Source organism: Acinetobacter sp. NigerLNRRAM0016 (assembly GCF_054112845.1).
The window spans coordinates 1-57,671 of the sequence record NZ_JBSYVT010000014.1 but is presented as its reverse complement, the minus strand read 5'-3'; the positions used below and the strand labels follow the sequence as shown (position 1 = coordinate 57,671).

At 41.8% G+C, this 57,671-nt stretch carries 58 protein-coding genes and 1 riboswitch (1 of these 59 running past the window's edge); of the genes, 36 read left to right on the top strand and 22 right to left on the bottom strand.

Annotated elements, in window-relative coordinates; all coding sequences use genetic code 11:
* Positions 1-693, top strand: the 3' portion of a protein-coding gene (locus tag ACWQ4X_RS10530) for a hypothetical protein (protein ID WP_457903606.1). It extends 216 nt beyond the left edge of the window; only the last 693 of its 909 coding nucleotides appear in the window; its start codon lies off the left edge, out of view; it ends in the stop codon at positions 691-693.
* Positions 694-821: 128 nt separating this feature from the next.
* Here the strand turns inward: ACWQ4X_RS10530 and ACWQ4X_RS10525 are convergent, their stop codons facing one another.
* The 3 genes from ACWQ4X_RS10525 to ACWQ4X_RS10515 all read right to left on the bottom strand — a co-directional run bounded on the left by ACWQ4X_RS10525 (position 822) and on the right by ACWQ4X_RS10515 (position 5,529).
* Positions 822-1,964 carry a phospholipase A gene (locus ACWQ4X_RS10525; RefSeq protein ID WP_457903605.1) on the bottom strand — a complete coding sequence of 381 codons (1,143 nt, stop codon included), beginning with the start codon at positions 1,962-1,964 and terminating at the stop codon, positions 822-824.
* Between the two features lie 22 nt (positions 1,965-1,986).
* Entirely contained in the window at positions 1,987-4,926 is a 2,940-nt protein-coding gene (locus ACWQ4X_RS10520; protein ID WP_457903604.1) for an insulinase family protein, read from the bottom strand.
* Positions 4,927-5,079: 153 nt separating this feature from the next.
* Positions 5,080-5,529, bottom strand: a complete 450-nt coding sequence (locus ACWQ4X_RS10515) for a GNAT family N-acetyltransferase (protein ID WP_457903603.1) — start codon at positions 5,527-5,529, stop codon at positions 5,080-5,082.
* A 148-nt stretch (positions 5,530-5,677) separates the two neighbouring features.
* Between ACWQ4X_RS10515 and ACWQ4X_RS10510 the strand changes: the two genes are divergently transcribed.
* The 8 genes from ACWQ4X_RS10510 to ACWQ4X_RS10475 all read left to right on the top strand — a co-directional run bounded on the left by ACWQ4X_RS10510 (position 5,678) and on the right by ACWQ4X_RS10475 (position 11,686).
* On the top strand, positions 5,678-6,685 hold the full coding sequence (locus ACWQ4X_RS10510; protein WP_457903602.1) for an adenosine kinase: 1,008 nt from the start codon (positions 5,678-5,680) through the stop codon (positions 6,683-6,685).
* Positions 6,686-6,699: 14 nt separating this feature from the next.
* Positions 6,700-7,008, top strand: a complete 309-nt coding sequence (locus tag ACWQ4X_RS10505) for a Rieske (2Fe-2S) protein (RefSeq protein ID WP_171479181.1) — start codon at positions 6,700-6,702, stop codon at positions 7,006-7,008.
* A 15-nt stretch (positions 7,009-7,023) separates the two neighbouring features.
* Positions 7,024-7,641: an OB-fold-containig protein gene (locus ACWQ4X_RS10500; RefSeq protein WP_457903601.1), complete on the top strand. Its 618-nt coding sequence runs from the start codon at positions 7,024-7,026 to the stop codon at positions 7,639-7,641.
* A 697-nt stretch (positions 7,642-8,338) separates the two neighbouring features.
* Complete coding sequence (gene cydP / locus ACWQ4X_RS10495; RefSeq protein WP_016167794.1) at positions 8,339-8,530, top strand: cytochrome oxidase putative small subunit CydP; 192 nt, start codon at positions 8,339-8,341, stop codon at positions 8,528-8,530.
* Entirely contained in the window at positions 8,530-10,116 is a 1,587-nt protein-coding gene (locus tag ACWQ4X_RS10490; protein WP_100240705.1) for a cytochrome ubiquinol oxidase subunit I, read from the top strand. Before cydP ends, ACWQ4X_RS10490 begins: the two co-directional genes overlap by 1 nt.
* On the top strand, positions 10,113-11,258 hold the full coding sequence (cydB, locus tag ACWQ4X_RS10485) for a cytochrome d ubiquinol oxidase subunit II (protein ID WP_100240704.1): 1,146 nt from the start codon (positions 10,113-10,115) through the stop codon (positions 11,256-11,258). The genes ACWQ4X_RS10490 and cydB overlap by 4 nt, the downstream gene beginning before the upstream one ends.
* A 23-nt stretch (positions 11,259-11,281) precedes the next feature.
* The gene (gene cydX / locus ACWQ4X_RS10480) at positions 11,282-11,383 is read left to right on the top strand and encodes a cytochrome bd-I oxidase subunit CydX (RefSeq protein WP_002120988.1); all 102 of its coding nucleotides are present in this window, start codon (positions 11,282-11,284) and stop codon (positions 11,381-11,383) included.
* A 3-nt stretch (positions 11,384-11,386) separates the two neighbouring features.
* Complete coding sequence (locus ACWQ4X_RS10475; RefSeq protein ID WP_100240703.1) at positions 11,387-11,686, top strand: cyd operon YbgE family protein; 300 nt, start codon at positions 11,387-11,389, stop codon at positions 11,684-11,686.
* Positions 11,687-11,727: 41 nt separating this feature from the next.
* Here the strand turns inward: ACWQ4X_RS10475 and ACWQ4X_RS10470 are convergent, their stop codons facing one another.
* From ACWQ4X_RS10470 to prmB, 3 genes are all read right to left on the bottom strand, one after another.
* A complete protein-coding gene (locus ACWQ4X_RS10470) occupies positions 11,728-12,267 on the bottom strand; it encodes a GNAT family N-acetyltransferase (RefSeq protein ID WP_457903600.1) in 540 nt (179 codons plus the stop codon).
* Positions 12,268-12,443: 176 nt separating this feature from the next.
* On the bottom strand, positions 12,444-13,538 hold the full coding sequence (gene aroC, locus ACWQ4X_RS10465; protein WP_457903599.1) for a chorismate synthase: 1,095 nt from the start codon (positions 13,536-13,538) through the stop codon (positions 12,444-12,446).
* 12 nt (positions 13,539-13,550) lie between these two features.
* On the bottom strand, positions 13,551-14,561 hold the full coding sequence (gene prmB / locus ACWQ4X_RS10460; protein WP_457903598.1) for a 50S ribosomal protein L3 N(5)-glutamine methyltransferase: 1,011 nt from the start codon (positions 14,559-14,561) through the stop codon (positions 13,551-13,553).
* Positions 14,562-14,843: 282 nt separating this feature from the next.
* On the opposite strand from prmB, the gene ACWQ4X_RS10455 reads away from it, so the two are divergent.
* The 5 genes from ACWQ4X_RS10455 (at position 14,844) to ACWQ4X_RS10435 (ending at position 19,983) form a co-directional block, all read left to right on the top strand.
* Positions 14,844-15,146 carry a hypothetical protein gene (locus tag ACWQ4X_RS10455; protein ID WP_142768847.1) on the top strand — a complete coding sequence of 101 codons (303 nt, stop codon included), beginning with the start codon at positions 14,844-14,846 and terminating at the stop codon, positions 15,144-15,146.
* Between the two features lie 147 nt (positions 15,147-15,293).
* A complete protein-coding gene (locus tag ACWQ4X_RS10450) occupies positions 15,294-16,667 on the top strand; it encodes an ABC1 kinase family protein (protein WP_100240698.1) in 1,374 nt (457 codons plus the stop codon).
* A gap of 232 nt (positions 16,668-16,899) precedes the next feature.
* On the top strand, positions 16,900-18,186 hold the full coding sequence (locus ACWQ4X_RS10445; RefSeq protein ID WP_457903631.1) for an acyl-CoA dehydrogenase family protein: 1,287 nt from the start codon (positions 16,900-16,902) through the stop codon (positions 18,184-18,186).
* A 26-nt stretch (positions 18,187-18,212) separates the two neighbouring features.
* The gene (locus ACWQ4X_RS10440) at positions 18,213-19,412 is read left to right on the top strand and encodes an acyl-CoA dehydrogenase family protein (RefSeq protein WP_457903597.1); all 1,200 of its coding nucleotides are present in this window, start codon (positions 18,213-18,215) and stop codon (positions 19,410-19,412) included.
* An 85-nt stretch (positions 19,413-19,497) separates the two neighbouring features.
* Complete coding sequence (locus ACWQ4X_RS10435) at positions 19,498-19,983, top strand: GNAT family N-acetyltransferase (RefSeq protein ID WP_457903596.1); 486 nt, start codon at positions 19,498-19,500, stop codon at positions 19,981-19,983.
* 75 nt (positions 19,984-20,058) lie between these two features.
* On the opposite strand, the gene ACWQ4X_RS10430 is transcribed toward ACWQ4X_RS10435, so the two are convergent.
* The gene (locus ACWQ4X_RS10430; RefSeq protein ID WP_457903595.1) at positions 20,059-21,276 is read right to left on the bottom strand and encodes an alkane 1-monooxygenase; all 1,218 of its coding nucleotides are present in this window, start codon (positions 21,274-21,276) and stop codon (positions 20,059-20,061) included.
* 187 nt (positions 21,277-21,463) lie between these two features.
* Here ACWQ4X_RS10430 and ACWQ4X_RS10425 point away from each other — a divergent pair, with 187 nt between their 5' ends.
* On the top strand, positions 21,464-22,387 hold the full coding sequence (locus ACWQ4X_RS10425; RefSeq protein WP_457903594.1) for an AraC family transcriptional regulator: 924 nt from the start codon (positions 21,464-21,466) through the stop codon (positions 22,385-22,387).
* A gap of 16 nt (positions 22,388-22,403) precedes the next feature.
* Here ACWQ4X_RS10425 and lpxB read toward each other — a convergent pair whose 3' ends face one another.
* The gene (lpxB, locus tag ACWQ4X_RS10420; RefSeq protein ID WP_457903593.1) at positions 22,404-23,573 is read right to left on the bottom strand and encodes a lipid-A-disaccharide synthase; all 1,170 of its coding nucleotides are present in this window, start codon (positions 23,571-23,573) and stop codon (positions 22,404-22,406) included.
* A 220-nt stretch (positions 23,574-23,793) separates the two neighbouring features.
* Between lpxB and ACWQ4X_RS10415 the strand changes: the two genes are divergently transcribed.
* From ACWQ4X_RS10415 to ACWQ4X_RS10385, 7 genes are all read left to right on the top strand, one after another.
* On the top strand, positions 23,794-25,965 hold the full coding sequence (locus ACWQ4X_RS10415) for a TonB-dependent siderophore receptor (protein ID WP_457903592.1): 2,172 nt from the start codon (positions 23,794-23,796) through the stop codon (positions 25,963-25,965).
* Between the two features lie 63 nt (positions 25,966-26,028).
* On the top strand, positions 26,029-26,322 hold the full coding sequence (locus tag ACWQ4X_RS10410) for a hypothetical protein (protein WP_457903591.1): 294 nt from the start codon (positions 26,029-26,031) through the stop codon (positions 26,320-26,322).
* Between the two features lie 3 nt (positions 26,323-26,325).
* Positions 26,326-27,882, top strand: coding sequence for a PepSY-associated TM helix domain-containing protein (locus ACWQ4X_RS10405; protein WP_457903590.1), 1,557 nt, complete (start codon positions 26,326-26,328; stop codon positions 27,880-27,882).
* Positions 27,879-28,181 (top strand): DUF1634 domain-containing protein, encoded by a 303-nt coding sequence (locus tag ACWQ4X_RS10400; protein WP_457903589.1) that lies wholly within the window; start codon positions 27,879-27,881, stop codon positions 28,179-28,181. Before ACWQ4X_RS10405 ends, ACWQ4X_RS10400 begins: the two co-directional genes overlap by 4 nt.
* 126 nt (positions 28,182-28,307) lie before the next feature.
* Entirely contained in the window at positions 28,308-29,198 is an 891-nt protein-coding gene (locus tag ACWQ4X_RS10395; protein WP_457903588.1) for a sulfite exporter TauE/SafE family protein, read from the top strand.
* A gap of 126 nt (positions 29,199-29,324) precedes the next feature.
* Positions 29,325-30,416 (top strand): 3-deoxy-7-phosphoheptulonate synthase, encoded by a 1,092-nt coding sequence (locus tag ACWQ4X_RS10390; RefSeq protein WP_142768860.1) that lies wholly within the window; start codon positions 29,325-29,327, stop codon positions 30,414-30,416.
* Between the two features lie 60 nt (positions 30,417-30,476).
* Positions 30,477-31,001, top strand: a complete 525-nt coding sequence (locus ACWQ4X_RS10385) for a protein tyrosine phosphatase family protein (RefSeq protein WP_457903587.1) — start codon at positions 30,477-30,479, stop codon at positions 30,999-31,001.
* Here ACWQ4X_RS10385 and ispF read toward each other — a convergent pair.
* Complete coding sequence (ispF, locus tag ACWQ4X_RS10380; protein ID WP_100240687.1) at positions 30,989-31,480, bottom strand: 2-C-methyl-D-erythritol 2,4-cyclodiphosphate synthase; 492 nt, start codon at positions 31,478-31,480, stop codon at positions 30,989-30,991. The two genes, ACWQ4X_RS10385 and ispF, sit on opposite strands and share 13 nt — an antisense overlap.
* A 101-nt stretch (positions 31,481-31,581) precedes the next feature.
* On the opposite strand from ispF, the gene ACWQ4X_RS10375 reads away from it, so the two are divergent.
* A complete protein-coding gene (locus tag ACWQ4X_RS10375) occupies positions 31,582-32,232 on the top strand; it encodes an A1S_1983 family putative colistin resistance protein (RefSeq protein WP_457903586.1) in 651 nt (216 codons plus the stop codon).
* Positions 32,233-32,299: 67 nt separating this feature from the next.
* On the opposite strand, the gene ACWQ4X_RS10370 is transcribed toward ACWQ4X_RS10375, so the two are convergent.
* From ACWQ4X_RS10370 to ACWQ4X_RS10340, 7 genes are all read right to left on the bottom strand, one after another.
* Complete coding sequence (locus tag ACWQ4X_RS10370) at positions 32,300-33,544, bottom strand: D-amino acid dehydrogenase (protein ID WP_457903585.1); 1,245 nt, start codon at positions 33,542-33,544, stop codon at positions 32,300-32,302.
* 142 nt (positions 33,545-33,686) lie between these two features.
* A riboswitch (glycine riboswitch) is annotated at positions 33,687-33,775 on the bottom strand.
* A 206-nt stretch (positions 33,776-33,981) separates the two neighbouring features.
* Positions 33,982-35,118, bottom strand: coding sequence for a rod shape-determining protein RodA (gene rodA / locus ACWQ4X_RS10365; protein ID WP_457903584.1), 1,137 nt, complete (start codon positions 35,116-35,118; stop codon positions 33,982-33,984).
* A gap of 125 nt (positions 35,119-35,243) precedes the next feature.
* Positions 35,244-35,972: a 2-C-methyl-D-erythritol 4-phosphate cytidylyltransferase gene (ispD, locus tag ACWQ4X_RS10360; protein WP_142768864.1), complete on the bottom strand. Its 729-nt coding sequence runs from the start codon at positions 35,970-35,972 to the stop codon at positions 35,244-35,246.
* Positions 35,926-36,327: a cell division protein FtsB gene (ftsB, locus tag ACWQ4X_RS10355; protein ID WP_457903583.1), complete on the bottom strand. Its 402-nt coding sequence runs from the start codon at positions 36,325-36,327 to the stop codon at positions 35,926-35,928. The genes ispD and ftsB overlap by 47 nt, the downstream gene beginning before the upstream one ends.
* Positions 36,328-36,344: 17 nt before the next feature.
* Entirely contained in the window at positions 36,345-37,634 is a 1,290-nt protein-coding gene (eno, locus tag ACWQ4X_RS10350; RefSeq protein WP_457903582.1) for a phosphopyruvate hydratase, read from the bottom strand.
* Between the two features lie 44 nt (positions 37,635-37,678).
* The gene (gene kdsA, locus ACWQ4X_RS10345) at positions 37,679-38,536 is read right to left on the bottom strand and encodes a 3-deoxy-8-phosphooctulonate synthase (protein WP_374527433.1); all 858 of its coding nucleotides are present in this window, start codon (positions 38,534-38,536) and stop codon (positions 37,679-37,681) included.
* Between the two features lie 36 nt (positions 38,537-38,572).
* Positions 38,573-40,210, bottom strand: a complete 1,638-nt coding sequence (locus tag ACWQ4X_RS10340; RefSeq protein ID WP_100240681.1) for a CTP synthase — start codon at positions 40,208-40,210, stop codon at positions 38,573-38,575.
* Between the two features lie 227 nt (positions 40,211-40,437).
* Here ACWQ4X_RS10340 and ACWQ4X_RS10335 point away from each other — a divergent pair, with 227 nt between their 5' ends.
* Positions 40,438-40,875 (top strand): internalin, encoded by a 438-nt coding sequence (locus tag ACWQ4X_RS10335; RefSeq protein WP_457903581.1) that lies wholly within the window; start codon positions 40,438-40,440, stop codon positions 40,873-40,875.
* Between the two features lie 71 nt (positions 40,876-40,946).
* Here the strand turns inward: ACWQ4X_RS10335 and ACWQ4X_RS10330 are convergent, their stop codons facing one another.
* From ACWQ4X_RS10330 to ACWQ4X_RS10315, 4 genes are all read right to left on the bottom strand, one after another.
* A complete protein-coding gene (locus tag ACWQ4X_RS10330) occupies positions 40,947-42,041 on the bottom strand; it encodes a YheT family hydrolase (RefSeq protein WP_457903630.1) in 1,095 nt (364 codons plus the stop codon).
* Between the two features lie 19 nt (positions 42,042-42,060).
* Entirely contained in the window at positions 42,061-42,777 is a 717-nt protein-coding gene (locus ACWQ4X_RS10325; protein ID WP_457903580.1) for an SGNH/GDSL hydrolase family protein, read from the bottom strand.
* Between the two features lie 39 nt (positions 42,778-42,816).
* Positions 42,817-43,224 (bottom strand): nuclear transport factor 2 family protein, encoded by a 408-nt coding sequence (locus tag ACWQ4X_RS10320; protein ID WP_457903579.1) that lies wholly within the window; start codon positions 43,222-43,224, stop codon positions 42,817-42,819.
* Positions 43,225-43,286: 62 nt separating this feature from the next.
* Positions 43,287-45,314 carry an FAD-dependent oxidoreductase gene (locus tag ACWQ4X_RS10315; protein WP_457903578.1) on the bottom strand — a complete coding sequence of 676 codons (2,028 nt, stop codon included), beginning with the start codon at positions 45,312-45,314 and terminating at the stop codon, positions 43,287-43,289.
* A 133-nt stretch (positions 45,315-45,447) separates the two neighbouring features.
* Between ACWQ4X_RS10315 and ACWQ4X_RS10310 the strand changes: the two genes are divergently transcribed.
* Positions 45,448-45,993 (top strand): PadR family transcriptional regulator, encoded by a 546-nt coding sequence (locus ACWQ4X_RS10310; RefSeq protein ID WP_457903629.1) that lies wholly within the window; start codon positions 45,448-45,450, stop codon positions 45,991-45,993.
* 12 nt (positions 45,994-46,005) lie between these two features.
* Positions 46,006-46,914 carry an alpha/beta fold hydrolase gene (locus ACWQ4X_RS10305; RefSeq protein WP_457903577.1) on the top strand — a complete coding sequence of 303 codons (909 nt, stop codon included), beginning with the start codon at positions 46,006-46,008 and terminating at the stop codon, positions 46,912-46,914.
* Positions 46,915-46,933: 19 nt separating this feature from the next.
* On the opposite strand, the gene ACWQ4X_RS10300 is transcribed toward ACWQ4X_RS10305, so the two are convergent.
* Positions 46,934-47,848 (bottom strand): LysR family transcriptional regulator, encoded by a 915-nt coding sequence (locus tag ACWQ4X_RS10300; RefSeq protein ID WP_100240675.1) that lies wholly within the window; start codon positions 47,846-47,848, stop codon positions 46,934-46,936.
* A 115-nt stretch (positions 47,849-47,963) separates the two neighbouring features.
* On the opposite strand from ACWQ4X_RS10300, the gene ACWQ4X_RS10295 reads away from it, so the two are divergent.
* From ACWQ4X_RS10295 to ACWQ4X_RS10250, 10 genes are all read left to right on the top strand, one after another.
* The gene (locus ACWQ4X_RS10295) at positions 47,964-49,073 is read left to right on the top strand and encodes a muconate/chloromuconate family cycloisomerase (protein WP_457903576.1); all 1,110 of its coding nucleotides are present in this window, start codon (positions 47,964-47,966) and stop codon (positions 49,071-49,073) included.
* Positions 49,074-49,088: 15 nt separating this feature from the next.
* Positions 49,089-49,379 carry a muconolactone Delta-isomerase gene (gene catC, locus ACWQ4X_RS10290; protein WP_100240673.1) on the top strand — a complete coding sequence of 97 codons (291 nt, stop codon included), beginning with the start codon at positions 49,089-49,091 and terminating at the stop codon, positions 49,377-49,379.
* Between the two features lie 147 nt (positions 49,380-49,526).
* Complete coding sequence (gene catA, locus ACWQ4X_RS10285) at positions 49,527-50,447, top strand: catechol 1,2-dioxygenase (RefSeq protein ID WP_100240672.1); 921 nt, start codon at positions 49,527-49,529, stop codon at positions 50,445-50,447.
* A gap of 83 nt (positions 50,448-50,530) precedes the next feature.
* On the top strand, positions 50,531-51,916 hold the full coding sequence (benA, locus tag ACWQ4X_RS10280; RefSeq protein ID WP_161933899.1) for a benzoate 1,2-dioxygenase large subunit: 1,386 nt from the start codon (positions 50,531-50,533) through the stop codon (positions 51,914-51,916).
* Positions 51,913-52,422 (top strand): benzoate 1,2-dioxygenase small subunit, encoded by a 510-nt coding sequence (gene benB, locus ACWQ4X_RS10275; RefSeq protein ID WP_457903575.1) that lies wholly within the window; start codon positions 51,913-51,915, stop codon positions 52,420-52,422. The genes benA and benB overlap by 4 nt, the downstream gene beginning before the upstream one ends.
* Before the next feature lie 76 nt (positions 52,423-52,498).
* A complete protein-coding gene (gene benC, locus ACWQ4X_RS10270) occupies positions 52,499-53,515 on the top strand; it encodes a benzoate 1,2-dioxygenase electron transfer component BenC (protein ID WP_457903574.1) in 1,017 nt (338 codons plus the stop codon).
* A 291-nt stretch (positions 53,516-53,806) separates the two neighbouring features.
* On the top strand, positions 53,807-54,592 hold the full coding sequence (gene benD / locus ACWQ4X_RS10265) for a benzoate diol dehydrogenase BenD (protein WP_457903573.1): 786 nt from the start codon (positions 53,807-53,809) through the stop codon (positions 54,590-54,592).
* A gap of 53 nt (positions 54,593-54,645) precedes the next feature.
* Positions 54,646-55,866 (top strand): benzoate/H(+) symporter BenE, encoded by a 1,221-nt coding sequence (gene benE / locus ACWQ4X_RS10260; protein WP_457903572.1) that lies wholly within the window; start codon positions 54,646-54,648, stop codon positions 55,864-55,866.
* 29 nt (positions 55,867-55,895) lie between these two features.
* Positions 55,896-56,576 carry a 3-oxoacid CoA-transferase subunit A gene (locus ACWQ4X_RS10255; RefSeq protein WP_457903571.1) on the top strand — a complete coding sequence of 227 codons (681 nt, stop codon included), beginning with the start codon at positions 55,896-55,898 and terminating at the stop codon, positions 56,574-56,576.
* 13 nt (positions 56,577-56,589) lie between these two features.
* Positions 56,590-57,243 carry a 3-oxoacid CoA-transferase subunit B gene (locus tag ACWQ4X_RS10250; RefSeq protein WP_457903570.1) on the top strand — a complete coding sequence of 218 codons (654 nt, stop codon included), beginning with the start codon at positions 56,590-56,592 and terminating at the stop codon, positions 57,241-57,243.
* A 228-nt stretch (positions 57,244-57,471) separates the two neighbouring features.
* Here the strand turns inward: ACWQ4X_RS10250 and ACWQ4X_RS10245 are convergent.
* A partial coding sequence (locus tag ACWQ4X_RS10245; RefSeq protein WP_457903569.1) for a hypothetical protein occupies positions 57,472-57,671 on the bottom strand: 200 nt, incomplete at its 5' end.

The window sequence follows — 57,671 nt, the reverse complement described above, 5'->3', positions numbered from 1 at the left end:
CTTCAATTTAATACGCCATTTTTGGTCAGAGAAAAAAGCATTGTTACGGCAATAGGTGCTTCTGGCAAAGCGGAAGATACAATCTTTACTCAAGTCTTACTGCTTGATTGTGCCAATCTCAAATTCGCACGTGTCTATGAAGAAACTCAAGATCACGATGATGCTGGTAAAGCGCGACAACATACTGAAGTGCTGATTGATTTAAATAAAGCAGTAGATGCGTCTAAATGGAATATGTTTTTAAAAGGTTCCTACGCTGCTGAACAATATTGTGCCAAAGCATCTGACTTCAAAGCATTTAATTCACCCAAAAACGACACACAAAAGGATTGGAAACTTACTACTCCTGATGAAAGAGTAATGCCAAACTACATCAACAAAGAAGATCTCAAACATGCCCATCTAGATCAACCCTTTCCTGTGCGCATGAAACGCTATGATGAATTTGCTATTGAGGGAAAAACGGCAACTTCTGTGGTCAATGAAGTCCTGATCAATTGCAAAGAGCAAAAAGTGGCGAATATTGCGCAAAGATATTATGCAGATGATTTTGAATTTAAACCGAATACGAATCCAACCTTAGTGACTGAATTCATTGAAATAAAAGATCCTAACCATGTACAAGAAAATCAATGGTATAGCATAGGAAAAGATTATTTAGATCATACAGGTATTTGTAGTAGCGCAAAGTAAGCATTTTAAGAGGCTTATTTTGAGGAACCATCCTTGATCAAGCTTTAATGCAAAGCATAGACACACCGCAACATCTCCATATAAAAAAGCCTGAAATTTGCATTTCAGGCTTTTTTATCAGCTAAGCATCAGTACCAATTCAGTAATGACACCCCTAAGCCGACATAGGTTGCACGGTGATTATAATCAATCAGGCTTTCACCATATCCATCAAACAATTGGAACTGCCCACGCAATTTACCTCGAATGGGGAAAGACCAATCGAACTGAACAGCGCCATGCGAATCATCCCCACCTTTTAAAGAGTGACGTAGCATTAAAGAGAAATCATGATCGTTCTTGCGATAGAACGCCGTAATGTCCCCACGCCCCACATAATCTTTAATGTCTGGGTTGTTATCATCTTTCGCATCTTCATCAAAACGATACCAAGGACGAATCATCAAGGCGAAATTTTCACGCTCGAAGCCCACATTTAGAATTGCTCGGTTCCAACTTCGCGACAACGGATCTGAACGACCATTGGATTGGTGATTTAAGGTAATCCCCAATAAACGCCCACTTAACCCGAACAGCTCATAATTGGTGCGGAACATGAGACTGGCTTCTGGCTCGTAGTTGGTTTCACGAAATGGGCGAGACTCATCTTCGTTATAGACTTGCCAGCGTGATGATTGGGTATAGCCCAACCATACATCACCATTGTCACCAAATAGATTTTCAACCGCTTTGGTTTTCAGAGAGATCTGGAACTTCGCTTCAGTAGACTTTAAGTTCTGGTCTTCCGTTACCGTATTTTTCACATTTTGACTTTCAGGAAATTCATTTTTCTTACTTGACCAAAACACAGGTAATAAATATACAGGCTTATAGGCCCGTATATTCCAAGTCCCCAGCTTACTGTCTGGTGACAGCTCCCAGCGCTTATCCAGTAAAGATTGGTTTGGATCAATCTTTGGACCTTCCAAAGCAAACAGATTACTAAAACTACTGCCTTCTTTTTCAGTCTCTTTGGCTTCAACAGGTTTAGACTCAGCCTGCTTCACTAAAACAGGCTCTGCTACTGCTGGTTTCACTTCGGTTGCGGGTACTTTAAACAAAGCATCATAACAAGCCAAACGATCAGCATTGGATTCTAAAGCGACACATGCTTCAGGACTAGCAGGCGATATTTGAGCCGCTGGATCTTGTGCATGTGCAGCAGTAAATGCCGAGCCGAGCAAAACCATGCTCAGCGACAGCACACTACGTTCAAATGCTTTGAACGCCATAGACACCTCTTTTCTTATTGTATTAATTCACTTGATAAATCTCGAAGCCCAATGCCGATAACTCTTCCTTTTTCGCCATTGGCGCAACCACAGCTTTATTGGCAGTTTGATTAAGCAAATACTGTTCCGCAACGCGTTTTAAATCTTCCAGCGTTACAGCAAGTAAACGTTCACGCAATTGCTTGCGGAATGCTGGCGTACGCGCATGCAACAAGGCATAACACGCAGTAATTGCTTCACCAGCTGGTGAACCCGGCTTATCCATAGAAGCAATGAGACCTAAAATGGCTTCTTCCAACTGGTGGGGTTGCTGTTCAGCATTTAATAACCATGTCACACTGGCTTCAAAATCATTAAACGTTTCTGCTAAGCGTGGGTCCCGGTAACTGTAGAAACGGAACGAACAAGCATTACCGTCATAGCTTGCGCCACCACCGTAAGCACCACCTTTTTCACGGATCGCACTATGCAAGAAACCATTACGTAAATACGCAGCCAATACCATCAGCGGTGCTGCATCGACATGCGCAACATCCACCGCAGGATAAGCAGATGCACAGAATTGTACATTGGCTTGAATCAACCATGCCTGATCTTGAAACTTCACTTCTGGGGTGACAACCGTAAGTGCTTGTTGGGTTTTATCCACCGCAAGCTTGTCCCATACTGTTTGAATCTCTTCTAACAGACGATCAGTTTGATGCTCTTCACACACCAACAAGAATTGCTTCGGTGCTTGCAACAACTTGCGGTGAATCAACTGCAACTCAGCAATTAGATGGTTATAAGCATCTTCATTCGATTCAATTTTTGATACTAGCTCACCCAACCAGTTCAGTGCACCCAAACCTGTATTGTTATAGTCACGTAAGGCTAAAGCACTGTGCTGACGCGATGCGATCTGCATGGCATAGCTATGCCCTGAACCCGACAAACGCGACTGCCAACGTGTTTTACGCTGTTGTAGCAACTCAACAATACGGTCTTTTTCGTCAAAACGTAACTGTTCAAATGCGATCTTAAGTAAGCGAATGGCTTCTAAGTTATGTACCAAAGATTTTGTGGTTAATGTCAACCAAGCACTGATCTTTTGTTTGTCATCCACTTTAGAACGCAGAGATGCACCCATACCCAAACCACCGCTCACAGCAGTTTGTAATTGTTGAAGTTCTAAATAACCGTACTCACCCGCACCGACTTCACCGAGCAAAATAGACAATAAATTGAAGTACGGTGATTGTACAATTTCATCCGGAATTTGAATCAAGACTTGTTGATAGTAAATGCCGTTGGTGCCCGCATGATACAAATTCAATGGAGTATCCAAACCATTGCTGATAATTTCACGCAATTGTCCTTGTACAATCGGCAATTCAGCAGGTACATCTTCCAAGCCAACTTTTGGCAAAAGGTTCAAATCATCAGGCGTATCTTGACGGACTTTTAACGCTTCGGTTTGTGCAATAATTTCTGCTTTCTGTGCTTCCGTTAATTGCTCGCCAATCGCAGCCAAACGATCTTTTTCTGCCTGCGCTTCTTTTGCAGATTTGGTTGCATCAGGCACCAAGGTCATCTGCACGCGATGTGGATTATCAATCAAATGCTCTTGAATCAGATTTGAAAGCCACATCGGGTCTTGCAATTCTTCTTTGACTTGCTCCATCGCGGTGTCTACATCCCAGACATGGATTGGGTCACTATGGTGAATTGCGCTGCTTAAGCCATTCAAAATCAGACTTAAACCATACGGCATACCATCGCCATTGATCTCACGCTGATGCAATTCAATTTGGTGCAAAATCGCATCGACCAAAGCTGAATCAATTGGTTTAGACGCTACATCTTGAAGAACCTTAAACACACCTTGTTTGAAAGTTTCTGCATGTTCAGGATTTGAACCCTGCACACCACAGAAGAATGTCATTTCAAAATTAGAATCATCCACGCCCATAATTGGACCCGTCGATTGTGCATAGCCACAGGTTTCTAAATAATGACGTAAAGGAGATGCTGAGTTTTCAAGTAAGACACCTTCAACCAAACGCATACCTAAACGCAGTTTGATATCACTGGCTTGTGGCAATAACCAAGAAATAATGTGATAGGTCTTATCTTTCAAATCTTCTGCATCGACTGCATAAGACTCGGTCACAGTCACTGGCTCAGCTAAACGATGTTCAGGTTTAGAATATAAAGTTTCGCCCTTACCAAATTTAGATAATGCTAAACTTTCAAACTGTTCTTGTAATTCAAATGCAGATTGACTACCAAACGTCATAAATACCGCATTACTTGGATGGTAATGTGATTTATAGAAACTGACTAACTCATCGTAAGTTAGGTCTGGAATATCTTTCGGATCACCACCTGAATTGTAGTGATAGGTCGTTTTCGGGAACAAATGATGCGCCAGTTGATGATAAAGCTGGTCTGAAGGTGAACTCATTGCACCTTTCATTTCATTGAAGACTACACCTTTATATACAGGGACATCATTTTCAAGCTCAATACGAATGCCTTCTTGAGCAAAATCTAATGGATTCAGATTGGCTGCAAAAGCGGCATCTAAATACACTTCAAGCAAGTTTTGGAAATCTTTCTTGTTCTGCGTTGCAAATGGATACGCCGTCCAATCTGCCGCAGTAAATGCATTCATAAAGGTATTTAATGAACGACGGATCATTAAGAAAAACGGATCACGCACGGGGAATTTTTCAGAACCACACAATGCGGTGTGCTCTAAAATATGCGCTTCGCCTTTTGAGTCCATGGGTTGGGTACGGAAAGCCACCAAAAACACATTTTCATCATGATTGGTTGCAAGATGATAGTGGACGGCACCAGTCACTTTATGCTGATACTCAGTCACTAAAATATCTAAGGCTTCAACATGGTGTTGACGAATCAACTGAAACGCTGGATGTACTGTTTGAGAAAGGGTTTCAGTGACATCTACAGTCATGTGCGCTCCTAATAATCTTTTAAATAAAACTGAAATGATTATAGCTTTAGTTTGAGCCATAATTCACGTATAAACCCGAGTATTTTATTCAGGTCAGAAACAATACACAGCAATAGACTGCGTATTGCACAAATTAAGCTAAATATTTGAAAACTAGATTAAATATTTAAAGTAGTTATAGCTCGGATTGTTTTCAACCCAAACATAGTTCTGTTTTTGATAGAAATCTGCCGCCAGACGTGTATCTGTTTGCAAGCAAAGTGCTGAAAAATTAGGCTTGGCTTTAGTTTCCAGAAAAGCCAATAAGTCTTTGCCGACACCATGACGTCGATATTTGGGATGCACATAAAAACGACGCACTCGCCCAATGCGACTTTTTTGCCCTTCTTCTTCGCGTTGCTGATTTAAACCACCACAACCAATTAACTTATCACCATCGTATGCAATTAAAAAAAACTCACCTTTATCTTGAAACCGATTTTGACCACTTGCATATTCGTCAATGAGACGCTGAACAACATTTACTCCTTCTTTATTTGCCAGCTTGAGTAAAGTCTCAATTTGAGCGGGTAATTGTTCAGCTTCTTTAATGATGAGTTCCATTTTCTATCTGTTACCTAACACTGGTTTTGCCTATTAAACAATAAAACACAATCAATTAGGCATAATCTTGAATTTTATTCACAAAACTTCTGCAATCCTGAGCATTGGTGTAAACTTAGTGTTTTATTTTTAGATGTGACTGAACGACATGAGCTCTGTTGATCTTTTTGCAATTGGTAATGCGCTGATTGACCAAGAATTTAAAGTTTCTGATGAATTTCTTACGCAACACAATCTGCAAAAAGGAACCATGCAACTGACTGATGGTGATCAACAAGCGAACTTATATGCTCAACTGCAACAGTCTGAAGTGTATAAAGGTCAAGCTTCAGGTGGTTCTGCTGCCAATACAACGGTTGCATTTAGTGCTCTCGGTGGTACAGCATTTTATGGCTGCCGCGTAGGTCATGACGAACTCGGTAAAATCTACCTCGATGGTTTAAATGATGCAGGCATTCAAACCACACCGAAATCGGTCAGTGAAGGTGTAACAGGCACATGTATGGTTTTGGTTAGCCCTGACTCAGAACGTACCATGCAAACCTATTTAGGCATTACCGCAAAACTTTCTGCAGAACAAATTGACTTTGAACCGTTGAAAACTGCAGAGTGGCTTTACATTGAAGGTTATTTGTCTACCAGTGCGACCGCACGCCAAGCAGTCAAACAGGCTCGTGAAATTGCACGTGCAAATGGTGTCAAAATTGCATTAACACTGTCTGATCCAGCCATGGTGCAATACGCGCGTGAAGGCTTAAATGAACTGTTAGATGACGGTGTAGATTTACTTTTCTGTAATCAGCAAGAAGCCATGATGTACACCGAAACCACCACAGTTGAAGATGCCTTGGCAAAATTGAAGCTACACAGTCAGTACGTTGTAATTACATTAAGTGCTGAGGGTGCGGTCATTTCATCTGATCAAGAAACCATTCGTGTACCTGGTCGTGCAGTCACTGCTATTGATGCCAATGGTGCTGGCGATGCATTTGCGGGTTCTTTCTTATATGCATTGAATCAAGGTCAAAGTTTACAAACCGCAGCTGAATTAGCCATTTTGATTTCAAGTGAAGTAGTTTCTCAGTTTGGTCCTCGTTTGGCTAATCAAGACTATGCGCAATTGCTTGCAAACTTTCAAAAGAAGGAATGTGCCTAATGCATAAAATCTGTATGACCGAAGACATTCCTGAGCGTGAAGCACGTGCTTTTGAAACGCCAAATGGTGATACGATTTTTATTACGCAACGTGATGGCGCTTTTTTTGCCTATCAGAATGTCTGTCCACATTTACAAGTTGAACTTGAGTTTCTTGAAAATCAGTTTTTAGACCGCGATCAAGAATTCATTGAATGCTCTACTCATGGTGCACTCTTTGAGGTGGAAACAGGTGAATGTATTTCTGGTCCTTGCCAAGGTCAATCACTTGAAAAGGTCGAGATAACTGTGCATTCTGATGGCGGAATCTACCTGCCTGAATAATCGATGGAATTTGCCATGCTTGAGCTATTACATGACATAAATTTAATGCCGTTTCATTTAAGTTTATTTGCCCTTGTATTGCTCAGCATGGTGGAAACTGTGGGCTATTTTCTAAAGATTCGTCCAAGTCAGTTTTTCAAACGTATCATTCCGCAAAAAATTGCTGAAGCACCACTCCTCAGCGTTAAGTTTTCTAAAATTCTTATCCTCGTTTTCTTACTGATGAATTTTAGCTTTTCTGGCTACTTCCTCCAGTTCAGCTATTTTGCTCAACAAAAAAAATTCTTGCCTGCATATTACCTCATCTTACCTGCGCTAATTATTGCGATTTTTTTCACGGTTTTTATGATTCATTGTTTGGATCAGGTGATTCGACCTAAACAAATCCAACTGCAAGCCAATTTACTGGGCAGACTGGCCACAATTTCGAGTGGAAATGCACGACCAGGTTTCTCTGCACAAGCACGTGTTCGAGATGAATATGGTCAATTACACTATGTACAAGTCGAGCCTGAATTTGGTGAACTTGAATTCCAGTCACAGATTATTCTGATTCGAATCAAGCACTCGCACTACATTGCCAAAAAGATTTCAAAATCGAATCAATTGTTCTCTAGTGATATGAACAAATAATCCACTAGCATAAGTGCTGTCTCTTTAGATTGGATAAATTCCCTAAACACTTGCAGCTAATCCAATAGCTCACAACTTTAAAATAAAGCGCAGCTCGCATTTAAGACTGGATCATAAATTCACAACAGGATTGACTGAGAACAGTCACTCGTCATCTTTCTTTCTATTCAAATGCTATTTGCAATAAATTTGGTTTTCTTCGATTCCAAGATTCACCTCCCATTTAAGTCCTCGTATTTCTAGATTTTGTTCATCTGCGCAGTGTGAACACATTCCCAACATCTGATTTCTCAGCAGTGATATAAAAATTTACAAATAAGCCTTCCCTACCTCAATCAATCATGTGTATATTTATTAATCAATAATAAATAACAAGAGAATCAAAAAATCAGCAAAATTTAAATCCGATCTTTATGCTCCAGTTTACTTATTGGTCTATTTTTAAATAGACTAAAACACTTGGTTTTATATTTTTTAAATATAAGTATTTTTGTCGGATTTTATTTTATTTAAATATAAGTGTTTTAGTCAGGTTTATTTAATGAAAAACTTAGAATAAAAAACATCATTTTTGATTATAACTTATTGTTTTAAATACACTTAATAATATATTTTTATTTTAAGTGTATTCCCTATTTATTTTTTGTATAAATTTGTTTAATAATACACAGTAAGTTTCAAAAACAGGCTTATTCGTATGAGCTTAGTTCCAAAAGATTTTAACCAACGTCTAGTTCGTGAAATAACGATCATATTAATAATTAAGGTCGTTATCTTACTCACGATTAAACATATCTGGTTTGATGCACCGACTATTCCCAAAAACTTTGACAATCAAGTTGCTGAGCGTATTGCTGGCAGTCCTTCCCAAATCAAGGAGACACGTTGATGATTTCTGAAAGCGTGGTCGATCTTTCGCGGTTCCAATTTGCAATGACCGCGATGTATCACTTTATTTTTGTTCCACTTACTCTTGGTCTGGCTTTTATTCTTGCCATTATGGAAACGACGTACGTCATTTCTGGCAAAGAAATTTATAAAGACATGACTAAATTCTGGGGGAAACTCTTCGGTATTAACTTCGCACTCGGGGTGACTACTGGTTTGACCATGGAATTCCAGTTCGGTACAAACTGGGCATACTATTCGCACTATGTGGGTGATATTTTTGGTGCACCACTGGCGATTGAAGGCTTAATGGCTTTCTTCCTTGAATCAACCTTTATTGGTTTATTCTTTTTCGGCTGGGACAGACTCTCCAAAGTACAACATTTAGCTGTGACATGGCTGGTTGCACTGGGTTCAAATATGTCCGCCCTCTGGATTCTAGTTGCAAACGGCTGGATGCAAAATCCTGTCGGTTCCAAATTTAACTACGAAACCATGCGTATGGAATTGGTAGATTTCGGCGCGTTGATTTTCAACCCTGTTGCCCAAGTTAAATTTGTACACACCGTTTCTGCAGGTTATGTGACTGGCGCTATCTTTGTATTAGCCATCTCGAGTTATTACCTACTGAAAAAACGTGATGTGCCATTTGCTCGCCGTTCTTTTGCCATTGCTGCAATCTTCGGCTTGGCATCAACACTCTCTGTTATTTTACTCGGTGATGAATCTGGCTACGAGTTAGGTGATGTTCAAAAAACCAAACTTGCTGCAATTGAAGCAGAATGGGATACACACCCTGCACCAGCACCATTTACTTTGTTCGGTATTCCAAACAAAGAAACCATGACCACTGACTATGCAATTAAAGTTCCATATGTCATGGGGATCATTGCAACACGTTCTACAACGAAAGAAGTAACAGGTATTAAAGACCTTTTAGTTCAACATGAAGAACGTATTCGTAATGGTATGGTTGCATACTCTCAACTTGAGAAACTTCGTGCAGGTGACACATCTCCTGAACTGAAAGCAGCTTTTGAACATACGCAAAAAGATTTAGGCTACGGTCTACTCTTGAAAAAATACACACCAAACGTTGTAGATGCTTCTGAAGATCAAATCAAATCTGCAGCTTTAGACACTATTCCGCATGTACCAAGTTTATTCTGGGCATTCCGTGCAATGGTGGCTTCTGGTTTCTTAATGTTATTGCTGTTCGTTTTGGCAACGTTTGCTGTGGCTAAACGTAATGCTGAAAACAAACCTTGGTTACTTAAATTCGCATTATTTGCTTTACCGCTTCCTTGGATTGCAGCACAAACAGGCTGGTATGTAGCTGAAGTAGGACGTCAACCTTGGACAATTGGCGAAGTATTACCAACTCACTTGTCTGCTTCTACACTTTCAACTGCTGACATTTGGGGTTCTATCACAGCATTGGCCGTGTTCTACACCGTACTTCTGATTATTGAAATGTACTTGATGATTAAGTTCTCTCGCCTTGGTCCAAGTGCACTCCATACTGGCAAATATCACTTCGAAAAAAATGCTGCTCAAGATAACTCTGTTGGGGAGGCTCAATCATGATCGAATATGAACTTCTCAAAATTATTTGGTGGGTGTTGGTTGGTGTCTTACTGATTGGCTTTGCCCTCACCGATGGTTTCGATATGGGCTCAATGGCAATCATGCCATTCGTAGGCAAGAATGATGAAGAACGTCGCGCAGCAATCAATACGATTGCTCCGCACTGGGATGGTAACCAAGTCTGGTTTATTACCGCTGGTGGTGCATTATTTGCTGCATGGCCAATGGTTTATGCAACCGCCTTCTCAGGGATGTACTGGGCGCTGTTACTGGTCTTATTTGCCTTATTCTTACGACCAGTAGGCTTCGACTACCGATCTAAACTAGAAAACACCAAATGGCGTACGTCTTGGGACTGGGGTCTATGTGTCGGTGGTGCCGTCCCTGCGTTGGTCTTCGGTGTGGCTTTTGGCAATATGTTCTTGGGCGTACCGTTTACTTTAGATGAAACTGTTCGTTCAACTTATACAGGCAGCTTCTTTGCCCTACTTAACCCATTTGCTTTAGTGTGCGGTATTGTAAGTTTATCCATGCTTTGTGCCCATGGCGGTGCATGGCTCATGCTTCGTACTGATGGTGATTTAAGAAAGCGTTCTGCGAAAGCAACACAGTTAATGGGCATTGTATTCCTCGTCTGCTTCCTAGCAGCAGGTGCATGGTTATACTTCGGTGGTATTCAGGGTTATACCTTAGTAACTCCGTTTGATACCAACGGTGTAGCCAATCCTTTAGCAAAAGAAGTACTGACCAATGCTAACCCTGGTTGGATGAATAACTACAGCACTTATCCAATTACAATTGTTGCGCCAGTTCTTGCGATTTTAGGTGCTCTGATTGTGATTCTCGCTGCAGGTCAAAATAAAGCAGGCTTATCATTCCTTGGAACTTCTTGCTCAATTATTGGTGCAATCTTAACTGCTGGTTTCGCGTTATTCCCATTCCTTATGCCTTCAAGCATCAACCCTGTTGCAAGCTTAACCATGTGGGATGCGGTATCTAGCCAAACTACACTGACTGTAATGACTGTTGCTGCATGTATTTTTGTACCAATTATCTTGGGTTATACCACTTGGTGTTACTACAAGATGTGGGGCGTTATTACCAAGAAACATATTCAAGAGAATTCACATAGCCTTTACTAAGGCAATGCTTAGGAGAATAAATTATGTGGTATTTTGCATGGATTCTCGGTATTTTGATGGCATGCTTTGCTGGTGTACTCAGTGCCCTGTATATCGAACATCATCAAGATTTAGATGAGGAATAAACCATGACAGAAGTAGCAATGACAACAGAACAGCCGAAAAAACCAAATAAACTGGTCATGGCAGTGTCCTTTTTGTTGGCATTGCCTCTGGCTGCAGTTTTGCTGGTTCATCCAAGTGCAATGCTGGATGCCAACGGTGAGTATAGTCACCGTGCCATGATGTTTATCATGATTGGCATCTCAGGCGGTTTTATTTATGGCGTCGGCTTTATTCCACGCTTCTGGCTCTGGAAGTGGCTATTCAGCCCTTTCATTGCTTGGCCCCTGATGCTATGGGGATATTACACTTGGTTCCTCGCCTAACTAAAAAGCCCTCTTGATGAGGGCTTTTTTAATATCATTGCTTATCGAATGGTTTTAAGCATGTGTTGTAACTCGATCAGTCTTAATGGCTGACCCACATTCGCTTCTATAGGATATGGAATTTTAAGTTCAGTGAGCTGATAACCCCGACGCTGATAAAAGGCAACTAACTCAGTGCGTACATCCAATACATACATGACATATGCTTCAAGATTCGGCTGAATCAAAAGTGCCTGTTCTTCTGCAAAAGAAAGTATGGTTTTACCAATTCCCGTATTTTGCAAACTCGGGTCTACACTAAAAGTTCCAATTTCAACTTCATTAAGATTAAAACTCAAACCGATACACGCCACGATTGCTGAGCTTGAGTGTTCATTATTCATTTCGGCAACATACATATGGAAGTCTTGATTCGCGAATGCCTGTCGCAATTGCTGTTCATCAATTCTTAAGCCTGCAACAAGCGCAGCCTCATTGGTCCAGCTTCGAGCTATTTGTTCACGATAAGCCCGATTAATTAAATCCAGTAATTGTGAAATATCATCTATTGATGCTTTACGGAAAGTCAATTCTGATGTCATGCATACCCTCTGTTATATTTCTATTTTATTAAAATGAGTCTGCTCAATTTTATTCGACAAATATTATTTTGAATGAATGTAGTCACTTAAAATTAAAAATGATAATAACGACTCTGCTTAGGCTATTTTAATAAGCCAATAAAAAACCAGCTCTTCAGAACTGGTTTTTTTCAATCTTATTTTGGTTCAATCGGTGCAAATGGCGCGATCACATCGGCATTTTGTGCACGATGACGCATAAAATGATCCATCAACACAATTGCAAACATCGCCTCTGCAATTGGTGTAGCGCGTACACCAACACATGGATCATGACGACCTTTGGTCAGTACATCTGTGTTTTCACGATCGATATTAATGGTCTTACCTGGTGTCGTAATACTTGCAGTCGGTTTGAGTGCAATAGCAACACGAATGGTTTGACCACTAGAAATACCACCTAAAATACCACCAGCATGATTTGCCAAGAAACCATCCGTAGTCAACTCATCACGCGTTTCATGACCGAACTGTTCCGCAACTGCAAAACCATCGCCAATTTCTACGCCTTTTACGGCATTAATGGACATCATGGCATGTGCAATGTCGGCATCTAAACGGTCAAAAACTGGCTCGCCCCAACCTACTGGCACGTTCTCAGCCAAAATTTCCAATTTAGCACCGCAACTGGTACCTTGTTCACGCAATGAAGTAACTAAGGCTTCAAAACGTGGCACTGCATCGACATCCCCACAGAAAAATGGGTTATTCGGAACTTCATTCCAATCTAACTTTTCTGCTTTTTCAGTACCAATTTGGGTGACGTGACCACGAATCAAAATACCGAATTTTTCCGCTAGATATTTCTTTGCAATGGCACCTGCAGCTACACGCATTGCGGTTTCACGCGCACTTGAACGCCCGCCACCACGATAGTCACGGAAGCCATACTTTTGTGTGTAGGTATAATCCGCATGACCCGGACGGAAAGTCTGCGCAATATTGCCATAATCCTTCGATTTTTGGTCTGTATTGCGAATTAACAAACCGATTGGCGTACCCGTAGTTTTGCCTTCAAAAACCCCTGAAATAATTTCAACTTCATCTGGTTCTTTACGCTGGGTTGCGAACTTTGAAGTCCCAGGTTTACGGCGATCTAAATCTTTTTGTAAATCTTCTGCTGAAAGCTCAAGTCCTGACGGTACACCATCCACAATCGCCATCAAGCCTACACCATGAGATTCACCACAGGTCGTTACACGGAAGAGTTGTCCAATACTATTACCTGCCATGTTCACGACTCCTTATGCTTGAACAGATTGAATGAATAAATCACGGAATTGACGGCATTGTGCAGCTGTTAAAGCAAAGATGCCTGAACCACCTTTTTGGAATTTCAACCAGTGGAAATCAATGGTATTAAAGTTTTGTTTCATTGCCCATTCAGAATTACCCACTTCAATGACAATCAAACCATCTTCAGTTAAGTAGTCTGCCGCCTGAGCCAGCATTTTACGAACTAAATCTAAACCATCTTGACCCGCAGCCAACGCCAATTCTGGCTCATGACGGAATTCATCTGGCAAGTCAGCCATATCTTCCGCATCGACATACGGCGGATTGGATACGATTAAGTCGTACTGGTTTTCAGCTGGAATTTTTGAGAATAAATCTGACTCTAACAAGGCAACTTGATATTGCTTATCGTGATGTTCAGCATTAATTGAAGCAACTTCTAATGCTTCTTTTGAAATATCGGTAGCATCTACTTCCGAATCTGGGAATGCATAAGCCAACGCAATTGCGATACAACCTGAACCCGTACACATATCTAAAATACGTTGCGGTGTTTTAGGCTGTGTATTAGCAGGAAGATTATTGTCCGCTGCACGCATTTCACCATTTTCATCTAAACAGTACGGTGCAAAACGGTTTTCAATCAATTCAGCAATTGGCGAACGTGGAATAAGTACACGCTCATCGACATAAAATGGCTTATTAAAGAAGTAGGCCAAGTTCAATAGATATGAGGTTGGAACTTTTTCATTGATACGGCGTTCAAGCAACTGAAGAAATTCAGCTTTTTCACTGGCCAATAATTTTGCATCTAGAATTTCTGAGTCTGCATTCCAGTCCAATGACAAAGTCTGTAACACCAACGCTGAACTTTCAGCAAAAAAGTCTTCTGTACCTTGACCTAAATGTGCATCGTATTGACGTAATGCTGTCACCCCAAAACGGATAAAATCACGGATCGTGGTAAGCGTTTCAGCGGCTTCCTGTAAATGTTCAGGGCTAATAGTCGGTCGATCCACTTAAGGCGTCTCCAAAGTTCAGAATCATAAAAACGGCTTATGATACCTTGTTTTGCCTGATTTTATAATGCTTAACTTTGTTTCTCCTGTATTTCATTCCATTTTTCAGTCACATGCAATTGAATACAAATTTTCTGGTCCGCATTCCACTCAACGGATTAGATCTAGATAGACCAAACTCAAATATATAGATACAAAACATCCACCATTCTCTAAAAAAGCAACTTGAAACTGACATGTTCGCATCTTATATATAAGGCATTATTTACTCTTCTTCTCGCTATGAGTTACAAACATAACAACCTGATGGCTATGCGCCAGAATTATTGGAATAACGAATCTTCAGAGATTCAATCCGAAAAGTTATTTTTAATACAGCAATTATCTGAACAACACATCTACAGCAACCCGACCCTAGACGACGCAAAATATTTATTTTTTTGTTTGCCTAGTATTGTCATTGTCAAAGGTTATGCACACGGCTTTAGCCATAGCAGTGTCCACGCCATGATTACGGACTACATACAAAGCCATAAAGTACAACTGTCCAACAAGGAAACTCTGAAAATTAAATTTCATATGTAAACCGCATCTTCTGATTTGTACATAATTTTCATGTAGAACCAAAAAAACGGTGTCATTCAGCAAGTTAAACTTTTTTAATACGTGAAGACACGTTAATATCCGTTACAATTAACTTTTCTGTGAATTGCTGATTAAGGATTGCATTGAATGTCAGATCAGAACGATAAGCTCAAACAACTTAAAACCTCCTCTATGGATCGTCGCTTATCTATCGCTAAAGCATCCTTACTGGCTGGTACACGTTGGGCAGCCTCCAATGCGACGTCAATGTTTTCTAGCGAAGCTGAAAAAGAAAAAAAACGTAAGCAAGCCATGAAAGAACAGGCCAACTATCTTGTGGCCGAGATTGGCAAGCTCAAAGGCTCAATTGTGAAAATTGGGCAAATGATGGCGCTGTATGGCGAACATTTTCTCCCTGAGGAAATTACCCAAGCACTCAATACTTTAAACAACCAAACTGTTGCACTGGCTTGGCCTGCAATTAAGCAGCACCTAGAACAACAGTTGGGCGATAAGCTGCATGAACTGACCATTGATCATGAGCCTTTAGGCACGGCTTCCCTCGCGCAAGTGCACCGCGCTACACGTAAGTCTGATGGTTTAGAACTGGTCCTGAAAATTCAATACCCTGGCGTTGCAGATGCGATTGACTCAGACATGAGCCTGTTTAAAAACATGCTAAAACTGACGCGTATGGTCCCGCAAACCCGTGAATTTGATCAGTGGTTTGAAGAAGTTCGCGACATGATGCACCGTGAAGTGAATTATGACATTGAAGCTGCAACTACGCGTCGTTTTGCTGAGCGTTTAAAAGATGACCCACGTTATATCGTGCCAGAAATTGTAGATGAGTTCTGTACCGACCAGATTCTTTGCATGACCTTCGAACGTGGTGTGCCAATTAACAGCCCAGTCATGCTTTCTTTACCACAAACCCGTCGTAATCTGCTGGGTGAAGCCTCTTTAGAAATTGCCGTTCGTGAGATTTTTGAATGGGGCGAAATGCAGACAGATCCGAACTTTGGTAACTACTTGGTTCGTTTGGGTGATGGTGAGCAGCAACCTGATCAAATCGTACTGCTAGACTTCGGTGCAATTCGTCAATTTGACCAGCACCTGTTAAAAGTGGCACGAAATCTCATTCATGCAGGCTATCAGCATGATCCGCAGTCCATGGTTAATGCCATGACTGGTTATGAATTCTTCGACTCTATTCCGCAAAGTATCAAACCTGATATGGCTAAAGTCTTTTTACTGGCAACTGAAGCATTTAGCTGTCCTGCGAACAACAAAGAATTGCCTGCTGGCGTCATGGACGAGCAATACCGCTATGACTGGAAAAAAAGCCAATTACATAGTCGCGTCATGCAGCAAGCGTCTAAATCAATGGCTTCACGTTATTTCAGTGTACCGCCTAAAGAATTTATGTTTATTAGTCGTAAATTTATTGGTGCCTATACCTTCATGACCGTGATTGACGCTAAAACCAATGTCCGTGACATGATTAAAACTTTCATTTAAATGACTCAGACTAGAATGGCACAATTGTCATTCTAGTCAATTCCCTATCTTTTTTACTAAAATCCAATTTTAAAATATTTATATAAATTAAATAATTATTACAATTTTACCACACCAATTACCGTTTATCTTTGACAATTCAACATGTCAACAATGACATAGTTTTTTAGATTGCGCCATGTCAGCATAAAAATAGCAATAAAGCTCATATGGAACGAAAATAATGACAAATATGGTCAATAAGGCACAAGGACTAGGCTTATCACTGATTACAAAAATTGCAGGCAGCGATGTGCTTGATCAGCTCAAGCTCAGAAAATTTGTGGAAAAATCTTTATATCAGGGTTCTAAAACCAGTTTTAAAACCTTAAATAAAACCCAAAAACTGTTTAAAGCAACGGATGTACATCCAAAGCAACGCTTACCCAATCAAAGCAAATCATTATTTGATCTGAGTTTAACTGAAGAACAACAGATGACTTGCGATGCCATGCGTCAATTTGCAACCGAAGTTCTCTACCCGCTTGCCCATCAAGCCGATCATGACGAACAATTTCCTCAGGCACTGTGGCAACACTTAAATGACCTAGGACTCAACTATTACGCCCTACCCGAATCTTTTGGCGGTGTAGCCAGTGAAAAAGACATCATCAGCCATATTTTGATTGCAGAGCACTTAGCCCAAGGTGATTTCAGCCTAACCGCAGGAATGCTTTCGACCTTTAGTGTGATTAATGCCATTACCCAATGGGGTTCCGAGCCAGTTCAGGACCAGTATTTATCTGCTTTTGCTGCAGACAGTGATATTCGTGCCAGTTTTGCGGTACAGGAAAATACGCCTGCATTTAATCCCATGCAGCTTAAAACCAAAGCCCAGCTCATAAATGGTCTATACCTTTTAAATGGTGAAAAAACACTGGTGATGCTTGGCGAAACTGCGGATCTATTTCTGGTTAGTGCTGAGTTTCAAGGTCGACCCGATGTATTTGTGGTTAAACGTGATTCTTCAATTACAGCGCAAACAAGTCCTGCCATGGGCTTAAAAGCCACAGAAACTATGACTTTACAATTTCAAAATACGCCTGCAGAACGTCTAAGCGATGAAGACTTTAACTACAGTGCTTTCCTAGACTTGGGAAATCTTATGTGGTGTGCCATGGCTGTAGGCACCTGTGAAGCGGTTAAAGCCTATTGTATTCGCTATGCCAATGATCGGACGGCTTTTGGTGAACCGATTTCACATCGTCAAAGCGTAGCATTCATGATTGCAGACATGGCGATAGAAATTGATGCCATGCGGATGTTGATACTGAATGCTGCAAGTTTGGCGGAAGCAGGTCAACCCTTTCACCGTGAAGCTTATCTAGCACGCCTACTATGTGCTGAAAAATCCATGAAAATAGGCACAGACGGTGTGCAAATTCTGGGTGGTCATGGTTTTACCAAAGAACATCCCGTAGAACGTTGGTATCGTGATTTGCGTGCTACCGCCATCTTACATTCAGGCTTACATGCTTAAAACAATAAAATAAAGGTCTATTTCCCATGAATTTACAGAATCCTAAAAAATTTAAAATCCTGCTCGATCAAGCCCATGAAGTTGCACTAAATGTACTGCGCCCCATCTCGCGTAAATACGACAAAGCCGAACATGCCTATCCGAAAGAACTGGACATGCTGGCTTCATTACTGGATGGCACGAATGATGGCGGTGAAGGCATAAATGCAGGTGCTGCGGTGGGTAAACGCGGCACGCAGGACAAGCACAATAAAAATGGCGTGAATATGTCGACGGCATTAGGTATTGTGGAAATGTGTTATGGCGACACTGGACTACTGCTATCTATGCCACGCCAAGGGCTGGGTAATTCTGCCATTGCAGCAGTTGCCAATGATGAACAATTAGCGCGTTTCCAAGGAACTTGGGCTGCCATGGCAATTACCGAACCCAATTGTGGCTCGGATTCTGCAGCTATTCGCACTACCGCCACTCAAGATGGTGATGACTATATTCTGAATGGTGAAAAAATCTTTGTCACTTCTGGCGAACGTGCAGATTCTGTTGTGGTCTGGGCAACGCTTGATAAAAAACTTGGTCGAGCTGCAATTAAGTCTTTTGTCGTACCCAAAGGTACAGCAGGTATGACCGTGGAACGATTAGAGCATAAACTTGGCATTAAAGCCTCTGATACAGCGGTAATCCGTTTTGATCAATGCCGAGTTCCTGCGAAAAACCTGTTAGGTCATGCAGAGATTGATGTTGCCAAAGGCTTTGCGGGCGTGATGGAAACCTTTGACAATACACGCCCCTTGGTTGCTGCAATGGCGATAGGTTGTGCCAAAGCTTCACTGGAACGTATCAAGGAAATCTTTCACCTAGAGCTGGATTCAAACTATGCAACTCCATATTTACAGTGTTCTAACCTTGCCGCGCAAATTTATAAAATGGAAGCAGAATGGGAAGCCGCGCGGTTACTCATGTTAAAAGCAACATGGATGGCAGACAACAAAAAGCCAAACTCTAAAGAGGCTTCGATTGCCAAAGCTAAAGCTGGACGCGTTGGCAACGACATCACCTTAAAATGTGTCGAGTTAGCAGCTTCGGTGGGCTATAACGAGACTGAACTATTAGAAAAATGGGCGCGTGATTCTAAAATTCTCGATATTTTTGAAGGTACACAGCAAATCCAGCAACTGATTATTGCCCGACGTGAATTAGGCAAAAGTTCGAGTGAACTAAAATAACGATGATATTACCTTTATAAAACTGCCTTACAAACGATGGATTATTTGCTATAACAATCCATCGTTTAAAAGCTTAGTTCTACTCATGTTTCAGATCCGCTCCCTCCAAGAAAAAGACAATGCTGCAATTGCCCGAATCATCCGTGAAGTATCTAAAGAGTTTGGACTCGCATCAGAATCTGGCTTTGCCGTTGCTGATCCTATCCTAGATAATTTATCTCAGGTCTATCATCAACCAAATGCACACTATTGGGTTATTGCAAATGAACAAGGTGAAATTTTAGGTGGCGGCGGGCTGTCACCGCTTATGGGTGATACAGAAACTCTCGAAATTCAAAAAATGTATTTTCTACCTGAAATTCGAGGTTTAGGCTTTGCCAAACAAATTTTAGAGCAATCTTTTGCGTTCAGTTTAGCGCAAGGCTACCGCTCATGTTATTTGGAAACTACTGCATCGCTATGGCAGGCGGTCAAACTTTATGAAAAGTTAGGCTTTCAATATTTAGCAGAACCCAAAGGTCACACAGGTCATAGCCATGCCTGTGAAATTTGGATGGAGAAAATCCTCTAAAAAACCAAGAAAAAGACATCAATTCAGAGTAATTGATGTCATCTATTGGGATGTTTTTATAATTGCATTCAACTGTTATGTACTGAGCAACTTGTCGAGTACACCAAATTTTTTAAAGATTTTTGCTCTACGTTTAGGGTGAATATTAGCTTTATTCAAGTCACCGTCATAATGTTGAAATACCCGTTTATCCATCATTTTGAACCATAACGGCGGAATCATTGCAGGTAAAAGCATGCTGGCATACCCACTTGGTAGCTCGGGCGCTTCATCAAAATGTCGTAGTGCTTGGAAAGGTCGTGTTGGGAAAGCATGATGATCTGAATGTCGCTGCAATTGATATAAAAACAAATTGGTCACAATGTTATTGTTATTCCAGCTATGCTCGGGCATGGTTCGCTCATACTTGCCATTCTCATCTTTCTGACGTAGTAAACCATAATGTTCAATATAGTTAATAATCTCGAACAAGCTAATGCCATATAAAGATTGCGTAAGTAAATAGGGGGTAATGCCCGCACCAAACATCTTGATCATGCTGGCATGAAACGTGGCACTCATACCCCAGCCTTGTAGTAACTCATTATCTACAGACCAGAATGTTTTACCTTTACGTTTCAAACGATTACTTTCAATTTCAATTGCGGATTTAAAAGAACCAATCACCGTTCTAGGTAAAAATTCATAAAAGGTTTCGCCCATTCGTGAGGATGCTGGATCTTCTGGGGTTGCTGCACGTTTATGATGCCCATAGGGATGCTCAATGCGAAAATGGTTATAACCAGTGGGCACTAGCGCCAAATGCGACAAGATATGATCGATACGATTCGACTTGTGACTTAACTCATGGGCAGTATTTACCGCAATGCCATTAATAGCCCCCATGGAAATGCCTAACAGGACTTTATCGAGCAAAGAAGTTTGTTGTCGTCCAACCAAGTAGCAGGCATAAATATTGGCTGCGTATTGCAGTGGAATAAAGGTTTTTACTAAACGTGCATAGTATGGATCTTGCTCCAGTAACTTTACATCTTCAGCCGTCGGATTATTCTGGTCATGACCAATCAGGGCATCAATTGCTGGAATAATCACGTGCAGTAATATCGGTCCACCGAGTGCAAATGCTTTTTTCAATGGTCGTGGCGCAAACTGATAGCCTGCTAAAATTCCCATGCCAATAACAGGTAAAGCTGGGCTAATTGCCCACAAATAACGCTTTTTGTCTAAAGTTAACCCTGTTTTTACTGGAGTATTCATTAGTTCTGATTCTGTCAATTTTACTGTTGCATTCATTTGCAAAGCTTTCCTTCTTTTCTTGTTATGTATATATTTTCTGAAAGTGCCCTTGAGCGAAAGTTGCAAACGTCCATAAAAACTATGTAATCGTCTTTGGCTTAATTTGATAAACAATGTCCTATAAACACATATTACAAATTCTGAATACTTGTATATTTCAACCGATGAGACAGAACGAAAAAGCATGGATGCTCTAAGTAAAATTTTTGATGATATTCATCTGAACAAATCAGAATACCTGTATTTAAAAGCACGCGGCGACTGGTGTTTTCATTATGAAGATCAGAGTGCCATGGTGGCTTATGCGATGGTTTCAGGGCATGCGCTGATTCAACTGGATGCCACTACGCAAGTACATGTCCGTGCAGGAGATCTGGTGTTAATTCCTTCTGGTCGCAGTCACAGTGCCGCGAATACCCCAAGCCCTTTGGTCGACACCTTAAATATTACCCATCGTTTTGATGAAACAGGAGAAAAAAGTATTGAATTTGGCGCGGGTGAAGGTAAACAAACCGTCATCTTGGCCATTCGCTGTCATATGGATAGCATCATGGCGCGTCCCCTGTTAAATGCACTCCCCCAATCGATTCATTTGCATCAGATGAATGGTCAAACCATTCCTGAATGGCTACAAATCGGTTTGCAGTTTCTTGCCGTAGAAACCCTACAAGTCCAACCTGGACGTGACAAAATCCTCGATCATCTGGTCAGTATTTTTTTTATTGAATGTGTCCGTGATTATATTTTGCAATTAGGCGATAGCAACAACTGGTTATCTGCGCTATCCCATCCTGAATTGTCCAATGCCTTAGCTGCCATTCATGGGCAACCGCAACATGCATGGACAGTGGAAACACTGGCAGAACAATGCTGTATGTCTCGTTCTAAATTCGCGCAACTATTTAGTCAAATGGTGGGTGAACCACCACTGGCGTATTTGCAGCAACATCGTTTACGCATTGCATCGCAGTATTTAAGGCAAGGACAATATACCGTTCAGCAGATTGCCCATTTGGTGGGTTATGCGTCTGAAACGGCGTTCAGTCAAACCTTTAAAAAGCAATTTGACCTGACACCGAGTCAATATCGACAACAATTTATGCAATAGAAAAATACGCTACCCATTACACCAGACTTAAAATGGCCTGCACAGGATCTTCACTATTGCCAGAAAGAAGCTGTTTATGCATGGTAATGTGCTGCATCACCTGAATTTGAGATACTTCAATGTTCATCAATTTCTCAATTTCATGGGCTAAATTTTCAGGTGTCGCATCATTCTGAATCAGTTCCTGAATCACTTTTTTGCCCGCAATAATGTTGGGTAAAGAGTAATAAGGGATCTTGATCAGCAGCTTGGCAATAAAATAAGTTAAAGAATTCAGCTTATAGAAGGTCACCATCGGGCGATGCAATAACATCGCTTCTAAAGTTGCCGTACCTGAAGCCAAAGCCACAATATTGGCGGCATTCATGACCTGACGACCAATTTTCGATTCAGTATCAGTATTTTCCAGCAAATGAACTTTCGCGCGGAAACGATCCGAATAATGTTGCAGTAAATGTTCGATTTGCTTTTTACGCGCATCATTAATGGCTGGAATAAGAAACTCATAGTCTGGGTGTTTTTGACTTAAAATTTCACCTGCTTGTAATACCAGAGGTCCTAAGCGCTCGACTTCACCACGACGACTGCCAGGCAATAAAGCAATATGTTTTTGATTCGTCGTTAACCCAAGTTCTTGCTTGGCTGCAACCAAATCATTTTTTAACGGCAATTGACTCGCCAGCGGATGCCCCACAAAAGCCGCAGGCACATCGAATTTTTTATAGAATGCTTTTTCGAATGGAAATAAACACAGGACCAAATCAATACTCGCCTTAATGCCATGGACGCGCCCCTGTCTCCAAGCCCAGACTGAAGGACTGACATATTGCACGGTTTTAATAGGTAACTGTTTTTGCTTTAAACTTTTCGAGAGGCGCAAATTAAAGTCTGGTGCATCAATACCAATAAAGACATCAACAGGCTGTTTAGTCCATCGTTCAACCAGTCCATCACGCACTGCGAACAATTTTTTAATATCTTTTAAAACTTCAACAATCCCCATGACCGATAAAATATCCATCGGATAGTAGCTTTGGAAGCCTTCCGCAATCATTTGAGGACCACCAATCCCTTCAAACTCGGCATCAATTCCTTGCTCACGAAAACTGCGGATTAATTTGGCACCTAAAGTATCACCAGAAACCTCACCGACAACGATGCCTATTTTTAGTTTTTTGTTGTTCAAGACTTCATGCTCTGTTCAAAGTTAAACATCTGAATATTCTAGCATAGGCAGGGCTTTTGAAATATTTAGGATACTTCCAAAGCTCAAAACTACGCCACTTTCTAAATCTAATTTAGCCATGAAGTCTTTTTAATTCATCTAGATTTACAATAGTTACACAATTGAACATAATTAAAATTAAAAATAAAATTAATGCGAATCATTTACATTATCACTCATTATGTCAAAAACTCCCGCGCTCTTTAAGTATTCCCTACTTGCTCTTACCATCGCTCATATCAATCTCAGTTTTGCCGAAGATGATGTTGCAACCCTCTCTACCATTCAGTTACAAGCAGATGAAACAGGTAATCAAAGCTCTGAGAAAACCAAGGCATATAACGTTAAAAAAAGCAGTAGTGCGACCAAACTGAATATTGATGCGCAGGAAACGCCACAGACTGTGAATGTAGTAACACGTCAGCAAATGGATGATTTTGATTTAAATTCTACGCGCGAGGTATTGAAAAATACACCGGGGGTTACGGTGCTTAACCAAGAAACGGAACGTACAACCTACATGGCTCGAGGTTTTGAAATATCAAATATCCTTACAGATAGTGTTGGCTACCCGCTTTCTAATTGGAATTACAATAATACCAATCCTGATACGTTCTTTTACGATCGAGTTGAAGTAATCAAAGGCGCCGATGCCCTTTCCAATGCCTTTGGTGACCCTAGCGCGACAATTAACAATATTCGTAAACGCCCAACCAAAGAGTTTCAAGCAAATGCAGGAATTAGCTATGGTTCATGGGATACCGAACGCTATGAAGCAGATGTGTCTGGTGCGCTGACTTCCGATGGGCGTGTTCGCGGTCGTTTAATGGGCTATGAGCAAACTGGTGACTCATATTTAGATCGGTATACTTCTGAAAAAAATGGTTTTGCAGGAGTTATTGAAGCCGATCTGACTGACACGACCTTGTTAACTGTTGGTTATAGCCAAAATCAGAATAAACCTAATGCAAACAACTGGGGAGCGTTACCATTACTTGGAGCAAATGGTCAACAGCTTGTTTACGATCAAAAATACAATCCTAATCCTGACTGGGCACATTGGGACAATACTGCTCAGAATGCTTTTGTAGAGTTAAAACAAAAACTGGGCGATAAATGGGCAGCCAAACTGACCTATAACTACAACGATTTAGAACATAATAGTCGCCTGCTCTATTATTATGGCAATCCACAAGCCGATGGTTCAGGTGTCTCTCTAACAGCTTGGGGCGGTAAAGAACATTTACGTCAACATCTTGCAGACTTAAATTTTGAAGGAAGTTACGACTTATTTAATCGAAAACACGAAGCCACTTTCGGATATAGCCGCATTCAATCTGAACAGAATGATCAGCAATCTAGTGGCTTTATTAATGACAGCAATATCAATAATGTGACTGAAATCTATGGGGGAATTCCTTATACAAAACAACTCACAACCAATTGGGCAAGCTGGACACCCAAATCAGTCACTTGGTCTGCATTTTCTGATGCAGCCGACTATAAACAAAACATCAACTCTTACTATGCTGCCACGCGTTTACATCTTAGTAATGATTTAAAACTTATTTTAGGTGGTAACTATGTTGAAGCCAGCAGTAAAGGCATCAGTTATGGTTCAGCGATGAACTATGATGAAAGTAAGTTATCTCCTTATGCAGGATTAACTTATAACTTCACACCAGAATACACAGGTTATATGAGCTATACCTCGATCTTCAGACCACAAACAGGGATTGAAGAAACCTCGAAGCAAGCACTCAAACCCGTTGAAGGTGAGAGCTACGAAGCCGGTTTTAAAAGCTCATGGTTAGATAATAAATTAACAGGAACTCTTGCGGTATTTAGAACGGATCAAAATAATTACCCACTGCGCAGCTCAGATGGTAATCCACTTAATCGAACAGTACAAACCAGCGACTTACGTTCTCAAGGGGTAGAAGTTGGTTTGTCAGGTCAATTAACCGATAACATCAATATGGCATTCGGTTACACCCAATTTAGTCTGAAAGATTTGAAGAATGGTGGTGCAGCTCGAACGTATAATCCAAATCAAACCATTAATTTATTGGCAACGTATACAGTATCTGCTTTACCTAAATTAAAAGTTGGCGCTGGCTTTCAATGGCAAGACAATATTAAACTCTATGACTCAAATTTAAACAGCACCATCACTCAAGATGATTATGCGCTAATCAACTTGATGGCAAGCTATGAAGTCAACAAACATGTGAGCTTACAAGTCAACGGTAATAATATTACCGATAAAAAGTACTTAAATAGCTTCCCAGATGGACAAGCATTTTATGGTGAGCCAGCAAACTATACGATGTCTGTGAAATTTAAATATTAATGCACGCGCCAAGTCTGAATACTCAGGCTTGGCTTTTCTATATTTTCCTTAACGGTCAAATTTATGAGTAAAGCGCAATCCATTACTTCTACCTATCGCCTGCAAGTGCTTTATCGCTTTGTTGTCGCTTTTGTCATGGGTTTTATTTGTGCCGCACTACTTAGCCTAGACTTAACTTATTTGCTAAATCATCAGCTAGCTAAAGCTGAAGCCATCTATTTGGCTGCTTTTATCAGCCTGATCTTCTATGCTGGCTATGTCATCACAAGTTTCTGTATTCAATCATTGCTTCGAATGACCTTAATAAGTTGCGGAATATTTGGCTGTGTATTTTTACTTTTTCTAGGAATGCGTTAATTCATGCATAAAAGTATTCGACAATCGATGGCATGGTTGCACTCTTGGACAGGCTTACTGCTAGGTTGGGTGATTTTTGCCATTTTCCTGATGGGAACAGCTTCCTATTATCGCCATGAAGTGAATTTATGGATGCAGCCTCAACTGACTCAATACGATATTCAACAACAGACTGCCATTCAATCTGCTACGACTTATTTGCAAACCCATACTGCGGATGCAAAATCTTGGTTTATTGGCATCGCCACGCCTGAATCGCCTGTGAATACCATTTACTGGCAAAAAGCAGATGGTAGTTATGAAAGTAAAACGCTGGATGCGAATTCTGGACAAGAACTCAGTCTTTCAGCAACAGAAGGCGGTGATTTTTTCTATCGTTTTCATTATCAGCTGTTTGGTTTGCCTGTGAATATTGGGCGACTTGCGGTCTGCTTTGCTGCTTTTATCATGTTGATTGCTCTGATTTCAGGCATTATCACCCATAAAAAGATTTTCACAGATTTTTTTACGTTAAGAACCTTTAAATCACAACGGTCTTGGCTCGATTTTCATAATGTAAGCTCAGTGATTGCACTCCCGTTTTTCTTAATGATTACCTTTACGGGGCTAGCCATTTTTTTCTATTTATATTTTCCATGGGGCATGAAAACACTTTATCCAGATAATCCCTATCAATACTTTACCGAAATTAGAACACAGGCGATTCAGCAAAATACGACTCCTGTCGCTCAAACCGACTTGAGCATGGCGCAATTACTGCACACTGTTGAACAGCAATGGGGACAACAACCACTCCGCTCAATCACTGTACAAAATCCGAATAGCAATCAATCACTTTATACCTTTACTCAATTACAAGACTCTACAATTACAGGCAATCAACCGCAGATCACTCTCACTGGAACAGATGCTGCAATTATTCAAAACACACGTAATGACAGTGCAATTGCAACTTTAAATTTTGGTGTGTATGGCTTGCATATGGCGACCTTTGCACAGCCTGCTTTACGCCTTGCCTTCTTTTTCTCAGGCTTGCTTGGCTGTTGCATGATTGCCTCTGGCTTATTACTGTGGAGCCTGAAACGCCAATTACAAAATAAATCAGGTCAGTTCCATTTGGGACATTATCTGGTTGATCGTTTCAACATTGCAACTTTTGTCGGTCTACCTACGGCAATGCTGGTTTACCTAATGACCAATCGCATTGTAACGATGACTTCAGACACACCCAATTATGAAATTTATGCGTTTTTTAGCACTTGGGGCTTAAGCCTTGTAATTGCACTGTGTACACCTAAACAATGGCTGTGGCGCTCACAACTTGCAGGTTTATGCTTCGTTGCGAGCAGTCTGGTGATTTATGATTTCATTTATCTGCTACAGCATCACTATATCTATGACTTCTATAGCTATTGGTCATTTTTAAGAATTGACCTGTTTATTCTACTTCTCGCAATCTTTGCCTATTTCATTTTTAGGAATATTCATCCAATCCAGCTCAAGGCAACACAAAAGCTAAGAAAAAAAGTTTCTACTGCTCATGAGGTGAATGCATCATGATGATCATCTTTGGCATGACATGTATTCTGCTTGGGATGTGGTGTTTACATTTACTCAGTAGCAAACAGATTGACAAAACCAAGCAATCCCAATGGCACTTCTTGACGCATTACCCCCAATATAGCAGCAGCATCGCCTATATTCTTTTTCTTATTGCAGCTGCAATTTTTATAAAAAAATTCGGGATTTCAATTGGTTTCATTAGTTGGTGGTTATTCGCCAGTCCTGTTATTTTATTTTTAATACTATTAATGAATGATTTAAAGCAGAAAGATAAACCCCAAAAGCATCGTTTTTAATGTTTCGACTCATCCTAAGCTTAAAAGCTTTAGCGTTTTTTTGCATAAGCAAATCATTTATCAAGACAAACACTTATCTCAAAAAGTCATAACATATGCGTGGTTTATCATATTTGGCTTCTATTCATGTTTGGTTCTGTTGAATATATTCTTGCAGGTGTTTTAGTTGGGTTCTGTGTAGGCATTACAGGTGTAGGTGGTGGTTCTCTGATGACCCCTATTCTGATTAGCCTGTTCAAGATTGAACCTCACATCGCCATCGGAACCGACCTTCTCTATGCATCAATCTCCAAATTTTGTGGTTCGATGGTGCATGCAAAAAAAATGAATATTGTTTGGCCCATTGTGATTTGGCTCGCTGTCGGCAGTATTCCTGCTTCTTTTGCCACGCATTGGGTTCTTGAGAATTATCTCAGCCAATCTGCAAGCTACAAATCCGTACTCACCATGGTGCTAGGCTTTATGCTAACCCTGACTGGTGTCTCTATTATCTTCCGCGGACATATTGAACGCTTTTTCAATAAATTCCGTAAAGATGAACAGTTAGACATGAGTGAAGATTTGGAAAAAGTGAATTTCCAAGCCAAAGATAAACGTGCCTATATTATTCTTATGGGGGTGATACTGGGCATCTTTGTGACTTTATCTTCAGTCGGTGCAGGTGCTTTCGGCATTATGGCGCTGGTCATTATGTTCCCGAATTTACCGATGATTCGTATTATCGGTTCAGACGTTGTGCATGCAGTATTGCTGACCTTGGTCGCAGGCCTAGGCCACATGAGCTCAGGTAATGTCGATTTCGCCCTATTGGGTTGGTTATTGGTCGGCTCTATTCCAGCGATTATTGTGGGTACGCTTATTAGTTCACGTCTACCAGAAAAAATTATCCGTAAAATTTTAGGGATCACCTTATTTGCATTGGGTATGAACTTCATGATTCACCCAGTTAAAGCCAAACCTGTACAAAAACCGGCAACGGCTATGGTTTATACTGTTGAAAAATCACACAGTGTTTAATTTATATATGCGAATAATCGGTTTTTTTCACGCTTTTATTGGTCTTTTGTATAGCAAAAGACTGATTAAATCGTGTTATATTCAGGCAACTAAAAAAACTCTTGTATGATCGATCTAGTGACAGCAATGAATACACAACAGCCAACCCCTATTACTCAATCAGACATTGACGACGTAAATGTGAAAAGCATTCAACCTTTAGTAACTCCAGCAGAACTAAAAAAAGAATTGCCATTAACTGAGCATGCCTACCAAACTGTACTTAAAGGTCGCGAAACAATTCGCAATATTTTAGATGGTAAAGATAAGCGTCTGTTTGTCGTAATTGGTCCTTGTTCTATTCATGACGTCGTTGCTGCACACGATTATGCTGATCGCTTAAGAGTCTTGAGCGAAAAAGTTAAAGATACCCTTTATATCGTCATGCGCGTGTATTTTGAAAAACCACGTACGACAGTAGGTTGGAAAGGCTTAATTAACGATCCAGACATGAACGACTCATTCAATATTGAAAAAGGTCTGCGTATTGGTCGTCAATTACTGTTGGAATTGAATGAAAAAGGTTTGCCTTGCGCAACTGAAGCCCTTGATCCTAACTCACCTCAGTATTATCAAGATTTAATTTCTTGGTCTGCGATTGGTGCACGTACCACAGAAAGCCAGACTCACCGTGAAATGTCTTCAGGTCTATCTTCACCTGTAGGCTTCAAAAATGGTACAGATGGTGGCTTAACGGTTGCAACCAATGCGATGCAGTCAGTAAAACATGGTCACAACTTCTTAGGTCTGAATGAACATGGTCAAGTATCTGTCATTCGCACCAGCGGTAACCCATATGCACATGTGGTATTACGTGGCGGTAATGGCAAACCTAACTATGATGCTGGATCAGTTGCAGAAGCTGAAAATGCTTTAGCCAAAGCTAAAGTCAGCACTAAAATCATGATTGACACCAGTCATGCCAACTCAAACAAAGACCCGTTCCTACAACCTCTCGTTCTGAAAAACATTACAGAACAGATTTTGGATGGCAATAAATCAATCGTTGGTATTATGGTTGAAAGCCATTTAAAAGGTGGTCGTCAGGATATCCCTGAAAACCTCGATGATTTAGAATATGGTAAGTCAGTTACAGATGGCTGTATTGACTGGGATACCACTGAAAAAGTATTGCTCGATATGCATGAAGCTTTGAAAGACGTATTACCAAACCGCTAAGCCTTCAAGCGCCATCCTACAGGATGGCGTTTTGTTTTACTGCCAAATAAAGTCACCGTTATGAATCAACTTGAAAACGCCTTAAGTCACATTGACCATTTCCAGTTTATCCATGAACATTTATTTAGTTCAGGGCAACCAACCATTGAACAGTTAAAGCTGATCAAAGAATATGGCATCACGACTGTGATTAACCTTGCTTTGAATGATGCAGACAACCATCTGCCGCATGAAGATCGTGCGTGCTTAGAATTGGGTTTGAATTACATTCACATTCCAATTCTTTGGGATACCCCATCTGATGAGCAATGTATGCTGGTACTGGATATGTTGGATCACTTGGTGCAAGAACAGATGGTTTGGGTACATTGTGCTAAAAACCTGCGCGTCAGCAGCCTGATGTACTTATATCGCCAATATTATATGGATATGGACATTGCCACGGCTCAGGACCTGTTACATACAGTTTGGGAACCCAATGAAACTTGGACGGGCTTGATTCATGCGGTAGCCTTACAACTGCAAGGTCGTAAAGCTACCAAAGAATTACAACAATCGCTTATGAGTGCAGGTCATTTTGCTTGATGACTAATCAACACCGTTGCAGTTGCTAAAATTCCTTCCTGACGGCCAGTAAAACCTAATTTTTCTGTGGTTGTTGCTTTAATACTAATTTGAGTAACATCCACATCTAACACATCGGCGATAGATTGGCGCATTTCTAAATTATGCTTTGCCAGTTTCGGGCGTTCGCAAGCCACGGTCATATCCGCATTATTCAAGACATACCCACGATCCAAAATTAACTGATAAACATGTTTCAACAATACACGGCTATCCGCCCCTTTAAATTCAGGGTCTGTGTCTGGAAAGTGTTGACCAATATCACCCAGTGCCAGTGCACCCAATAAGGCATCACACAGTGCATGCAAAACCACATCTCCATCTGAATGTGCTTTTAAACCATGTGTATGTGGAATTTTCACCCCTGCCAAAGTAACAAATTCGCCTTCTTCAAAAGCGTGAACATCCATTCCCTGACCAATTCGAATATGTGCGACCATTAAATTACGCTCCCTCAGAAATAAATGTTTGAAATCTTGTATTCAGTGTTTCGACTTCGTTATAGTTACACCAGCACAGTGTTGTGAAAGTATAAGTCATCATGTTGTTGAATACAGACATTAAATTCTTTAAAACTATAGCATCTTTCATTGGTCTCGGCTGTATATACAGTAGCCTGAGCTATGCTCAAGAAATTGATTGCAGTGCACCAGACAATTCGGCAATGAAAACGATGTGTTCGAGTGCTTTTGATCAACAACGCCAAAAACTCAAAAATCAATATTTAACCGCTTTTCTGATTAGTGATGCACCTTTACGCCTGTTGGATGACACACACAGTATCTGGCTGAAACGTGTGCAACAATGTAAAACTGAATCTTGTTTTAATCAGCAATTTGAACTACGCACAGATGATTTGAATTTCTATACTTCACTCAATCAGAGTTTGACTCAACATTATTTAAAAGTTGAGCACGGTAAACTGGCGAAGCATCCGATTCACTTACAAGTGCATCAACTCAGCAAAGACAGCATTAAGATTGAAGGTATTGCCTACCGCAACCCAAACAACAAGAAAGACACTCAAACCGTCCCATTCTTAGCGTATACCACACCCGAAAAGAAGCAAAATATTGTAGATAATGAACATGACTGTAAATATCAGTTTGATTTTAACAAAGCGATTTTAACAGTTAAAACCCAGCAAAAAGGCTGTGAGCGTTTCACTGGCGTATATCGTCTTTATGATTAATCCACTCAAATTTTATAGAATAAAAAAGCACAGAAAATTCTGTGCTTTTTTCAATATGGACATTAAGTTAAGCAGGATAAGCCGAAGCAATCTCATGACTAATCATGACTGCTGTAGCCGCTGATAAAGTCCAGCCTAAATGTCCATGTCCTGTATTATAAAATACCCGTTCACGTCGACCACGACGCACTATCGGCATCATATTCGGCATCATTGGACGTAAGCCTGCCCAAGGCACCACATTCTCAGTCGAAATATCAAAATTCTTGTTTGCCCAATCCACCAAGGGTTGAATCCGATCAGCACGAATATCACGGTTATAGCCATTGAACTCTGCCGTACCCGCAATTCTTAAGCGGCTCGCCCCAAGACGCGAAGTCACAATCTTGGCACTTTCATCGAGTAAACTCACCCATGGTGCATGCTGCACACTCTGCTCATCCTCCAGATTGATGGTGATGGAATAACCTTTTACTGGATACACATTCACTTTATCTCGCAGTAAATGCGCCAATTGATAACTACCAACCCCACCACACACCACGACAGCATCGGCTTCAAAATATTCGTTTGCTTGTGCTTCGGCATTCATATTTTCCGTACTGGCTTTACAGACGACGGTCACGCCTTTTTCATGATGCTGTACATCAGTCACTTCTAAGCCAAAACGATATTTCACCCCATATTTTTCAGTGACTTTGGCAAGTCCAATTGTGAATTTATGAATATCACCTGTAGCATCACCTGGACAATAAAAACCACCAAAGTAGTCTCCTGTCAGACTTGGCTCAATCTGTTTGATTTCTTCTGATGTAACCGCATGACGTTCTAAACCACCTGTACGCAGCAACTCATTCACTCGTGTTGCTACTTCATAATCGGCCTGATTATGGTAAAAATGCAAAATCCCGCGTTTTTCCAAATCAAACTGAATCTGCTCTTGCTCAGCAATATCAAAAAGACGTTTACGCGCCATCAGTGCCAATTTCACCGTATCGCGGGTATTTGCCTCATAATGCTTAATATTGCCTAAGAACTCAACCAACCATGCATATTTGTGTACATCAAATGAAGGATTCAAGAGTAGTGGAGCATCTTTGCGTGTCATCCATTTAATGCCTTTTAACACTGTCGATTTTTGGTTCCATACTTCCGCATTACATGCTGAGAGCTGACCACCATTGGCAAAAGAGGTTTCCATTGCAGGATAAAGATGTTTATCAATCACGGTCACATCATAGCCCAATTGAGAAAGTTCATAGGCTGAGGTTACCCCAGTGATTCCAGAGCCAATAACAATAATGTGTGGCATAAAGCACTCCTTCGAAATGCATGCATTCCTTGTGTTATGCCCCATCTGTCATTGGTACCTGAGAGCTTCGGTCATATTGAATATATAACCATCCCCTTCGGTGAGTGCCCTTTTTATCTTTATGCACTTCTCTCCAGATTTTGAAATTATTACAGTCCTTCTGCCTGAGAGTTTCCGGGGTCGTTGCTCCTTCGGCGAGCACATACTGTGCTTCTCTCCTGCAATAATTGCTTCTTATAATATGAGCAATATATATACCATTTGCGAGTACAAAATACACAAATTTCATGCAGTATTATGCTAAAGCCGCATAATTTCATTTATTTCAATTTAAATTCATATATTTATAGAACTATTATGATGTTGAAATTTTAATGTAGTGGCGATGAAAAATTATGTCAAAGTATAAAAAAAGCCCCTTTCGGGGCCAATGTATCTTAACGGTGCGTATGTACCGACATCACAATACCCATGCCAGCCAGCAGTGCAATCACCGCGGTACCTCCATAACTCATTAAAGGCAATGGATCACCTGTGACAGGTAAAATCCCACTGATCATGCCTGAGTTTAGAAAAACGAAGAAAAAGAAGGTTAAACCAATCGCACTGGCCAACAGACGACCATAGTTATGGAATGAATTCAGACCAATCATCATACAGCGGAAAATAATTGCGGCATAAAGTGCAAATAGGAACATGACTCCTAAGAATCCGAATTCTTCCGAGTAGGTCGATAAAATGAAGTCGGTATGATGTTCAGGCAAATATCCTAAATGTGATTGAGTTCCTTCCAGATAGCCCTTGCCCATCAATCCACCAGAACCAATTGCAATTTTGGACTGAATAATATTCCAGCCTGCACCGAGCGCGTCAGATTCAGGGTCAAATAACGTCAACACCCGTTTCTTTTGATACGTCTGTAGTACATACATCCACAGCACAGGCGCGGCAACCGCTAATGCAGCAAATGCTCCCAAAATCAGGCGCCATGACATACCACTTAAAAACAGCACAAAAATCCCTGGAATAATCAAACCAATGGATAAATCGGGCTGCAATGCCACCAATACAAACGGTACAAACATAATGACCAGTGCCCCCAAAATATGAATCAATTTGGGTGGAAATGGCTTTCTAGCAAAATACCACGCCATCATGAGTGGCATAGCAAACTTCATGAATTCACTCGGTTGCACACTGCCAATGCCGGGCACCGTCAACCAACGTTTTGCCCCTAAGCGTGTATCACCTATCACCAATACCAGAACCAATAGCACAATCGAAATCAAATAGAAATATGGACTGGTGGCTTGATAAACCTTGGGTGGAATCTGCGCACAGATAAACAACAGAATAAAGCCCACCCCAAAACTGGTTGCTTGACGTAGCACCATACTCATATCTTCAGCCGTGGCGCTATAAACCGCCATCAGACCAATAATCGAGTTAATGATCAACAGTCCTAATAACCAAGGATCTAAACGCAAACGGTGCCATTTGGAGGAATCGTCCTTAATACTTCGACCATCACGCAGGGATTGGCGTAAGAAACGATACTGTTGAGAAGGTATCATCTTGAGAGGCAATACAGCTAAAAGAGCAGAGTATAAATTTAAAGTGCAGCAGAGTGAATGCTTAATTCCATGTTCAGCGCATTTATTTCGTAAACGCACTCTACTGGGGTATTAAAACCCAAACATTATGCTTGTGAACGGGTAATTAAACGCGCCAACTGCAAATCATCGGGATAGGTAATTTTGATATTATCCGAACGCCCTTGCACCACATTGACTGGATGCCCTGCATATTCAAGTGCACTGGCTTCATCGGTAATCACTTGGCGGTTTTGTAGAGCCTGCTCAATCGCCTGCTTTAAAACCCCCAATTTCGCCATCTGCGGCGTTTGTGCTTGCCACAAAGACTCACGGCTAACCGTATTACTGATTAAATCTTGCGTTTGTACCAGCTTTAAGGTGTCTCGCACAGGAATCGCAAGAATGGCCGCTTGATCAGTTTCAACTGCTTTATTGACCAATGCGTGCAAGGCATCTAAGGTGACACATGGACGTGCAGCATCATGCACCAATACCCAATCATTTGCATCTGCAATTTGTGTAAGATGATTCAAAGCATTCAGTACAGAGTCAACGCGCTCTTTACCACCAGCACAAAAATGGGCTTTTTCTGCGGCAGCTAAGGCTAAAGTTGAAATCACATCATCATCTGGTGCTATAGCAAGTACGTAACCTGCTAAAGCCAGACCGTTTAATCGCTCCACCGTATGTTCAAGCACGGTTTTATGATCAAGCAATTGATATTGTTTTAATTCAGACTGAGAAAAACGACGTCCAGAACCAGCAGCAGGAATCACCACCCAAAGCTTATTGTGCATTGACTGGCTCTGGTGGGATGGGATTGTCGTCTTCATTTGTACGTAAATCTGTTTTGGCGTTTGGATCAATATAAATCGGTTTGTATTGCGTACTGATGGTGCTCATTTGCACAAAGGTTTCACGCGGTTTGATTAAACCCAAATCTAAACGTGCATGTTCTTCTATGGCTTCAACACCATTTTTTAAATCATAAACTTCTGCGGCTAAAACACGATTACGTTCTTTTAGCTCATCATTGATTTCTGTTTGTTGTTGGATTTTTTGGGTCAGTTGCTGATGATCGTGATAACCACCTTCACCAAACCAGAATAAATACTGAAACCCTGCGATCAGTACGATCACAAGGCCCAATAGTAATTTACTCGCAACGGAGTCAAATACATTTAACATAGATAGCATTCAATCGCTTAGTTCAAACCTTTGAACTCAGCTTTACCGCGATAGATCGCGTTAGTCAACTCTTCAATACGAAGCAATTGGTTATATTTTGCAACACGGTCAGAACGGCAAAGTGAACCCGTCTTGATTTGACCAGCCGCTGTACCTACTGCAAGATCCGCAATGGTAGAATCTTCAGTTTCACCAGAACGGTGAGAGATGACAGTTGAGTAACCATTTGCTTTAGCAAGGTAGATTGCATCTAAAGTTTCAGTCAAAGTACCAATTTGGTTGTACTTAATCAGAATAGAGTTACCTACTTTCTGGTCAATACCACGTTGTAAAATCTTAGGATTCGTTACGAATAAATCGTCACCAACCAATTGGATTTTGTCACCAAGGATTGAAGTCAAGTAAGACCAACCTTCCCAGTCAGACTCATCCAAACCATCTTCAATAGAGATAATTGGATATTGGTTTACAAGACCTGCCAAATAGTCAGAGAACTGGTTGCTTGTAAATGCTTTATTGCCTTCACCTGCAAGGATATATTGACCATTTTTGTAGAATTCTGAAGATGCACAGTCAAGCGCAAGCATAATATCAGAACCAGCTTTGTAACCAGTTTGACCAATGGCTTCAAGAATAACCGTAATTGCTTCTTCGTTTGAACGCAAGTTCGGTGCAAAACCACCTTCATCACCTACAGCAGTGTTTAAACCTTTTTTGTTTAAAACTGATTTTAGAGAATGGAAGATTTCAGCGCCCGCACGTAATGCTTCAGCGAATGAAGTGAAGCCAACTGGCTCAATCATGAACTCTTGGATATCAACGTTGTTGTCTGCGTGTGAACCACCATTGATGATGTTCATCATTGGTACAGGCATGCTCAAAGTTGTTTGACCACGTAAATCTGCGATGTATTGGAAAAGAGGAATTTTCTTTTCAGTCGCAGCAGCACGTGCAGCAGCCAAAGAAACAGCTAGAGTTGCGTTAGCACCTAGTTTTTCTTTGTTTTCAGTACCATCAAGCGCGATCATCGTGCTATCGATGTCTTTTTGCTCAAATACTGATTTACCCACTAAAGCGTCACGGATTAAAGTGTTTACGTTGTTAACCGCATTTTTAACACCTTTACCCAAATAGCGCGCTTTGTCGCCATCACGAAGTTCTAAAGCTTCACGAGAACCAGTTGAAGCACCAGAAGGTGCACATGCACGACCTACAACACCAGATTCTAGGATAACGTCTGCTTCGATGGTTGGGTTACCACGAGAGTCCAAAATTTCACGTGCACGAATGTCAACGATTTGGCTCATGAATAATTCCTCAGTTGATTAATAACGAGATGCCTTAGAAAGCATCAATGAGTATCTAATTTTGCGAAACCTTTTACCAAGGTATCTAATTCTTTTAGCTGCGCTAAGAACGGCTCAAGCTGCGACATGCGCAAAGCACAAGGACCGTCACATTTGGCTTTTTCAGGATCTGGATGTGCTTCCAAGAACAAACCTGCTAAACCCGTTGCCATACCTGCACGCGCTAATGTCGTGATTTGCGCACGGCGACCGCCCGCAGAGTCTGTACGACCACCAGGGGTTTGAAGTGCATGGGTCACATCAAAGAACACAGGAACATTCATTTCTTTCATAATGTCGAAGCCCAACATGTCTACAACAAGGTTGTTGTAGCCAAATGCAGAACCACGTTCACAGAGAATGAGTTTGTCATTTCCAGCTTCTAGGCACTTATGCAAAATATGACGCATTTCATGCGGTGCAAGGAATTGTGCTTTTTTAATGTTGATAATGGCATCGGTTTTCGCCATTGCTTCAACCAAGTCAGTTTGACGGCTTAAAAAAGCAGGTAACTGAATGATATCAGCCACTTCAGCCACTGGAGCCGCTTGATACGGCTCGTGTACATCGGTAATGATTGGCACATTAAAGTGCTTTTTAATGTCAGCCAACCATTCAATTCCTTTTTCCAAACCAGGACCACGGAATGAATTTAAGCTCGAACGATTCGCTTTATCGAAACTTGCTTTAAACACATAAGGGATGTCTAAGCGCTTGCAAATATCAACATAGGTTTCTGCAATTTCAAAAGCTAAATCTTTTGACTCTAATACGTTCATGCCGCCGAATAGTACAAATGGCAAGTGGTTTGCCATTTGTATATCGCCTAAACGTACAATTTCTTGTGGTTTTAATTGTGACATTTAAACTTTCCTAGTTTAGTCCTAGACATACTTTATTTAAGCTTTTTGATGTTTTGCTTTCGCTGCACCAATGAAACCTGCAAATAATGGATGTCCATCACGTGGAGAACTGGTAAATTCTGGGTGGAATTGTACAGCAATAAACCAAGGATGTTGAGGAATTTCAACAGTTTCAACTAAATGTTGCACTGGAGAGTAACCTGAAACCTTCATACCCGCAGCTTCAATTGCAGGAATGAAACGGTTGTTCATTTCGTAACGGTGACGGTGACGCTCGATAATTTCAGCCTTACCATACACTTCACGTGTTTTTGTGCCTTCAACCAATTCAGATTTCTGTGCACCTAAACGCATCGTACCGCCAAGGTCAGACTCTAGGCTACGCTGTTGAACTTCACCACGCTCATCTAACCATTCTGTAATCAAACCAATTAATGGTGATTTAGTTGAACGGTTGAATTCTGTAGAAGTCGCATCTGCAATACCCGCAACGTTACGTGCAAATTCAATTACAGCCAACTGCATGCCTAAACAAATACCAAGGAATGGTACATTGTTTTCACGCGCATACTGAATCGCTTTCATTTTGCCTTCAGTACCACGCTCTCCAAAACCACCTGGTACAAGAATCGCATCAGCATCTTTCAATGCAGTTGCTACATCTTGGCTTTCAAGATCTTCAGCATTTACATAATCAATTTGAACTTTAACGCGATTTTGAATACCTGCATGTAACAATGCTTCGTTTACAGATTTATAAGCATCTGGAAGTTCAACATATTTACCCACCATCGCAACACGAACCGTGTATTCAGGATTTAACAATGCTTCTACCACATTGTCCCAATCTGAAAGATCCGCTTCTGGCAAATCATTGAAGCCAAAACGTTCGCAGATTAAATCGTCAACGTCTTGTTCATAGAATGTGCGAGGAATTTGATAAATCGTTTTCGCATCTTTACATACCACAACCGCACGTGCTTCTACGTTGGTAAACAAAGCGATTTTACGTGTAGTGTCTGCATCAACGTCGTATTCAGTACGGCAGATTAAGATATCTGGTTGAATACCAATTGAAAGCAACTCTTTTACAGAGTGTTGTGTTGGTTTGGTTTTTAACTCAGCCGCAGACTTGATATAAGGCAACAACGTCAAATGCATAAGCATGGTACGTTTATGACCTAATTCAACCATAAGCTGACGTACAGATTCCATGAATGGGAGAGATTCAATGTCACCTACTGTTCCACCGATTTCTACGATGGCAACGTCATAACCTTCGCCTGCGCGAAGTACACGTTCTTTAATATTATCTGTAATGTGGGGAATTACTTGAACAGTACCACCTAGGTAATCACCACGACGTTCTTTATTAAGTACGTCTTGATAAACACGGCCAGAAGTAAAGTTATTGAGCTTGGTCATTTTTGCACGACGCAAGAAACGTTCGTAATAACCCAAATCCAAGTCAGTCTCAGCACCATCTTCTGTGACAAAAACTTCACCGTGCTGGAATGGGCTCATCGTCCCTGGATCGACATTAATGTATGGATCCATTTTGACCATGGTGACTTTTAAACCACGGGCTTCTAAAAGTGCAGCAACTGAAGCAGCTGAAATACCTTTACCTAGTGATGAAACTACACCACCAGTAACGAAAATAAAATGGGTCATTAAGTTTCTCGTACAATGGAGCCTAAATCGGCCTACAATGTTGTGCGATTTTACTTTACTCTGCACCTAGAAAGCAAAGTCAATTAGCAGCAATTCATAGATCAATAAACAATTGGCTATTCTATCAGCATTTCCGATAAAAATTTAGTAGGGAATCTCAGGATTTTTCATCTGTAATTTTACTGCTATACTACGTGCACTCTATTTATGCTTTATTTTGTGCAATTATGAATAAGAAATTTTTAATTTGTGGCGCCCTTGCAATGGGTTTACTACTTACGGCATGTGTGAAAAAAGAAGAGCCGAAGGATGAACAAACTGACACTGCTCAAGCTGCATCAGAACCGACTGAACAAGTCCAGTTCCAACCATTAGAAGCATCGCAACCAGAAGCTGAAGTTGTGATTCCTGCTCAAGTTGAAGTAGAGCGTCAAGAAACACCAAATACGACAACTGAAATTCGTCGTGAAGAAACGCCTAAACCAGCAGCAACTCAAGCCACTTCAACTCAAGCCACTTCAACTCAAGTGACTGAAGCGCCTAAAGCGGAAGTAAAACCAGCTCAAGTAGCTCCACAAACAAAACCAAATACAGCGACTCAGTCTGAAGATGATGCTGTTGCCGCTGCAATTGCTGCTGCTACACCTGCTTTAGACAACAAATAATTTAAAGCTTATTTGAAAAAACCAGTTCAATTGAACTGGTTTTTTCATGTGGATATGAAAACTACAACATCTTAATCTGCATGTAATTTCAGATAATCTGCCATTAGTTTTGCTGCCCAAGAGCGGGTCTGTGTAAAACCTTCATAAAAACCACAATGACTACCCTTTTTAGTGGTCACGACAATCACATTGTCCATGCGCTGAATCAGTGATTTGTACGGCTCAAAATTTTTGATGTGACACACGGGATCATCTTCCGAATTTAAAACCATCAATGGAATTTTGACATTTTCAAATACGTGAATTGGGTTAATTGCTTGGGTATAGCTGACATAATCCTTAAAGCCCGCCATTTCAAAATAACTTTTTTCAAATTCAGCAAGTGTTTTAACCGCGAGCACCTTTGGTAGCGATGCCACTGGCTGCCACGTTTGCACATAAGGGTGAATAAAAGTCTTAAACAACTTTTTGGTCATGACCTTACTATAAAACGGATGGATGTTATCAAAGCCAAGTTCGGTGTTATAGCCTGGACATAAGGCAAAAGCCGCTTTAAAAGGCGTATCGAATCCTTGCTCACCCAAATAGCGAACCAATAAGCCCGTACCCGCAGATGAACCCACCGCATATAAGCACGAGTCTGGAAATTGTTGCTGGATATATGCCACTTGTTCTTGTAAGTCTGAGGTTGGACCAAACAAACTCATTTTTGGTACAGGTAGCGGCAAATCCGCATGACCACGGCGTAAACATAAAGCAATGCGCCAACCTGTATGTTGATGTAAATCTCGCACTAACTCGCGCATACTGGCCAAATTTCCTGTGATGGTATGTAATACCAGAATGGTTGGCGTTTCTACGGGTAAATCTAAACCATACCAAGCGACCGCCGCAACCCCACCATCTTGCATGGTCAGTTGATCAATACGATTATATTCAAGCTGAATTCGACGCTTTTTCACCACATCAAAATACAGCAAATGCGCATGGGTATTCGACAACCACGGCGTCGGACGATATTTTTGCTGGAGTTGCGGCAACTTTTCCAATACAGCGCTACTGCTCCCTTGCGGGTCAAAGTACATTTTCGGCTGTTCAGCACCCGAAAGCGTATCTACCCACGCTGAACCAATCTCTTTGATTTTTTTTAAAGCGGATATGCTCATATTCATATATGACCTCTGACTATGAGTGAAAAGATTGCCATACCAATGCAGCGATTTGTTGCCCCCAAATGGCATAAATCTCTTTGCTTGGGTGAAAACCATCGCTTGCCATAGGCAAATTCATGGCTTGAAAAGTCTTGATATCGAATTGCAGGAACTCAAACTGTGCTTGGGGCGCTAACCAATGCTGTAACTGTTGATTCATCTGCGTGGCATATTGCCCAAACAACCATGCTAAAGGATGAGGCAATGCTTCAAAATATTGCATAGGTGGCACACCCGAGACAATAATCAGTCGAGGATGAAACCGATTTTGGATATCCTGAAACAATATTTGCTGCTGTTTCAGCCATTTTTTAGCAGACATGAGTTTGGTGACATCATTGACGCCAATCGAAGTCACGACTACATCATACTGTTGCGGTGCCAAAAGCTGCGTTGCTGCAATGACCTGTTGCGTGGTATCTCCAGTTTTCGCATGCAATTTCCAGCGCACCTGATATTCATCTTGTAAACACGACAAAATCGAACCCGAAAGTGCCTCTTGCTGTGATTCAACACCCACACCTGCTGCCGCCGAATCCCCTAAAATCAGCAAGGATAACGGTTGTCCTTGCCCGCAAATTCCAGCCCGATCACCACTGGCTTCTGCAAGGCGCGGTGTATTCTTGCGTACCTTGAGACCTTGCAAGACCACCACAGGTAACAATGCCAAGGTTGAAAGTTTTAACCACATTTTCATAACCTCTGATGATCGCGTGATTACGGGATAAACTTAGCCATGTTGAAAATGTTTGATCCGCTGCCCCATATGTGCAGCCAAAGCTTCCAAACCACTTTTCGGGCGAATCATCACTTCAAAATCGACAATTTGACCTTGCTCATTGAATTGAATCATATCAATGCCTTTCAGCATTTTATCATCGACATTGGCAGAAAACTCGAGTACCGCAGATTGTGCATTATCCGTCAAAAATTCACGATGATAAGTAAAGTTCTCAAAGACCTGAATCACATTGGTTAATATAAAGGTCACAACTGCTTTACCTTCATAAGGATGAAAGGCAACGGGAGATCGAAATACGACATCATCCGCTAAAATTTCATTTAACAAGCTCATGTCACGAGTCGCTAACATCTGATGCCATTGTTGTAATGCGTCTTGGGTTTGTTTTAATTCCATTGTTTTATTCTCTATCCAATCACTATCCAAATAAAAAAGAGGACCCGAAGGTCCTCCTGACTTTAGATGACAGCTGCTAATTCAGCACCTTGACGAATCGCACGTTTTGCATCCAACTCACCTGCTTCTTTTGCACCACCAATTAAGTGTACCGCTTTACCATCTGCTTTGAGTTGATCAAACATGGCTGTAAACGGCTCTTGTCCTGCACACACCACCACGTTATCCACTTCCAATAGCATTGGTTTTTCGTTCACAATGATATGTAACCCTTGGTCATCAACCTTTTCATAGCTTGCGCCCGCAATCATTTGCACATCACGGTTTTTCAAGCCTGCACGGTGAATCCAGCCTGTAGTTTTCCCTAAACCCGCACCCACAGTAGTCGGTTTACGTTGTAACAAAAAGATTTCACGTTCAGAAGCTTCAACTTCTGGCTGTTTTAAACCACCCACATTGCTATAGTCGGTATCAATACCCCACTCATCGTAGAATTTTTGCGGGTTTAAGCTACCACTTTCGCCTTCATGACTTAAGTACTCAGACGTATCGAAACCAATACCACCTGCACCAATCACTGCAACACGCTTACCCACAGGCTTACGCTCTTTTAAAACTTCGATGTAGCTCAACACTTTTGGATGATCGACACCTTCAAAGCTTAATTCACGTGGGGTTACACCTGTTGCAACCACGATGTCATCAAAGTTGGCTTGGCTGAGTTCTTCATAAGTTGCCTTATGGTTCAATTGCAACTTGATCTTCGGTTGTAACAATTCAATCTTACGCTTGAAATAACGTAAAGTTTCATAGAATTCTTCTTTACCCGGTACAGTTTTCGCAATATTGAACTGACCACCAATTTGGTTCGCTGCTTCAAAGATCGTCACGTTGTGACCACGCTCTGCTGCATACGTTGCAAAACTTAAACCTGCTGGACCCGCACCAATTACCGCAATATTTTTCGGTTGACCTACTTCTTTGAAGATTAATTCGGTTTCATAACATGCACGTGGATTGACTAAGCAAGTTGCAATCTTCATCGAGAAGATGTGATCTAGACATGCTTGGTTACAACCGATACAGGTGTTGATTTCATCGCTACGCCCTTGTTCTGCTTTCAGTACGAACTCAGGATCTGCCAGCATTGGACGCGCCATAGACACGATATCCGCATCACCAGATGCCAATACATGCTCAGCCATTTCAGGTGTGTTAATACGGTTAGACGTAACCAAAGGCACTTTAACGCTACCTTTTAACTTTTTGGTCACCCATGTAAATGCGGCACGCGGTACTTTGGTTGCAATGGTCGGAATACGCGCTTCATGCCAACCAATACCTGTGTTGATGATGGTTGCGCCCGCTTTCTCGATTTCTTTGGCTAAGTGAATCACTTCATCTAGGTTAGAACCTCCTTCGACCAAGTCCAGCATAGACAGACGATAAATGATGATGAAGTTTTCACCCACGGCTTCACGGGTACGTCTTACAATTTCAAGTGGAAAACGAATACGCTTTTCATAGCTACCCCCCCATTCATCATCACGATGGTTGGTACGTGCAGCAATAAATTCATTAATTAAGTAACCTTCCGAACCCATGATTTCTACGCCATCGTAGCCCGCATATTGCGCAAGCTTGGCACAGTTCACGAAATCATCAATGGTTTGCTGAACTTCAGCAGAGCTTAATTCTTTAGGGCGACTTGGGTTAATCGGGGCTTGAATTGCAGACGGTGCCACAATGTCTTTTTGATATGAGTAGCGACCTGTATGCAAAATTTGCAAAGCAATTTTACCACCAGCGTCATGTACCGCCTGAGTAATCACTTTATGGTGTTCAGCTTCTTCACGAGTATCGAGCTTAGAACCACCTTTAAAGGTTAAACCATGATCATTCGGTGAAATACCACCTGTCACAATCAGTCCCACACCACCTTTGGCACGTTCAGCATAAAAAGCTGCCATACGGTCGTAACCACCTGGTGCTTCTTCAAGACCAACGTGCATAGAACCCATCAAAACACGGTTTTTAAGCGTGGTAAATCCCAAATCTAATGGGGCAAGTAAATGTGGAAAATTGGACATGAGACCTCCATGGCTTGCAATGTGCTGGCTAAATTTGCTTTTATGCAACTTGTTGCACTAATTTATAATCTAATTTTGAAATCTATGCAACATGTTGCATAATGCTTTTAACTTAAATCTGTTGAAAACCATTATGTCCTTAGCGCATGTTCTTCTGACCAGTCTGATTGAAAAACCAAGTACAGGGATTGAGCTGGCACGACGCTTTGACCGTTCGATGGGCTTCTTCTGGAATGCCACGCATCAACAAATTTATCGTGAACTCAGTGCGATGCAGCAAAAAGGCTGGATTTCAACCATTGAAGATGAAAGTGCGACCAGTCGCAAAAAAACCTATCAAGTCGAACAAATGGGGCGTACCGAACTGGCTGACTGGATGGTCAAACAAAGCCCACCTGCGCAACTGCGTGAAGAACTGATGGTGCGCTTAAGAGCTGAAGCACAAATTGGTGAAGCCACCGTGTTGCCTGAATTAGAACGACACCTTGTCTTACATCAGGAAAAACTGAAAACCTACCAACTCATTTTCAATAAAGATTTCTCTTCATCAGAAACTGAAAATCGGACTTTATATATTCATAAAATGATTTTACAGTTAGGTATCAACCTAGAAGTTGGCTGGATTCAATGGCTTGAAGCCATGATTGCAGGTTTAAAAAATTTCGATTCACACAAATAAGAGAAAATAAATATGCCTTACTACCGCATGCCTGATCAGGAACAATTGTATGTTCGTGAATTTGGTCAGGGTAAACCTGTATTAGTGTTATCGGGTTTAGGCATGCAAAGTTGGCAATGGATGCCTTTTTTAATTCAGAACAGTAAACATTATAAGTTTATTATTCCTGACTGGCGTGGTTTTGGTCGTTCAAAGCACTGCCGCATACCTGAAATAGATGCCATTTCCAGTCATTGGCGTGATTTAGAGGCTTTAATCCAACAATTAAAGTATCCTGAATTCGCAGTGATTGCATTTTCCATGGGCGCGACCACGGCCATGCATGGTATGAAGTATGGCAATCTGAAACAGTACCTCAATCGTTATTTACATATCGATCAAGCACCTAAAATTGGCGTAGATTCGCAATGGCCTTATGGGCTACTGAGTCAGCAGCATTTGGACTTTAAAAAGCTGTTGGCTGAAATTTCCTTGTTCTTTTCGGCCTTACCGCCTGTCCAAAAACTTGAAGATTTAGAACCTGCTTCACGTCAGGAATTTATTAAGATTTGGAGTAAATTCATCCTATTACAGAACAATCATACTTTTAGTCCTGTACTTTGGAACACGGCTTTAAAATACGACAAATTACAAAAGCACTTGTTGCCCCTGCATCGACTGGACTATCTGGCGTGGTATATCAACAACTACTTGTATCATGATGAAGATTATCGTGAAGCGATTGCAGAACTGAGCTGTCCAACCACCTTTTTTATTGGTGAAAAGTCGACGCTGTATCCATCTCAAGGGCAAAAAATTATTGCCAACAGCGTCAAAAATGCCAAACAAGTGGTTTTTGAGCGTTCAGGTCATGCCATTTTGATTAATGAACCGTTCAAATTTAAGCGAGAAATCTCCCGCTTTCTTTCCAGTTACTATTAAAAACCAGACCCTCAGGGTATTAAAGCACCGCCCGATCATATTTAATCGCTTCAAGGTCATAGACCTGATAAATACAGTCAAACAAGGAGCGAATATCTTCACTTTCATCCATACTTCGGATGGCAAGAAAGATCGGGCTGACTGCGGCATCATCCAATACTGGAATATAGTTCAAGTGCGGAAACTGAATGCTACACGCACTTTCAGGCACAATACAGATTCCCTCGCCCGCGGCAACTAAGCCCAGTGCCAACTGAATTTCCCGCACTTCACGCAAGCTTCTAGGCTCTAAACCATATTCAGAAAATAAGCCGCGAACCTGCGTCGAGAAATTCGGTTTCGGGTGGCTAGGATAGAGAAACAAATTTTCTTCCACCAGATCTGCAAGGTATATGCCTTGTTTTTGTGATGCCAAGGGATGACTGCTATGTGCTGCTACCATCAACGGCTCTTCACGCAACAGTACGCGGCGAATTGCTGGGTCTGAAATACGTAATCGTCCAAAACCGACATCAATACGCCCTTCTTTCAGTGCCTGAATCTGGTCTTTGGTGCTCATTTCAATCAATTCGATTTTAAGCTGCGGCTGTTGCTGACGAAATAAGTACACAATTCGCGGCAATAAGCCATACAACAAAGACCCGACAAAGCCCATGGTCACTGTTCGCTCTACCATGCCCACCCGCTTGGTCATCGACTTGATTTCTTCGGCATTAGACAAAAGTTTAACCGCATGTTGATAGAAAAATTGACCTGCTGGCGTGGTCTGTAAAGGTCGACTACCCCGCTCAAACAATTGAATTCCGAGCTCGCCTTCAAGGTTTTGAATCTGCCGACTTAAAGGCGGTTGAGCAATAAAAAGTTTTTCTGCCGCCTTGGTAAAGCTTTGTTCCTCTACAACCGCTACAAAATAGCGTAGGTGTCTAAGTTCCATAAGACTTCATACCTTTTAAATATAATAAAATGCCAAAATGATCTTCGACAGGATTAGTTCATTCTTTTAAGGTATACCACATGAATTAGACAAATCAAGATAGCGAAGCCGAAAGATGTATAAATCGATTGAAACGTTGCTTGTAGAAATACCAACGATCCGCCCACACAAAATGGCGGTAGCAACGATGCAAACACAGACCTTGGTTCTGGTTAAAGTCACTACGGAAGATGGCTTTACTGGCTGGGGCGAAGCAACCACGATTGGCGGCTTAGGCTATGGCGAAGAAAGTCCTGAGAGCGTCAAAACCAATATCGAAACCTATTTTGCCCCATTACTCAAATCATTGTCAGGTTTGAATGTGGCACAAACCATACAAACAATTAAGCGCAATATCAATGGCAATCGCTTCGCGAAAAACGCGATTCAAACTGCATTGTTTGATATTCAAGCGCAACGTTTAGGCTTACCCATCAGTGAAGTACTGGGTGGTCGTTTAAGACATAGTGTCCCTGTACTTTGGGTCTTGGCTTCTGGCGATACCGAAAAAGACATTGCTGAAGCTCAGCAGATGATTGCCAGTAAACGACACAACACTTTTAAACTCAAAATTGGTTCTCGTCGCGTCGAAGAAGATGTGGAACATGTGTTAGCCATCAAACAAGCCTTAGGCTCAGATGTTTCTATTCGCGTCGATGTGAACCGTGCTTGGTCAGAACTTGAAGCGGTTAAAGGCATTCAGCAGTTACAAGATGGTGGTGTCGATCTGATTGAACAACCGTGTGCCATCGACAACATTGATGCCATGCAACGTCTTACCCGCCGTTTTGATATTGCCATCATGGCAGACGAATCGCTGATGGGTCCAGACAGTGCCTATCGCTTGGCGAAACGCAATGGCGCTTCGGTCTTTGCCGTGAAAATCGCGCAGTCAGGCGGTTTGGTTGAAGCCAGCGAAGTCGGGAAAATTGCCAAGCTGGCAGGAATTGATCTGTATGGCGGCACCATGCTTGAAGGTCCGATTGGCACCATGGCATCGGCACAGGTTTTTTCGACCTTTCACAATTTAGCATACGGCACCGAGCTGTTTGGCCCGCTGTTGCTCACAGAAGAAATCTTGAAAAAGCCGCTGCAATATCAAAATTTCGAGCTGATGTTGCCGACCACAGCTGGACTGGGTATTGAAATTGACGAAGACAAAATTGACGGAATGCGTCGCCAGTAATTGAAGGAATTCGACATGCTTTATCACGTACGAATGGATGTAAACCTGCCGCTGGATATGCCAGCTGAACAGGCCAATAAGATTAAAGCAGTTGAAAAAGCGTATTCGCAAGAACTGCAACAGCAAGGCAAATGGCGCCACATTTGGCGGATTACAGGTCAATACTCCAACATCAGTATTTTTGATGTCGAGAGCAATGAAGAGCTGCACAACCTGCTGCAAGGTTTACCGCTTTATCCCTACATGAATATTGAAGTGATGCCACTGAACCGACATCCCTCTTCTATTCGTGAGGATGACCGTTAAGTAAAAAGGATAATGGGAAGTCCGCTTCCTGAATTGTAAAAATTAATTGTAAAAAACGCCTGTATTCACAAGGAATGTGGCCCGCCAAGTGTATTGAAGTAATCAAGCATGCGCTAGCCACTCAAAGCATACTTAAGGAGCTATAGTATGAACCGTCAACAAATTGATGCCCTCGTAAAAGAAATGAACGTCGACACAGCAACTGGTCCTGTCGATGCACGTGTACAACAAATTGTTGTGCGCTTAGTGGGCGATCTATTCCAAGCGATTGAAGACCTCGACATCAGCCAGTCTGAACTTTGGAAAGGTCTGGAATATTTTACCGATGCAGGTCAAGCCAACGAATTAGGTTTGCTGGCAGCAGGTTTAGGCTTAGAACATTATTTAGACCTTCGTGCCGATGAAGCCGATGCCAAAGCAGGCATTACCGGCGGCACACCGCGTACCATTGAAGGTCCACTGTATGTTGCTGGTGCACCTGAATCTACAGGTTTTGCCCGTATGGACGATGGTTCTGAAACTGACAAAATTCCGACCTTGTTTATTGAAGGCACAGTAACAGATACCGATGGCAACATTATTGAAGGTGCCAAAGTTGAAGTGTGGCATGCCAACAGCTTGGGCAACTACTCATTCTTCGACAAATCACAATCTGAGTTTAACTTACGCCGCAGTATTTTGACGGATACTGATGGTCATTATGTGGCTCAAACTACGATGCCTGTAGGCTACGGTTGCCCACCAGACGGCACGACTCAAGCGGTATTGAATAAGCTTGGTCGCCATGGCAACCGCCCTTCACACGTACATTACTTTGTCTCTGCTCCTGGTTATCGCAAGCTAACCACTCAATTCAACATTGAAGGTGACAAATACCTTTGGGATGACTTTGCCTTTGCAACCCGTGATGGTTTAGTCGCAACTGCGGTTGATGTTACGGACGAAGCTGAAATTGCTCGTCGTGGTCTGAATCACCCATTCAAACACATCACCTTCAATATTGAACTGGTTAAAGATCAGCAAGGTGCGCCTTCAACCGAAGTTGACCGTCGTCGCGCTAGCGCTTAACCCACATTTTAGGAGCCGAAATGACATTTGAATAATATGTCATTTCGGAGAGTTCCCCACATTTGGAACCTCGGAGAACGGACATGCCTCGTATTCCTGTAATTAACACCAGCCATCTTGACCGTATTGATGAATTGCTTGTCGATGACTTTGAAACGGGTGAATTTAAACTGCATCGCTCAGTGTTTACTGATCAAGCCCTGTTTGACCTTGAAATGAAATACATCTTTGAAGGCAACTGGGTGTATTTGGCACATGAAAGCCAAATTCCAAATAACAATGATTTCTACACCACTTATATGGGACGCCAACCGATCATCATCGCGCGTAACCGTAATGGTGAATTGAATGCAATGATCAATGCCTGTTCACATCGCGGTGCGCAGCTTTGCCGTCATAAACGTGGTAACAAGGCAACGTACACTTGCCCATTCCACGGCTGGACGTTTAATAACTCAGGTAAATTGCTGAAAGTGAAAGATCCAAGCGATGCAGGCTATTCAGATTGCTTCAACCAAGAAGGTTCGCATGATCTGAAAAAAGTCGCGCGCTTTGAAAACTACAAAGGCTTCTTGTTTGGTAGCTTGAATCCAGATGTTCCTTCACTTGAAGAATTTTTAGGTGAAACCACCAAAATCATCGACATGATTGTGGATCAGTCTGAACAAGGTCTGGAAGTGTTACGTGGTGCATCAACCTACACTTACGAAGGCAACTGGAAACTGACTGCTGAAAATGGTGCCGATGGTTACCATGTCTCTGCGGTGCACTGGAACTATGCTGCGACAACCCAGCAACGTAAAGAGAAAGAAGCGGGTGATAACATTCGTGCTATGAGCGCAGGCTCTTGGGGCAAACAAGGCGGTGGTTCATACGGCTTTGACAATGGTCACATGTTGCTTTGGACACAATGGGCAAACCCAGAAGACCGTCCGAACTTCCCTAAAGCAGAAGAATATACTGAAAAATTCGGTGCACCAATGTCGAAATGGATGATCGAACGCTCACGTAATCTTTGCTTATATCCAAATGTATATTTGATGGATCAATTCGGTTCACAAATCCGTGTTTTACGCCCATTAGCGGTCAATAAAACCGAAGTCACGATTTACTGTATCGCCCCGAAAGGCGAAGCACCTGAAGCTCGTACCCGTCGTATTCGCCAATATGAAGATTTCTTTAACGCTTCAGGCATGGCAACACCAGACGATCTTGAAGAGTTCCGTGCTTGTCAGGCTGGTTATGCAGGCATAGAGCTGGAATGGAATGACATGTGCCGTGGCTCGAAACACTGGATTCAAGGTCCTGACGATGCTGCCAATGAAATTGGCTTAAAACCAAAACTCAGCGGCATTAAAACAGAAGATGAAGGTTTGTACCTTGCGCAGCATCAATATTGGCTAGAAACCATGAAACATGCCATTGCCTCAGAAAAAGCACTCGTGAATGAACAAGGAGAGATCGCATGAATGCCACAACAAATTTAGAGCGCACCTCTCTCGAACAAATTGCACAGTTCCTCTATCAAGAAGCACGTTTTCTAGATGATGAACAATGGGATGACTGGTTGAAATGTTATGCCCCATCTGCCTCGTTCTGGATGCCAGCGTGGGATGATGATGACCGTTTAACTGAAGACCCGCAGTCTGAAATTTCTTTAATTTATTACCCAGATCGTCAAGGGCTTGAAGACCGCGTGTTCCGCATTAAAACCGAGCGTTCTTCTGCAACCATGCCTGATACCCGTACCAGCCACAACATCAGCAATATTGAAGTAATGGCACGTGATGGCGACAAAGTGACAGTGCGTTTTAACTGGAATACCTTAAGTTTCCGTTACAAAACCAACTATAGCTATTTCGGCATGTCACGTTATGAAATCGATTTTTCAGGTGCTCAGCCACAGATTTTAAGTAAATACGTGGTCCTGAAAAATGACTATATTAATCAAGTGATTGACATACATCACCTCTGATTCAAGCGTTATCCCTTCAGTCAAATGGAATGTTGACTGAAGGTCAAGTTTCAAAGTTTTTAGTAGGATTCTAGCCATGTCAAACCACAATATTGCACTTCAATTTGAAGATGGTGTTACCCGTTTTATTAGCGTTGCTCAGGGTGAAACTTTGTCCGATGCCGCGTACCGTCAAAAAATTAATATTCCGCTAGATTGCCGTGACGGTGCTTGTGGAACGTGCCGAGCTTTCTGTGAGTCAGGAAGTTATGACATGCCTGAAGAAACCTATATTGAAGATGCCCTCACCCCTGAAGAAGCCGAGCAAGGTTATATTCTAGCTTGCCAATGCCGCCCAACATCTGATGCCGTGTTCCAAATTCAAGCTTCTTCGGATGTATGTAAAACTGAAATCCACCAGTTCCAAGGCACTTTATCACGTGTCGACAACCTATCTGACTCCACCATCACTTTTGATATTCAACTGGATGAAGGTCAACCCGATATTCATTTCCTTGCTGGGCAATACGTTAATGTTGCCATTCCAGGAACAACAGAAACACGCTCTTACTCATTTAGCTCTAAACCAGGTAATCGCTTAACAGGCTTTGTGGTACGTAACGTGCCAAATGGCAAAATGAGTGAATTCTTAAGTGCCAATGCCAAAGCAGGCGACAAAATGACTTTCACAGGTCCATTTGGCAGTTTCTATTTACGTAATGTGGTTCGTCCTGTGGTGATGCTAGCAGGTGGTACAGGTATTGCGCCATTCATGTCTATGCTGCAAGTGCTTGAAGAAAAAGGTTCTGAACAACCTGTTCGCTTGGTGTTTGGTGTGACCAATGATTTTGACTTAGTTGCCCTAGAAAAACTGGATGAGTTGGCACAGAAGCATGATTGGTTTGAGTATCGTACTGTAGTTGCCAATCCAGAGTCACAACATGAACGCAAAGGTTATGTAACAGGTCATATTGAAAATGACTGGCTGAATCATGGCGATGTCGACATCTACCTATGTGGTCCAGTACCTATGGTTGAAGCGGTTCGTGGCTGGTTAGACGCAGAAGGAGTTAAACCAAGCAACTTCCTGTTTGAAAAATTCTCTGCCAACTAATAAATAACCCAATATTTAAGTCATAGAAAAAATGATACGTGAAAACGTCATTCGCAATTGTTCGAGGCGGGACTGCTTGGCAAAAAGCATTTTCTGCGAGAAAAATATCAAATCATCAGTTTCTGATGAGTTTTGCGAATGACATTGGTTTTCCTTACTTTTCTTTTAGGAAAAGTAAGCAAAACCAAAGGTTAATCCGGTAATGGATATTGAGATGTTCGGACGCCGGCATGCCCAAATTGTATAAATTAAGAAATTCATCTTTACATTTGATGATGAGCGAGTTCAAAAATGGCGTCTAATCAAAGATTTTTAAACAAAGTAGTGATCGTGACGGGTGCTGCACAAGGCATCGGTCGTGGCGTGGCAACTCAGGTTGCTGCTGAGGGTGCGCAAGTGGTACTGGCAGATCGCTCTGACTATGTTGAAGATACCCTCATTGAAATTAAAGCCGCAGGTGGTCAGGCAGTCACCATTCAAGCAGATTTAGAAACCTATGCAGGTGCTGAATCTGTGGTTGCAAAAGCACTTGCGAGTTATGGACGTGTAGATGTATTAATAAACAATGTCGGTGGTGCCATTTGGATGAAACCTTTTCAGGAGTTTTCTGAAGAGGAAATTATCAAAGAAGTGAATCGTTCTTTATTTCCAACGCTTTGGTGCTGCCGAGCAGTTCTACCTGAAATGATTAAAAATCAGCAAGGGACCATTGTAAATGTCTCTTCTATTGCAACACGTGGCATTAACCGCGTGCCATACTCGGCCTCTAAAGGTGGCGTGAATGCACTGACGGCTTCTCTCGCCTTTGAACATGCGCAGGATGGCATTCGTGTCAATGCGATTGCGACAGGCGGCACTGAAGCACCACCTCGAAAAGTTCCGCGTAACAGCACCCCACTGACTGAAAATGAAAAAGTCTGGATGCAGCAAGTGGTCGATCAAACCATAGATCGGAGTTTCTTTAATCGCTATGGCACCATTCAAGAGCAGGTGAACGCCATCTTATTCCTTGCATCGGATGAATCTTCTTATATGACAGGTACTGTGGTGCCTGTTGGCGGTGGTGATCTGGGTTAAACCTATTTTATAAATTGCAGGATCATTGAATACATCAGCATGGAGGCAATGCAATGACAGCCCTGTTACAGACCTTAAAGCGCGACTGGTCCATTTCCGCAACAGTTGCAGGATTCTTAGCGGTACTGATTTCCTATTCAGGTCCTCTCATCATCTTCTTTCAGGCGGCACAACAAGCTCAGGTCCCCACCGACATGATGGCTTCATGGATTTGGGGAATTTCAATTGGTGCAGCACTTGCTGGAATATTTCTTTCTATCAAGTTTAAAGTTCCTGTGATTACTGCTTGGTCGGCTCCAGGAACTGCTCTTTTAGTGACTTTATTTCCACAGATTTCATTGAATGAAGCTGTGGCTGCCTACATTACCTCTGCGGTGGTCATTTTTATCATTGGGGCATCAGGTTATTTTGACAAATTGTTAAAGTGGATTCCTCAGGATATTGCCGCAGCAATGATGGCAGGCATCCTGTTTCAATTTGGACTCGGACTGTTTTTAGCGACCCATAGCATGCCGATGATTGTATTTGGCATGTTAGCGGTTTTTTTATTTGCTAAACGCTTGTGTCCACGCTATGCCATGGTCTGGGTGCTTTTTGCTGGTGTTGCTTTGAGTCTACTCTTAGGAAAGATGAATCCTATCACTATGGATTTTTCACTGGCGATTCCACATTTCATTCAACCTGAATGGACATGGAATTCCACTTTGAATCTAGCGTTACCCCTAATCTTGGTCAGCCTGACAGGACAGTTTTTACCAGGCATGGCGATTATGAAACTCAGTGGTTATGACACCCCTGCCAAGCCAATTATTACCACCACCAGTATTGCCTCTTTAGCAGTCGCCTGTTTCGGTGGCATCACCATCGTACTGGCATCTATTACCGCTGCTTTATGTATGGGTAAAGATGCGCATGAGCTTAAAGAAAAGCGTTATATCGCAGGCATTGCCAACGGCATTTTCTATATTTTAGGTGGTCTTTTTGCAGGCAGTATTGTGATGTTATTCAGTTTACTGCCGAAAGAACTGGTTGCAGCTTTGGCTGGTCTGGCTTTATTGGGTGCAATTGGCACCAATATCAGTGCTGCCATGAAAAATGAAACTCATCGCGATGCAGCCTTAATTACCTTTCTCGCCACAGCATCAGGCATGCATTTTTTAGGGCTAAGTTCTGTTTTCTGGGGCATCTGTATTGGTTTATTCGCACATGTGGTTTTAAACAAACGCTCTACTGAGCCCGCTACTTTATCCTCAACCCAATCAAGTAAAAGTTAGTCTGACCTGTATAGGGTCTAGGAAATATTATGATTGACAAAAGTAAAGCATCTCTGACCGAGGTGCTCTCCCAAATCACCGACGGCTCAACCATCATGATTGGTGGTTTTGGTACAGCAGGACAACCTGCAGAACTGATCGATGGTTTAATTCAACTCGGCATTAAAGACCTCACCATTGTCAGCAACAACGCAGGCAATGGCGATTATGGTCTTGCGAAATTACTCAAAGCCGGTGCCGTGAAAAAAGTCATCTGTTCTTTCCCGCGTCAGTCAGATTCTTGGGTTTTTGATGAACTCTATCGTACAGGCAAAATCGAACTGGAATTGGTACCTCAAGGTAATTTAGCCTGTCGTATTCAAGCTGCGGGCATGGGACTCGGTGCAGTCTTTACCCCTACAGGCTTTGGTACCTTATTGGCTGAAGGCAAAGAAACCCGACACATCGACGGTAAAGATTATGTGTTGGAATATCCGATCAAAGCCGACTTCGCTTTGATTAAAGCACAGCAAGGCGACCGTTGGGGCAATCTGGTCTATCGTAAATCTGCACGTAACTTTGGTCCAATCATGGCCATGGCAGCAGGTGTGACCATTGCTCAGGTGTCTGAAGTGGTGGAACTGGGTGAATTAGACCCAGAACACATCATCACCCCAGGCATCTTCGTTCAACATGTGGTGCAGGTACAACCTGAACCTGTTGCTGTGTAATCAGGAGACTTTCATGAGCTATCAAAAACTCAGCCGCAATCAGATTGCGGAACGTGTGGCACAAGATATTCCCGATGGTGCCTATGTGAATCTTGGGATTGGCTTACCGACCAAGATTGCCAGCTACCTGCCTAGCGACAAAGATGTGTTCCTGCATTCTGAAAATGGCTTGTTGGCTTTTGGTCCACCGCCAGCCGCAGGTGAAGAAGATCCTGAACTGATCAATGCTGGTAAAGAATATGTGACCATGTTGCAAGGCGGTGCCTTTTTCCACCATGGTGATTCCTTTGCCATGATGCGTGGCGGGCATTTAGATATCGCAGTCCTTGGTGCCTTCCAGATTGCCGCCAATGGTGATTTAGCGAATTGGCATACTGGTGCACCGGATGCCATTCCTGCAGTCGGCGGTGCCATGGATTTAGCCGTGGGTGCTAAAAAGGTGTTTATCACCACCGATCATGTCACCAAACAAGGTGAACCAAAAATTGTGGCAGAACTGACTGATCCAGCAACAGGGCTGAAATGTGTGGATCGCATTTACACAGACCTATGCGTGATTGATGTCACCGCAGACGGTTTAAAAGTGATTGAGAAAGTGGATGGCTTGAGCTTTGCAGAATTGCAGGCGATGACGGGTGCTCCATTGATTGATGCGACACAGGGATAATTAATCTCCCCTAACCCCTCTTTAAAAAAGAGGGGTAACTCCTCCCTTTTTAAAGGGAGGTTGGGAGGGATTAAAGAAATGAAAGAATACTCCCAGAGAAAGTCCAACAGCTCGTTCTTGTTACTTTTTTAAAGAATGAGTGACAACGTCACGCAAGGAAAACTTTGTCATCAACAAAACCTGTTCACTATGGACATCTATCCAATTGGATTGCAAAAACAATCCTGATCAGGATTTATGCAGGTTGTTGATGACGTTGAGCATGAGCAAATGCTGGGAAAGAATTTTAAAACTGTCTTTGCTTACATGATTAGCGACATGGATGTCGCCTCGTTGCTCAGCACAACAAGGATGTTGTGTCTGAGCAACAAAGGGTTTTGTCACTTTTGCCCTGTCAAAAGTGAGGCATTGCCTACGTAAAGGAAAAA

Excerpts from the sequence above, each read along its gene's own strand:
- kdsA (WP_374527433.1), bottom strand. The coding sequence starts at position 38,536 with ATGTCACAATTAAAACCACAAGAAATTGTACGTTTAGGCGATATACAA.
- ACWQ4X_RS10370 (WP_457903585.1), bottom strand. The coding sequence starts at position 33,544 with ATGCCACACATTATTGTTATTGGCTCTGGAATCACTGGGGTAACCTCA.
- ACWQ4X_RS10300 (WP_100240675.1), bottom strand. The coding sequence starts at position 47,848 with ATGGAACTTAGACACCTACGCTATTTTGTAGCGGTTGTAGAGGAACAA.
- cydB (WP_100240704.1), top strand. The coding sequence starts at position 10,113 with ATGATCGAATATGAACTTCTCAAAATTATTTGGTGGGTGTTGGTTGGT.
- ACWQ4X_RS10525 (WP_457903605.1), bottom strand. The coding sequence starts at position 1,964 with ATGGCGTTCAAAGCATTTGAACGTAGTGTGCTGTCGCTGAGCATGGTT.
- ACWQ4X_RS10330 (WP_457903630.1), bottom strand. The coding sequence starts at position 42,041 with ATGAGCATATCCGCTTTAAAAAAAATCAAAGAGATTGGTTCAGCGTGG.
- ACWQ4X_RS10400 (WP_457903589.1), top strand. The coding sequence starts at position 27,879 with ATGATGATCATCTTTGGCATGACATGTATTCTGCTTGGGATGTGGTGT.
- ACWQ4X_RS10340 (WP_100240681.1), bottom strand. The coding sequence starts at position 40,210 with ATGACCCATTTTATTTTCGTTACTGGTGGTGTAGTTTCATCACTAGGT.
- ACWQ4X_RS10445 (WP_457903631.1), top strand. The coding sequence starts at position 16,900 with ATGGTCAATAAGGCACAAGGACTAGGCTTATCACTGATTACAAAAATT.
- ACWQ4X_RS10310 (WP_457903629.1), top strand. The coding sequence starts at position 45,448 with ATGTCCTTAGCGCATGTTCTTCTGACCAGTCTGATTGAAAAACCAAGT.
- ACWQ4X_RS10435 (WP_457903596.1), top strand. The coding sequence starts at position 19,498 with ATGTTTCAGATCCGCTCCCTCCAAGAAAAAGACAATGCTGCAATTGCC.
- ACWQ4X_RS10325 (WP_457903580.1), bottom strand. The coding sequence starts at position 42,777 with ATGTGGTTAAAACTTTCAACCTTGGCATTGTTACCTGTGGTGGTCTTG.
- ACWQ4X_RS10440 (WP_457903597.1), top strand. The coding sequence starts at position 18,213 with ATGAATTTACAGAATCCTAAAAAATTTAAAATCCTGCTCGATCAAGCC.
- ACWQ4X_RS10320 (WP_457903579.1), bottom strand. The coding sequence starts at position 43,224 with ATGGAATTAAAACAAACCCAAGACGCATTACAACAATGGCATCAGATG.
- catC (WP_100240673.1), top strand. The coding sequence starts at position 49,089 with ATGCTTTATCACGTACGAATGGATGTAAACCTGCCGCTGGATATGCCA.
- ACWQ4X_RS10385 (WP_457903587.1), top strand. The coding sequence starts at position 30,477 with ATGAATCAACTTGAAAACGCCTTAAGTCACATTGACCATTTCCAGTTT.
- ACWQ4X_RS10295 (WP_457903576.1), top strand. The coding sequence starts at position 47,964 with ATGTATAAATCGATTGAAACGTTGCTTGTAGAAATACCAACGATCCGC.
- ACWQ4X_RS10500 (WP_457903601.1), top strand. The coding sequence starts at position 7,024 with ATGCTTGAGCTATTACATGACATAAATTTAATGCCGTTTCATTTAAGT.
- benB (WP_457903575.1), top strand. The coding sequence starts at position 51,913 with ATGAATGCCACAACAAATTTAGAGCGCACCTCTCTCGAACAAATTGCA.
- ACWQ4X_RS10515 (WP_457903603.1), bottom strand. The coding sequence starts at position 5,529 with ATGGAACTCATCATTAAAGAAGCTGAACAATTACCCGCTCAAATTGAG.
- ACWQ4X_RS10305 (WP_457903577.1), top strand. The coding sequence starts at position 46,006 with ATGCCTTACTACCGCATGCCTGATCAGGAACAATTGTATGTTCGTGAA.
- benC (WP_457903574.1), top strand. The coding sequence starts at position 52,499 with ATGTCAAACCACAATATTGCACTTCAATTTGAAGATGGTGTTACCCGT.
- eno (WP_457903582.1), bottom strand. The coding sequence starts at position 37,634 with ATGAGCCAAATCGTTGACATTCGTGCACGTGAAATTTTGGACTCTCGT.
- ftsB (WP_457903583.1), bottom strand. The coding sequence starts at position 36,327 with ATGTTAAATGTATTTGACTCCGTTGCGAGTAAATTACTATTGGGCCTT.
- ACWQ4X_RS10415 (WP_457903592.1), top strand. The coding sequence starts at position 23,794 with ATGTCAAAAACTCCCGCGCTCTTTAAGTATTCCCTACTTGCTCTTACC.
- ACWQ4X_RS10405 (WP_457903590.1), top strand. The coding sequence starts at position 26,326 with ATGCATAAAAGTATTCGACAATCGATGGCATGGTTGCACTCTTGGACA.
- ACWQ4X_RS10430 (WP_457903595.1), bottom strand. The coding sequence starts at position 21,276 with ATGAATGCAACAGTAAAATTGACAGAATCAGAACTAATGAATACTCCA.
- ACWQ4X_RS10475 (WP_100240703.1), top strand. The coding sequence starts at position 11,387 with ATGACAGAAGTAGCAATGACAACAGAACAGCCGAAAAAACCAAATAAA.
- ACWQ4X_RS10425 (WP_457903594.1), top strand. The coding sequence starts at position 21,464 with ATGGATGCTCTAAGTAAAATTTTTGATGATATTCATCTGAACAAATCA.
- ACWQ4X_RS10455 (WP_142768847.1), top strand. The coding sequence starts at position 14,844 with ATGAGTTACAAACATAACAACCTGATGGCTATGCGCCAGAATTATTGG.
- ACWQ4X_RS10375 (WP_457903586.1), top strand. The coding sequence starts at position 31,582 with ATGTTGTTGAATACAGACATTAAATTCTTTAAAACTATAGCATCTTTC.
- ACWQ4X_RS10470 (WP_457903600.1), bottom strand. The coding sequence starts at position 12,267 with ATGACATCAGAATTGACTTTCCGTAAAGCATCAATAGATGATATTTCA.
- ispF (WP_100240687.1), bottom strand. The coding sequence starts at position 31,480 with ATGGTCGCACATATTCGAATTGGTCAGGGAATGGATGTTCACGCTTTT.
- ACWQ4X_RS10505 (WP_171479181.1), top strand. The coding sequence starts at position 6,700 with ATGACCGAAGACATTCCTGAGCGTGAAGCACGTGCTTTTGAAACGCCA.
- cydP (WP_016167794.1), top strand. The coding sequence starts at position 8,339 with ATGAGCTTAGTTCCAAAAGATTTTAACCAACGTCTAGTTCGTGAAATA.
- ACWQ4X_RS10410 (WP_457903591.1), top strand. The coding sequence starts at position 26,029 with ATGAGTAAAGCGCAATCCATTACTTCTACCTATCGCCTGCAAGTGCTT.
- ACWQ4X_RS10390 (WP_142768860.1), top strand. The coding sequence starts at position 29,325 with ATGAATACACAACAGCCAACCCCTATTACTCAATCAGACATTGACGAC.
- ACWQ4X_RS10510 (WP_457903602.1), top strand. The coding sequence starts at position 5,678 with ATGAGCTCTGTTGATCTTTTTGCAATTGGTAATGCGCTGATTGACCAA.
- ACWQ4X_RS10335 (WP_457903581.1), top strand. The coding sequence starts at position 40,438 with ATGAATAAGAAATTTTTAATTTGTGGCGCCCTTGCAATGGGTTTACTA.
- aroC (WP_457903599.1), bottom strand. The coding sequence starts at position 13,538 with ATGGCAGGTAATAGTATTGGACAACTCTTCCGTGTAACGACCTGTGGT.
- cydX (WP_002120988.1), top strand. The coding sequence starts at position 11,282 with ATGTGGTATTTTGCATGGATTCTCGGTATTTTGATGGCATGCTTTGCT.
- benE (WP_457903572.1), top strand. The coding sequence starts at position 54,646 with ATGACAGCCCTGTTACAGACCTTAAAGCGCGACTGGTCCATTTCCGCA.
- ACWQ4X_RS10450 (WP_100240698.1), top strand. The coding sequence starts at position 15,294 with ATGTCAGATCAGAACGATAAGCTCAAACAACTTAAAACCTCCTCTATG.
- benA (WP_161933899.1), top strand. The coding sequence starts at position 50,531 with ATGCCTCGTATTCCTGTAATTAACACCAGCCATCTTGACCGTATTGAT.
- ACWQ4X_RS10490 (WP_100240705.1), top strand. The coding sequence starts at position 8,530 with ATGATTTCTGAAAGCGTGGTCGATCTTTCGCGGTTCCAATTTGCAATG.
- ispD (WP_142768864.1), bottom strand. The coding sequence starts at position 35,972 with ATGAAGACGACAATCCCATCCCACCAGAGCCAGTCAATGCACAATAAG.
- ACWQ4X_RS10315 (WP_457903578.1), bottom strand. The coding sequence starts at position 45,314 with ATGTCCAATTTTCCACATTTACTTGCCCCATTAGATTTGGGATTTACC.
- ACWQ4X_RS10255 (WP_457903571.1), top strand. The coding sequence starts at position 55,896 with ATGATTGACAAAAGTAAAGCATCTCTGACCGAGGTGCTCTCCCAAATC.
- catA (WP_100240672.1), top strand. The coding sequence starts at position 49,527 with ATGAACCGTCAACAAATTGATGCCCTCGTAAAAGAAATGAACGTCGAC.
- ACWQ4X_RS10395 (WP_457903588.1), top strand. The coding sequence starts at position 28,308 with ATGTTTGGTTCTGTTGAATATATTCTTGCAGGTGTTTTAGTTGGGTTC.
- ACWQ4X_RS10520 (WP_457903604.1), bottom strand. The coding sequence starts at position 4,926 with ATGACTGTAGATGTCACTGAAACCCTTTCTCAAACAGTACATCCAGCG.
- rodA (WP_457903584.1), bottom strand. The coding sequence starts at position 35,118 with ATGATACCTTCTCAACAGTATCGTTTCTTACGCCAATCCCTGCGTGAT.
- ACWQ4X_RS10250 (WP_457903570.1), top strand. The coding sequence starts at position 56,590 with ATGAGCTATCAAAAACTCAGCCGCAATCAGATTGCGGAACGTGTGGCA.
- benD (WP_457903573.1), top strand. The coding sequence starts at position 53,807 with ATGGCGTCTAATCAAAGATTTTTAAACAAAGTAGTGATCGTGACGGGT.